Here is a 56,578-nt window from a genome sequence, read left to right on the forward strand (position 1 = left end):
CGAATGTAAGCCACAACCCCATTCTAACAAGGCCCCTAGTGCCCCAACCCAGACACCCAAACCGCGTAAACAAGCCAAAACCAACAACCCAAAACGCCGTCTCAGGACCCCATGTCAGAAGTCAGGTTTGAGGGCGCGCTGGTATTTGCGGGACTGAAATTGAGATCCGCGGTCCGAATGGACCTTACATCCCTGCACATTTCCGCGGATAGCCACCGCGTTCTCTAAGGCGTTCACTGCGAGGCTGGCCCTCATCCGTGGCCCAATGGAGTACCCCACGATCCGCCCCGAGTAGGCGTCCTTCACAGCACACAAGTAGAGCTTGCCTTCACTCGCCCAATGCTCCGAAATGTCCGTCAACCACAGCTCATTAGTGCTGCTAGCCGTGAAGCGGTGCCGGGTAACGCCGTGCTTGTCCTCATAGGCACAGAGGTCATCATGGACAGGAGGTCCCGGCTTAGCCCTTTTACCTCTTTTCTTCCCGAAAGAAGACCACCAGCCATTCTCGCAGCAGATCGCCCAAGCGGCTCGATCACACATGCTCTGGCCAGCGTCTTTCGCTTCGTCAGCCAGGAGGCGATGACCGAACTGCGGATCATCCCTGTGAGCGTCAAACAACGCATTAGCCCGGTAATGCTTGCCTCACTTCAGACTCACTCACTGGGTTCTTCAACCACCGGTAGTACGGGGCTCTAGAGAGCTTGAGGACCCGCAAGGACACCGAGACAGGGATACCGTCTGCGGCGAGCTCGCTCACTAGCGGGTAAAGCCAAATCCTGGCAGATTCGCCTGCGACACATAGGCCGCGGCGCGGCGGAGAACCTCATTTTCTTGTTCAAGCAGACGGTTCCGTTTACGCAGTTCTCGAAGCTCCCCCGACTCAGCTTTAGTAACCCCTGGCTTCTCCCCAGATTCAACGCGAGCCTGCCGCAGCCACTTATCCAGTGTCCCCACATGGATCCCGAAATCCTTCGCGATCATCTTGATCGTCACCCCAGGCTCGCGGGCAGCAACCACCCTCAAGACATCCTCACGGAACTCTTGTGGATACGCAGTAGGCATAACACCATCCTCCCAGGCCAGCAAAAACTAGCCAAGTCAAACGCCACCTACACGCGCAGCAGTCCCTTGGTTTGGTCTTGCGCATATCGTATTGATCCGCCAGAATAATATGTGGCGGCAAGTGTTGCCGTCACGCAAGGAAAGGCTACCTGCACGATCTGAGTGCAAACCACCTTGCAGAGAGGAGGATGAAGAAATGAATCAAAAGAAGAAAGTATCAATACACGATCGCAATCGCGGATATCAAGCGTTAAATTTGGTCGATACTGGGTTGGCAGATGTTGTTCGTCCGTGGTTCACGGGTTACGAAGGGCCGGCTGCTCGTCGTATCGAAACTGCAATTAACGCTTTGGATCGGCCCGCACAACGGGATCGTGCTGCAGACTTCTTAGGCCTGGAAATTAAGCCAGCTGCCTGATTTTTGCTGGTTGCGCCTATTCTGAGGTGCAACCAGCAAGAATTGATGTGTCTTAGCCTCATGGGAACATGGAGTCGCCTCGGGCAAAAAATAGATATGCTGCTTTTATGCCTATTTTAGAAGAGGCGACACGCACTCGAGTTTTGTCCTATGTATCCGCCGGGTTTGTCGTCGGCATAGGTCTTCTGTGCATGACACAATCGTCCAGTCCGGCATTCTATATTGGTTGCTTTCTCCCTCTCGGCGGACTATTTCTTATACGCGATAGAGCGAATCATTTTTTTCGACCGCTCCATGTGAAGACTTGGGACGTGGTGATGGGTTTGGTTCTAGCTGCCCTTGCATGTGTAGTTGTCACAGGCGTCATTCTTAATGCTGCCAGACAACCTACTTTTGTCGAGGGTTTCTCTATTGAAAAGTTTTACGAAGGTCCTTTTGCCGCGCTTGGGTTGCAGGCGGCATCAATAGTATTTTTCTGTTCTTTTAGCCGCTGTATGCCGCGGGTAGTGGCACTATTCTTGAGCGTATTTATGATGAGTGTCTATCAGACGGTACTGGTGGGGTGGGATACTCCTCAGCTATTGCTGGTTTTTATGCCATTAGAGTGGATTTTCCTTTACGGATATGTGAAGACGCGCAGTATAGTGGCGGTAATGACGGGCCGCATAGCCTTTGCCCTGTCAGTAATGAGTATGCAAGGGCTTGCTTACCTGGTACGTTGATTGATCAATTACCGCACGATGAAAGCCATCAACGTAAGACAGTATCCAGCGTGGCTCATAGCAGTTAGGTGGGGGATAAATATCAGTGTCCACCTATTCCCTCGGGAGTACCGGAAGCAACGGGAGCAGCGTCGCCTCGCATATTGGGATCGATTACGCCATGGGGGGCAATGCAACTTCCATCTCCCGGGCCAGCGATCACGGAACTTCGTGTACTCGAATCACGCTCTCATAGCTAAGACATCTGGAGTAGCTGTTCTACTGTGCTGAGTGTTTGCCCGATGGGTTCGCGAATGATCAGATCCGCCTGGTAATCAGCTGGGGTGGGAGAAAGATTTACCAAGACAATGTGAGATCCGCGAAAAGCGTTGACCAATCCGGCTGCCGGGAAGACAGATAGGGAAGTACCACAGACTATAAGAACTTCAGCCTGGGAGACGGCTTGAACGGACCGGGAAACTGCCTCATCAGGAAGCGACTCACCGTAAAGGACCACATCTGGCTTGAGCGCAGCGCCGCATGTACACGTGGGGACAGGAGTCCCTGAGTCCAACTGTTTGATCACCTCGTCCAGAGGAGCTGTAGAGGTGCAGGCAACGCAATGGAATTTTTCCAGAGTGCCATGAACTTCCCAAACTTCTTTACTACCAGCCTTTTGGTGAAGGCCATCAATATTTTGGGTAATGACGCCGGCCAACAAACCGCGCTCTTCCCAATGAGCTAGCGCTCTATGTGCAGCATTTGGCGTTGCTTTTGGGTGGAACAAGAACTCGCGGGCATATTCGTAGAAAACTTCGGGGTTGGACGAAAAGAAACTGGCAGAAAGGATTTCCTCGGCCGGAAGGCCAAAGCGCTCTAATGTTGCCCTACGGGCTGACTCTGAACGGAAATCAGGAATACCAGATTCTGTAGAAACTCCGGCCCCACCAAAAAATACAGTGGAGCCGGAGTCCTTGAGGATCTGAGCGAAAATCTCAGCATCCGTACTCGTCATGATGAACTACTCAGTGAACCTCGTTGTCAGCAGGAAGGCCCACTGCATCGATCGCATAGTTGAACAGCTCATATCTGTCGATTGCTTCTTTAACCTTACTTCGGTCAATCTTGCCTTCATTTGCCAACCCTTGCAGTGCGCGAACTACGATTGATTCCGCATCAATGTGGAAGTAACGTCGTGCTGCGCGGCGAGTGTCGGAGACACCAAAGCCATCAGTGCCCAGGGTCAAGTATTGTCCAGGGATCCATGGGCGAATTTGGTCATGGACTAGATTGTCCCAGTCAGATGAAGCAACAAACGGCCCTTCTTGCCCGTGCAGCTGTTGGGTGAGGAAAGGTACACGCGGCTCGCTTTCTGGATGCAAGAAATTATGTTGTTCTGCTTCAATGCCATCACGGCGCAGTTCATTCCAGCTGGTAACTGACCATGTTGCGGCGTCAACCCCCCAGTCCTCGGCCAGCATTCGCTTGGCTTCGCGAATCCATGGGACACCTACCCCCGACGATAGCAACTGCACCTTGGGTCCGCCGGTGTTCGCATGGTCATCAAGACGATAGATTCCTTTGAGGAGGCCTTCAAGATCAAGATTCTCTGGCTCGGCAGGCTGAACGATCGGCTCGTTGTAGACAGTTAGATAATAGAGCACATTGGGATCGCGAGGATCATCTTTGCCATACATTCGTTGTAACCCGTCACGCACAATATGCTGAATTTCGTAGGCATATGCTGGATCGTATGACACGAAACCATGGTTGGTGGAAGCTAGGATATGCGAATGCCCATCCAAGTGCTGCAAGCCCTCACCAGTAAGGGTTGTGCGTCCAGCAGTAGCGCCAACGACAAATCCGCGCGCTAGCTGATCGGCTGCAGCCCAGAAAGCGTCTCCCGTGCGCTGGAAGCCAAACATGGAATAGAAGATATAGAACGGCACCATAGGCAAGTTATGAGTAGCGTAAGCAGTTCCCACTACTTGCAATGCAGCAGCAGACCCTGCTTCAGTAATGCCGGTGTGGAGGACCTGTCCTTCAATGGACTCCTTGTAAGACAACATCATGTCCGCGTCGACCGCGGTGTAATTCTGTCCGTGAGTGTTGAAGATCTTCGAGGTGGGGAAGATCGCATCCAAGCCAAAGGTGCGGGCCTCATCAGGAATAATTGGAACGATATATTTACCGACGTTTTTATCCCTAGCCAGATCTTTCAAGATCTTCACAAAAGCCATGGTCGAGGCGACTGGCTGCCCGCCAGAGCCTGTGCGGAGCTGCTCGAAGGGCTTCGTGGGCAGATCAGGCAATTTAGGATCGAAAGGCCTGCGTTCTGGTAGATAGCCTCCCAGTTTTTCGCGACGTTCTTTCATGTATAGCAAAGCCGGGTCGTCGTCTGCAGGCTTGTAATAGGGTGGGCAGTAGGGGTCCTTTTCCAGTTCTTCATCAGTGATGGGAATCTGGAGACGATCGCGCAGTGCCTTGGAATCCTCCAGAGTCAGTTTCTTCATCTGGTGGGTTGAGTTACGGCCAGCAAAGTTTGATCCCAGCGCATAGCCCTTGATGGTATGAGCCAAGATCACAGTCGGCTGTCCAGTGTGTTCCATAGCGGCCTTATAGGCTGCGTACACCTTCCGGTAGTCGTGGCCGCCACGTTGCAGATCCCAAATCTGATCATCAGTCCAGTTTTCGACCATTGCTTTAGTGCGAGGATCTCGACCGAAGAAATGCTCACGGACATACGCGCCATCGTTGGCCTTGAATGTCTGATAGTCGCCATCCAAGGTTTCATTCATGACGTTGACTAGTGCGTGGTCTTTATCAGCGGCAAGAAGTTGATCCCAACCGCGCCCCCACACAACCTTGATGACGTTCCAGCCTGCTCCTTTGAAGAAGGCCTCTAGCTCCTGGATGATCTTGCCATTACCACGGACTGGGCCATCGAGACGCTGCAAGTTGCAGTTCACCACGAAAGTGAGATTGTCCAGGCTTTGCTGTGCGGCCAACTGCAGCATTCCACGCGACTCAGGTTCATCCATTTCACCATCGCCGATGAACGCCCATGTGTGTTGTGCAGAGGTGTCTTTGATTCCGCGTAAGTGCAAATACTTATCTACCCATGCTTGGTAGATGGCCTCAGCAGGGCCAAGGCCCAAAGAGACGGTGGGATACTCCCAGAACGTGTCCATCTGGCGTGGGTGAGGGTACGAAGGAAGACCATCAGGAGTGGAAACCTGTTGGCGGAATCCGTCGAGCTGTTCTTCCGTGAGTCGCCCTTCAAGGAACGCACGGGCATACGGGCCAGGAGAGGCATGACCTTGGAAGAAAATGTGGTCGCCACCTCCTGGGTGATCCTTACCACGGAAGAAGTGGTTGAGACCCACCTCGTACAAAGTGGCAACCGAAGCATACGACGAAATATGGCCACCAACTTTGACCCCTGGACGCTGAGCTCGGGTCACCATCACGGCCGCATTCCAACGAATCCAGCGTCGATAGCGACGCTCCATTGCCTCGTCCCCAGGGAAATAAGGCTCCTGCTCTACCGGAATGGTATTGATGTAGGGAGTAGTTGTTTCCTGTGGGATCGCCACATCGCGACGCCTGGCCTCTTCCAGCATATGGAGGAGAACATACCGGGCACGGGGAGCGCCCTTCTCATCAATCAGTGCGTCAAGTGACTCTAACCAATCTTGGGTCTCAAGAGGATCATTGTCAGGAACCTGACTGAGGATTCCATTGACTACAGGCCGCTGGTCTTTACCCGTGCTCACGAGAAATCACATCCTTGAACGACTTCCATCTAACAGGTCTATTGTCCCACCTCTTGAGTAAATATGGGACCCAGGCCCCATGATTTATGCCTCAATCTGAGCGCCAGGTGACTTGTATGCTCTGATGCCTTACGATTTCACTGAAAGCTCATAGTGATTTTGAAGGGTGGTTTCTCAGGTGGCCGCAAGCCTCGGGTTCGCTCCGGGACAGGTAGTACAAGAGTTTTACTACGACGACGACGTCGATGAAGGCTTCCGTAGGGGGGTCGTCACTGACACAGGTAATGAATTGGCAGACCTCGACTATGGAGACGTTGTTGACGGGGTTTTGATCTGGTGGCGAGCCGATGACGCCGAAGAGGAAGACCTAGCAGATGTCCTGGTGGACGCGCTGGGCAGCCTCGATGACGACGGTGGAGTGATATGGGTTCTCACCCCCAAAGCGGGACGTCCGGGAACTGTTCCCCCCAGCGATGTGGAAGAAGCAGCAAAAACATGTGGGATGCAGTGCACATCGACTGCAAGTGCGGGGGCTGACTGGTCAGGTATACGCCTGGTCTCTCGCGGGCGTGCTCGGTAATCATCCCTCACCGGTGTATTACAGAGTCATAAAACTGAACCAAGGTCTATATTGAGGCCGGGGTTAAGGTTTATGACTAGGAGTTTTGGCGGAATCGTCGTGCTATCTACAGCTGCTAAACCGCAGTCTGGTGAGTTGCCTGCCAGTTCTCTCGAAGTTGTCTGGGGCTAACCAACGGATGAACTCTGGTCGCAACGCATTCCACTGTGAGTCTGTGATTGAAAACCAAGTAGTGTCATGGCTACAACCTTTGACGACCATGTGATTGCGGAACGTTCCTTCAAAAGTGAAGCCAAAGCGCTTAGCCGCGCTGGGAGGGAAGATTTCGGGCATCACATTTCCATTCCAAGCGTCGGTAGCCCAGGTCGAAGACAGTAGCCGCGCTAAGGAAAAATGCTTCTGTAGCACCGCGCGTCTTTGCCAGGAGTGGGCCACGCATGACGTTACCAAGCTCGATAGAGCCGTTTTTTGTATCAATACGCATGAGTGCTTGCCACCCTTCGGCTCGGCCAGAATCTTGATCTACCACCGCATAGTAGAGAGCTTCTGGTGCACTAATGCACTGGTGGGCCCATGAAGTGAACTCTCTGCGTGAGGCTGGTGCAGCTTGAAACATATATTGAAAGAGCTGTTCCTGTTCTGGTCCGCTGACAGCTGCGTACAAATCATCAATGTGTGACGGTTGTAATGCCTCAAGCCTCACGTATCTTCCAGGTATGACACTGCGACTGGGTCGAGGAACGCCTTGCCAATGGGTAAGGTCAGTCTCTTTCATTCGCGGTCTCCGTCAGGTTCCGAGAGTATGGCTGGCTACGTATCAATTTCGTGGGAGAGATTACATCATGACAAACGTTACAGTCATGTGATCTCTGTTCCGAGTATTAGCAGGGGCACCGCAAAGAATGCCGCCATGGGGTTGTGTTATGCCGATTATCATTTCAAGCACATTTCCCGCTAATATAGTGGAGTTGTTCCAGGGCCTATAGCTCAGTTGGCTAGAGCGCCACGTTTACACCGTGGATGTCGGGGGTTCGAGTCCCTCTGGGCCCACCACTTGGACACCCTTTTGGATACAATCCTTTTCCGGCTGATCGTCCAAACCTGACACCCGGTTTTCCGCGTGGTTCTGCGGTTCTTGGTGTGCGGCTCGAGTGCGTGAGAGCGGGCTGTCGCTTCCGTGATCGCCCTGAAAACGCCTCCGACAGCCCGGTTTCACCCGAACCATGCCTCGCGCCCCGCAAAGTTGAATACAGGGGGTATTCAAATCCTCGCGTGGAAGCGTCAGGGGGTTTCAACTTGGGCGTAGGGGGTTTCAAACCAAGAATCGACACCGGGCGGCTGTTGGTGCCGTGGGGCAACATGGGTGCGTGGAACGCCTTGGCAAGTGGTGGGCCGGCACGTCCTCACGCCGGGTATTGTTCGGCTGTTCTGGGTGCACTCAACTTAAGGGTGAGCGTGGATTGTGGTTGGCTAGCCTGCGTCCTTGTTCGTAGGGGGCATTCGGCTTGCAGGTGTTGCCATTTGCGTGCGGAGCAGAGAAATGAGGGCGTCGCCCGTGACGCCCAGTGCCGTCGCTTTGCTGATAAGGCGGTCCAGATCGTCTGATAGGACCATGAGCGTTTTAGCTTGGGGTGTGATGATTGCGCCGCGTCCGCGCCGTAGGGCGACGATACCTTCGTCTCGTAACTCTTGGTATGCCTTGAGAACGGTGTGGAGGTTGACGTCGAGCTGTTCGGCCAGGTCCCGGGCGCTGGGCAGTCGGTTGCCTGGGCTGAGGTTACCTAAGGACGCTTGTGCGCGGATAGACCCCGCGATCTGCTGGTAGAGCGGTGTTTCTGCGGAGGGGTCGACAACGATTAGCATCGTTTGTCCTCTCAGCGCTGCGTGTCGTTTGCCGTGAGGGCTGAGAGCAATGACGCGGCTGCGGTGGGATCATCGACGGTGATCGCGAGGACTTTCCCGCCAGTTTGGGTGACCTGCAGGGCGGGTCCGCGTCGGGTGATGATGGCCGTGCCGCCCGGGCGTACGCGCCACCCGTAGCCACCCCATTCGGCCAGCGGGCTGATCTTCGTCACGGAGACATCGGCGACTTCGTCCAGTGGGACGTGCCGCGAGGGCCAGCCCAGGTAAGACCGCACGACCAGCCCTTGAGCGCCTACAGAAACTCTGAACGATCCGTACACCAGGAGGGCTGCGACCAGTAAGAGGGACACTCCCAATAGGAGCCACGCCGCTGGCGCCTCGACTGAAGCGGTGAATGCCGCAAGCACAGCCGATCCTGCGGCGAGGGCAGCGACCGGGATGGTGATCCAGGGGGTTGTGACCGCACTTCCCGACCACGCGCCGGTCTGCGAGGGGGCCAGCTTCATCGGCTCAACCTGCACGCCGCCCAAGTTGGTGCTTTGTGTGGCACCGGGCAGCACCGCGTAGACGACCAGTGCCAGAGCGGTTGCCGCAAGGGCCGAGAACAAGAACGTCGGCAGGATCGACGCGCTTTGAGCCGCGTCCACCACGCCGCGCTGCATCTGTTGCGCCCCAACGGCGACGCCGAACAAAAGTAGGGAGACCCACACGGACATGGTCAACGTGAATCGAGCACCCGGCCCATAGGCACCGCTTCTGACATGAAGTGCAACTGGCACTGACAATGCCGCAGACAGGCCCCACGCGGCTAGAACCATAACCAAGTACGTCACGCGGGGCCCAAAACCATCAACCGTCCCGGACGGGCCCCAGTGGACGGCAATCGGGTCAGGCAGGCTTGAGTACCAAAGCGCACTGAGAGTAATGGCGATGATCGCTGCAACTGCAGGAATGCCCACGGCTACAAGCCAGATCCGCCAAGTGGACACTTGTGGCGCTTTATCGGTTGGTGAAGCGTGCATCAGTTGCCTCCATTGTTCTAGTTCTAATAGAACAACTGTAGAGAATGCTTGAGCGATTGGCAAAACGACCCGCCCCGTGGGTACCGAGACGCTGTACCCGGGCTAGGCGTGAGGCTCGTCTTTGAACCGAACCTCTATCGCGCCGTCCGCGCTGACCACGGCTTCGTCGACGAGGGTGTTCCACGCTTCCGGTGTGTAGGCCAGGGGTGGCTGGGTTTGTAGATAGTCGCAGACTTGGTGGGCTTGATGTCTGCGGGTCTCTCGGTTCTTGATGGCCTCGGCGGTCTTGATGCGCTTAGCGTCTGCCTTCTGGTACTTGCGTTCGAGGTCGGCGTAGTCGGCGTCGTATTGGTCGGGGTCAATAGCGGCGTGCGCGCCTTGGGCGATCAGGGTGTTCATGCGGGCGATCAATCCCTCGGCTTGCTCGTCCAGGGCAGCGAGTTCGACGTGGAGTTTGTCGGTGTTGAAGGTGGTGGCTTCTAGGAGCTCCAGTACGTCACCTGCGCCTGATAGTTTTCCAAGTCTTTCTGTGAGTGCTGCTGCGAACGCCCCCTCGATTTGGGTCTCAAGGACGTGGGGTGTGGTGCAGCCGGTCTTGTTGCCTTCGTATTTGTTGTTGCATCGCCAAATGCGACGCGAATACTTGCTGGTTGAGTGCCAGGTTTTCCGTCCGTACCATCCGCCGCATTGTCCGCAGCGGATCTTGGCGGCGAAGGGGTGGTCGCTGCGGACGCTGGGGTTTTTCCGCCGCTCGGTCTCACACTGGACTTGTTCCCCAGCAAGTAGTGACCTTTCGCTGGTTCTGGGTGACAATAGGGTTGTGGTTACGTTGATTGAAGGTTTCTGGTTGGCACTTGGCGTTTTGGTCGGTGTCGTCACGCTGGTGGGTGCCATGAATGGAGTCTTCGTCCGAACCATACTTCGGTCTTTGGAGAAGAAGTTCGCGGCTCAGGGTCGTCGTTTGGAGGAGAAGTTCGCGGCGCAGGATCAGCGATTTGGTGATCTCGACAAGAAGATTGACGCGCAAGGTTCACGTATTGACGAGCTCGAGACGGTAATGAAAGAGGAGTTTAGGGACCTTCGCGCTGAGGTGCGTGAGGGTTTCTCCGCTTCCGTGGAGCGCGACATGGCTCTTAGTGCTCGCGTGGATCGCATTGCAGACCGAGGCGAGCGTCTGGTGGCAGCACGTAGCGTGTAAGCATCATCGCGCACACTACTGGCGCGGTGCGCCCTCCCGTTTCTCGAGGGAGGGGCGTACCCTCCTTTTCTTTCGGACACAGCGGAGCCGCTCGGTTCGTGTGTTCGCGCTCCAGGATTCCCATGTAGGCTGCGGAACCTGGCGTGGTTATGGGGTGGTTCGCCGGAGTGTAGTCCTGGGCATCATGGCGATCCCGAAGAGGCAATCAACGCCGAGCGGCAAGTCTCAGCTCGAGGGCTTGAGCGCGAGCCAGGCGCGCTGCTGCCTGAACTGCCCCCGTCACTACGGCTCTGTCCCCGAGTTTTGATGCCACGATATCTGGGGGCTGGGAGTACGGATCTGTGGGGAGAGCACGTCTCGCTGCCTCAATGATCGGAGTGACACTGGGGCTGATTGCCCCAGCGATGACTACTCGTTCCGGGTCATACGCGCCCGCTACCATGGTGACTATGCGGGCTAAACGGGCAGCGACTTGGTCGACAATTCTCAGAGCATCAGGATCGCCCTCTTTCGCTGATTCGAGGACGATTCGGCCGCTGAGGTCCTCAGGTGAAGGCTTGCGAAGGGCGCTATCTGCAGCAACAGTGCCCTCTTCCAGCGCTTGACGCGCCAGCGCGGTGGCATGCCGACCCAGTCCGGATGTATCGTCGACGCCTTCGACATACTCGAGGGCACCTAGCTCACCGACTGCGCCTCTGGCACCGCGAAGTAAGTTACCGTCGACCACCACCCCGGATCCGAGCCTCGATCCAGCAAGGATCGTTACGAAGTTTCGACACTCCTGCGCCTCGCCCACCGCGCCCTCCGCCAGAGCAGCGAGTGAGGCGTCATTCTCAACTAGGACGATGGGGGCTAAAGACTCCAAGGCGGTTGTGAGGTTGGGGTTGACTCGCTGCCAAAAGCCGGATGCTTGCGCCGGTGATCGACCGTGAACGTCGACAGGAGCGGGAACGCCAACGCAGACGGCAAAGACCTGGGGGTGGTCACGACCAACGCCGGCAACGGCCCGTTCGATCACCTCGGTGACCATGAGGTTGCGAGGGTGCTCGTGCGCTTTTGGCGCGTCGCCCTCACTTCCCGGAAGTAGTCCAGAGTCGGTAGTAGCGACGGCGAGAGTGTCTCCACGCAAGTCTGCGGCGACGGCAGTTAGGTGCGTGTGGCCTGCGTCTACGCCAACCACGACCCCGGCATCGGCACAGAACTCAAACCGTCGCGCAGGACGTCCTTTGCGGTATTCGCCAGCCTCGCGGGCATTGGGCAGTTCGCGCAGTAGTCCGAGGTCGATGAGCGTTTGCATCGCCTCTATCGCGGTGGTTCGTGTCAGCGCTGTGGCTGCCATTACGTCGGTGGCCGTGAACTCGCTCGCATCCCAGGCGTAGTGCAGGACGGCGTCGAGGCTGGCCGGGTGCGAGGGCGGTTCAGAATCCCTCTTTTGATCAGGTATTGACAACATGCCATCCATGAGGTTTATAGTAACACTGCCGGGTTGATTTAGAGAGTAGATTTATGAGCAGGCAATACTAGGACGCACTCGCAGTGCGACTGTAGGGAGACGAGGATGTCAGGACCTAGAAGGACAGGGCGACGCATGATTGCGGCGCTGACGGGAATGGCCTTGGGAGGAGCGCTACTTACTGGCTGCTCATCAGGGCGCGAGGAAATTCGGTTCACTTTCAGCAAACGGGAAGCGATTCCATTCATCACGCAGGTAGTCGACGACTACAACGCTTCGCAGAGTGAGGTGCGGGTAGTGCTGGACACCTCAGGCATAGACGTACTTTCTGCTAGCTTCGTGCGGGGCAACCCGCCGGATATAATGCTCGCCAACTACAATTTCGAAGTTGCGCGGTTCGTCGACCGCTGCGTACTGAGCGACATTGGCGACACATCGGCAGCCACAATCGCGGACCAGGAGACACTTGGCCCGCTGATCGACCAGTACGGTCAGTGCGAAGGTAGAGTGAGTGCGTTGCCGTACTCCGTCATGGTTGCCTCAGTCATCTACAACAAAGAGATTTTCGAGCAACACGAACTGGAAATCCCCAAGACCTGGGACGAACTGATTGCACTATGTGATGAACTAGAGAGCCTGGACATCACTCCCTTCTACGCCACCTTCAAAGACGACTGGACTGTTGGGCAAGGATGGTTCGACTATTCAGTTGGTGGATCCATCGACACGCTGGCGTTCTTTGATGAATTGCGAGCCGAGGGTGCAGATGTCGGCCCGAATTCGGCCGTATCTTTCGAAAAGGACTTTGCGGAACCTCTGGACAAAATGCTGCTCCTCTCTGAGAACTATGTGAACGCAGACGCGGACAGTCGCAGTTATGGCGATGGAAACCTCGCCATGGCACAAGGGAAAGCGGCGATGTACTTGCAAGGTCCCTGGGCCTTCAGTGAGATCGCGAAGTCCGCTCCCGACCTAGAGTTGGGCACCTTTCCGCTCCCTATGACAGAAGACGAGTCAGACTTGGCGGTTCGCGTGAACATCGATTTGGCGGCAATGATTCCAGAGGCGTCGAAGCACAAAGAAGCTGCCCGCGACTTCCTCGAGTACCTGTATCAGCCGGAGATAATTGAGGAATACAACGCGTCACAGTTGGGGTTCACTCCCACCAAGGGCGCACCTGAACCCAGCGATCCTCGAATCCAGGGGATGATTCCCTACTACGAAGACGGCCAGATATATCAGGGAGCTTCCGTTTTGATTCCGAAATCGATCCCTGTATTTAGTTACGCGCAGGCCATGGTTATGGAGGGAAGTGAGGGCGAGTATCTCGAAACCCTCGACAACGATTGGGCTCGACTGGCGTTCCGGCAGCCGAGTGCAGATTAAGGAACTTGAATGATGACCACCACCACATCAACTGTCACCGGGCGCAGTAGCCGGGTTGCTGCGAACTCCCCGAAACCTCCGGCGCAGAAGAAGCGTCGCGTAGAACCAATCTACTATCTGTTCCTACTCCCCACAGTTCTGCTGTTCACTGTGGCGATTACCGTCCCTGGAGTGATGGGGATTTTCTTCAGTTTCACTGATTCCATTGGGATCGGGGAGTGGGACTTCATTGGCCTAACAAACTATATTGCCCTATTCGCCGATCCGGCGATTTTGCAGAGTTATCTCTTTACATTCGGCTTTGCCTTGGTCACGGTAATCGTCGTGAACGTGATCTCGTTGGCTTTGGCGCTGGGCTTAACCTCGCGAATTCGGTTCAAGACTACACTGCGTGCGGTATTCGTGATCCCAATGGTTGTCTCGGGGATCATCATTGCCTACGTCTTCAATTTCTTGTTCTCCAACTCTTTGCCCTCTTTGGGTGGAGCGCTAAACATTTCGTGGCTTGAAACCAGTATTCTCGCTAACCCGAATCTAGCGTGGATTGCGATCGTCATCGTGACTGCGTGGCAGGCCATCCCAGGGACGCTACTCATCTACATCGCTGGCCTTCTTTCAGTTCCAGCGGACGTGTACGAGGCGGCTGATATTGACGGCGCTACCAAATGGCAACGGTTCTCTAGGATCACCGTGCCGTTGGTGGCGGGTTACGTGGTGATCAACGTGATCTTGGGTTTCAAGAACTTCCTCAACGCCTACGACATAATCGTCGGCCTGACAAATGGGGGCCCAGGCACGGCAACCCGTTCAGTCGCAATGACCATCATTCAAGGTTTCAACGGTGGTGACTACGCCTATCAAATGGCGAACGCAACCATCTTCTTCATCGTCGCGATCCTGATCGCGCTTCTTCAACTGTCCGTGAATCGTGGAAGGAACCAACTCTGATGAGTGTTCAACCAGCACTAGAATTTGAAACAGTTGAGACCGAACTCGACCTAAAGGACATGAAGCCCGCAAAACCTCTGCGGGCCAAGAAAGAGGAACGCACCAATTGGTCGGCAACGGTCATCCTGATTCTCTGCACGGTCACGGTAATCCTGCCGCTCTACGTGACAATTTCAATGGCATTCAAGACGAAGAGCCAAGCGGTGGACGGCAACGCATTCTCGCTCCCGGCACCCTTCAGCATCGACGGATTTGTTGAGGCGTGGAACCTAACGAAGTTCCCCGTGGGCGCAGGCATATCCCTGCTGGTCACGGCAGGAACCGTGATTCTGACAATCCTACTGGCCGCATTTGCCTCGTACGCGATTGTCCGCAACTGGGATCGGAAACTCTTTCGGTACTCCTTCTTCTACTTGCTCGCCGCAATGTTCATCCCGTTCCCGGTAGTGGCGCTGCCGCAGATCCAGTTGACTGGATGGGTCGGCCTGGACAACCCGTTCGGTGTGATCATCCTGGCTAGTATGTTCCAGTTGAGCTTCTCCGTCATGCTGTTCACGGCGTTCTTGAGGTCGATCCCTCTGGAACTTGAGGAGGCCTCACGCATGGATGGCGCAACTACGTGGCAGACATTCTGGAAAATCATCTTCCCACTTCTGGGACCCATGAGCGCCACGGTTGGCATCTTCGCGTTCCTCTACGCATGGAATGACTTCATGATGCCCTCCCTGATCATCTCCGATCCGGCCCTGCAAACGCTGCCGGTCCGTCAGAACCTGTTCCAGAACCAATTCGCGAACAACTACAATGTCTCATTTGCCTCGTACCTAATGGCGATGGCCCCCGCAATCATTGCCTACCTATTTAGCCAACGCTGGGTGATGGAAGGCGTCACCCAGGGTGCCGTCAAAGGCTAACCTTCACCTCGGAAAACACAACATTTAGTATCGAAAGGGATACCTAATGGCCATATCAGAGAAGAATGCAGCGGCCTCATCGGCGTTGTCCACGAAAGAAGGTGCGCCGTGGTGGCGTCAGGCTGTGGTGTACCAGATATACCCTCGCAGTTTCGCCGACGGCAATGGTGACGGAATAGGCGACTTGAAGGGAATTCTTTCACGGGTGGACTACCTGGACCGCCTGGGTATCGATGCGGTGTGGCTCAGTCCGTTCTACCCTTCGGCGCTGGCAGACGGTGGATATGACGTCGCTGATTACCGGGATGTTGATCCGCGTCTTGGCTCACTAGAAGACTTTGACGACATGCTTGCCGCACTTCACGCCAGGGGGATCAAGGTCGTGATCGACATAGTCCCGAACCACACTTCGGACCTTCACCACTGGTTCCAGGAAGCGCTGAAGAGCGAACCCGGGTCATCTGCGCGGGGACGTTACATTTTCCGGGAGGGCAAGGGCCCCGATGGCTCTGAGCCGCCGACCGATTGGATCTCAGAATTTGGTGGTCCGGCCTGGACCCGGGTTGCCGATGGGCAGTGGTACTTGCACTCGTTTGCTCCCGAGCAGCCGGACTTAGATTGGAGTAAGCGCGAAGTGCGCGACGAGTTCCTCGATATCTTGAGATTCTGGTCAGACCGTGGGGTCGACGGTTTCCGCATCGATGTAGCGCACGGGTTGGCAAAGGATTTGACGGAGCCTCTTCCAAACAACGCAGAAATTGCGCTGTTACCCAGGGACAAGGGAGTGCACCCGTTATTTGATCGGGACGAGGTCCAAGAGATTTACGCGGAGTGGCGCGAACTGTTCAATCAGTACGACCCTCCCCGTTCGGCTGTTGCGGAGGCCTGGGTAGAGCCCACGCGCGTGCCTCGCTACGCGAATCAGAATAGTTTGGGGCAGGCGTTCAACTTCGACCTGCTTGAAGCAGACTTCGATGCTCCGAGTTTCCGGCGGATCGTCGACCACCATTTGAAAATGGCTCGCGAGTCGCAGTCGTCTAGCACTTGGGTGCTGTCAAACCACGACGTGGTTCGTCACCCAACGCGCTATGGGTTGCCGAACCCTCCTCGTTCTGGTTGGCGTCCCGATGTGAAGCACGGTTCGCAGTGGCTGCTCTCTGGAGGTGTTAGTCCAGAACTGCAGCGCGACCAGGGGCTAAGGCGCGCTCATGCTGCGACGTTGTTCGCGCTGGGCCTGCCTGGGTCCATGTATATCTATAACGGCGAGGAACTGGGCTTGCATGAGGTCGCTGAGATACCCGAGGAACAACGCCAAGATCCGACGTTCTTCCGCACCAATAAGGCGGAGATCGGGCGCGACGGATGCCGCGTCCCTCTGCCGTGGGTGGCGGAGGCTCCTGGGTTTGGGTTTGGCGAGGGAACGGCAACACCTCACCTGCCTCAACCCGAATGGTTTGCTGAATCGGCAGTGGATGTGGAAGAGGCAGATCCTGACTCAACGCTGCACTTGTACCGCAAGGCCCTGCACCTGCGTAGGGAGCTTCAAGGTGCGGAAGAACTGGAGTGGATCCCGACGGATAACCCGAAGGTTTTGCATTACCGCAGGCCAGGTGGGTGGGAAGTGGTCGCGAACTTCGGGGTGGAGCCGGTTGAAATCGGGGGTGCCCAGGTGTTGCTTGCCAGCCAACCTGTGGTCGAGGGAATGCTGCCGGGCGAGGCAACAGCCTGGCTCAAGGTCGAATAACCGCTAAGCCTCTGGGCAGCGCTCCGGGCCTGACACAGTGCTTTTCATGGCACTCCAATCGGTGCCGTCCGGAGCGCCGCGTTTTCGCCTAACGTTCCCGCTCGGCAGGTCATGCGCTACGGAACAGGTGCGCTCCACCTGGATCGAAGCTAACGTTCCCGCTCGGCAGGCCACGCGAAACAGAAGGCACAGGCTCTACTACGTGAAGCTAGTCGAACCCTTGATCGGGTATAACCCAAAGTGGATAGAGTCAGTCCTCGGGGGCTGTTCGCGAATCGTTCTACCCAGAGGAAGTTGCGTGGGCGGCGCTACCCAGGATTGAGGTCGAGCGCTCAACGTTGGATCATGATGGCACTCACGCCCGCGAAGCCGTGATGTCCGAGCTGGTGCAGCAACGTGCCTCGGGTGCAGATGGGCCCATCGTGGTGATCACGGGTGCGTTCCACACGCTTGCGTTGCTCGAATTCCTCGACGGGGTAGATGAGGCTGCGTGGCTCGGCAAGGCGGACCTGGATGAACTGGCACTTTCCCGTCCCGCCTGGCTGATCCGATTCGATTTCGCCCGTCTCGACTCGTTGCGCGGCTACGGGGAAGGAATGCCTGCACCCGGCTTTTGGCAGCGCGTCTGGAGCGGTCGAGATAAGCCTGCGGACGAGGTCACTATGGGCGTCCTCCTCGACATCGCAGAAGCAATCCGGCGCGGCGGGGAACAACTGAGCACCCCCGACGTCATCGAGGCAGCGGAGCAGGCGTTGCGGTTGGCAGAACTGCGCGGGCGGACGAGGCCCGGGCGCACTGATGTCCTCGACGCAATGTCGGGCTGTTTTGTGCGCGACGAGTCAGGATTTCGCGGTCCCGTTGGTGCGGCGATAACTGAGGTGTTCGGGGGGACCCAACTCGGCGAGGTGCCCCCGGGGCTGGCCTCACCACCGCTCATTGAGGAGGTGCGCGAGCGCGCAAGAAAGCTGCGGCTTGTCATTTCGGATGCCTCAGTCCGGACGGTCTCGCTTGACACCGCCCGAAAACCTGGGCACGTGCGGAGGCGCGAGTTCTTGGCGCAGATGCGTTTGTCCGGGTCTGGCTTTGCTCGCCAGGTGAGTGGCGCGGATCTGGTGGCCGGGACGGATTTAGGACTGATCCACGAAGAGTGGGAGTATGCGTGCCTCAAGGACAGTGTCGACGATGAACACTCAGTGGATTCCACTCTCGCCTGTTTGCAGGCCGTGGCTTGGCTGGTTGCAGACGAGGCTCGCATCTCGCTGACTGGCTATAGCGAGTTATTGTGCTCAATCATCGAGACGGGATTGGCAAATGTGGCCTACCACGTTTCTAGTTTGGGTGGACTGCCCGAAGATGAGGCCGATGAGGCTTGTCAGACCGTCCTGAAGTTGCGCGAACTGCTCGTGTTCTTGGGTTCCTCGTCCAAGTTCGAAATGATCGAGGTCGAAGCACCGATGCGCGAGCTCTCTCGTCTTCGAGACGAGGAGACGTCCTCACAGCTCCACGGGTGCCTGGTCGGGATAGCGCATGAGGACGGTGACCTCGACGTGGCAGGATTGATGCGTGAAGTACGCGCAAATCTTCATCCGGGCGTTGCCGCAGGGCGGCTTTCGGGATTTGTCGGGGGCCTGCTTCGAGCTTCGCCTGGTGCGATTCTTCACTCTGCTGAGTTCCTCGAAACCTTGAATAGTCGGCTCGGCGAACTCGATGAGAACAGTTTTCTCCAAGTTCTACCGGAGTTGAGAAAAGCCATCACATGGCTTCGGCCCACGGAAACGCACGACCTCGCGACGAGGATCGCTGAGTTGGTTGGCACTACTGCGGGTGAACTCGACGTGGTGATGAGGATCGATCCGGCGGACATTACCCGCGCCCGCGCCGTGGAGCTGTCTTTGGTCGAGTCGTTTGTGCGCGATGGAATTGAGGTGCCGCCACTGTGAATGTCACGCGTCGCTGGCGCCTGCTGCTCGGAAGATACGCCGAGGGTGACCTCCCTCTTTCCTCCGAGGACCAAGAAGTAGAGGATGCGCTGTCTTACCTCTACGACCGCGAGTATGAGATGCGTGGTCATCGTCGCGTGAGGCCCGACGGAGGAGGCACCCTCGACCCCTCGCACCCCATGGGTCTGCACTGGCTAAAGCGTTCCCGGGAGATCTTCCCCGCATCGGCACTGGAGCGGATGGAGCGAGATGCCATAGCCGAATACGGGATAAATGAACTGTTGGGTGATCCGCAGGCTGTAGAGACCGTTCACGCGAGCGCCGATCTGGCAGCAGTCCTGCTGCGCACGCGGGGATCTCTGGCTCCAGAGACATCAGATGGCGTTCGCGCATTGATTGCCAAAGTGATTGCCGAAATCATGGAGAGGTTGCGACCCCAGTTCACGACTGCACTTACAGGATCGACTGCTCTGCGCCGACGGTCACACCATGCGTCTCTTCGCAATCTCGATTGGCGGGGAACCATAGCCGCGAACCTGAAGAACGTCGACCCCCAGTCGGGCACAATGCTGGTCAGCGACGTTCGTTTTTTAGCGGGGAAGCGCCGTCGGAATCTGAACTGGCAGGTGACCTTGCTCGTTGATCAATCCCTGTCGATGGCGGATTCGGTGCTCCACAGTGCAATCTCAGCGGCGATTATCGCCGGTTTGCCTGGAATCACTGTGAGACTGTTGTTATTCGACACGTCGGTGGTCGACATGAGTTACCTCGCTGAGGATCCGATTGAAGTCCTTATGACGTCTCAGTTGGGGGGCGGTACAGATATAGCGAAAGCCCTGACTTACGCGGAACGGCAAATCGACCAACCAAGTCGCAGCGTGGTGGTCCTCATAACTGACTTCGATGAGGGCGGCTCAGTCTCGGCTCTTGTGGCAGCAACGAAACGGCTCGCCGAGGCGGGTGTGCGCCTCCTCGGACTAGCATCCCTGGCAGGCGACGCCAGTCCGAGGTATAACCGGCAAGTGGCGGCCCGACTAGCGAATGTCGGTATGGAGATCGCGGCGATGACGCCTGACCATTTCGCGAACTGGCTCGCTGAGGTGACCCAGTGACACCTCTTTTGGGAAGACTCGCAGGTCTAGATGACGAGGCCTTGGTGGCCAAGACGAACAGAGGGATGGTGCGCCGCGCAGGGAAGATCATCGGTACCGTCACGGAGCTGGCAGGGGAGACGAACTCCGTGCAGCTCGCGGTCGGCGATGCCCGGGTGACGGTCTCGTCGGGAGAAGGGCTGAAGGACGCGCGGTGTTCGTGCCCTGTCGCAGGGGTGTGTGTGCATCTTGTCGCTGTGTGCATCTGGGCTCGAGACAAGGTAGAGCCTGTCTACGACGCGGACCCAGCACAGAGGGAGGACCACGCACAGAGGGCGAACCACGCACGCGAGGCGGGTGCGGCTCACAGGGCGGACCCGACCCAGAGGGCGGCCCGCGCTCACGAAGAGCGGCCTGATGTTCAAGCGACCGTACACTCAGTCACGACCAAGCCCGGTCATGTTGCAAACTGGAGGGAAGCAGCAACGGACGTTCGCAGCGCGATCGAGGCCTGTTGGGGACTTGGCAGGGTTCGAGGTGCTGCCGGGGTGCGGCTTCGCCGTGCAAGTGAGCGTGCCCGCCTGGGTGGCCTGCCGTTGCTTGCCCGTCTGGCGGATTCGGCAGTTGACGAGATGGCGCATTTCTTCGAGCACACTGATGATGCCGACGAGGTCCGCTGCGTTTTAGCGTTGGCCGAAGCATGGGTGTTGGCGCGGAGCATCGAGGGAAGTGAGGAACCGCTTCCAGCCTCACTCAGTGGGAGTGTCCCCCGGGTCTCCGAACAAGCGGAAGTCGGAAGGCTTCTGCCGTTGGTGGCCTCCTGGAAAGTGACCACTGGAGGTGCCCGAGTGTTCACGTGGCATGCCCTCGATCTGGACCATTACAGGATTGAGTCTGTCACCACGGGCCGAGCCCCCGGGGCAGATCCGGGCTTTTGCGGCGATGTCGGGGTCTCCCTCTTGTGGAATGAGTCGGCCCGCACACTCACCTCCGGCATCGTTACGCTCCACGGCGCGGAGAGGCGTCCTGACGGAACACTGTCTGCGACCAGTAGAACACGTGTCTCGGTCTCGCCTTTTGGTGATCTGGACTGGGCAATGATCGCCGTTTGGGTGAACCAGCTATCGGATGGTTTTGCTCGCACCGCGTGGGGTTTCAGTGCGGAGCCGCTCAGAGTGATTCGGCCTCGGCACCGCTCTAGCCTTGGTGCGGTCGAACTGGACGAAGTTAGGCAACAGTTGGTTTTGCCGGTCACCGACCGTGATCGATGTCAGCATCGTCTGGTGGTTCCAGCAGACGCACGCGGCTCGGCCGTCCTCGCTGGAGTGGCTTCCTATTCGAAGGTCTTCGCGATTATTGCGGTGGGCAACTTGCCTGAGACAGTGCTAGTGAAAACTAGGGAAGGTGTCCAGCTCGTTCCTCTATCGTTCTTCGAACCCGATTATGGGACGTCTTTGCCTGTGCCTAAGCCCCTTTCCCGGGGACAGAAGCATTCCGCATTCACGCGGCCGGCGGCCCCAGATCCTCTTGTTCGGTTGCTTTCCCATTGTGCAGATCTGGTGACAGTCCTCTACGTGACGGGACAAAAGGAGTTGACCTCAAGGCAGCGTGATTCGCTCGATCAGTGTATTCGGGATGCTGATGATGTCGGTTTGGAAACCCTGGCCGGCGCCCTCCGCAGCACCCGCCGCGCTCCTCGCCCGGTCAGTGTTCTCTGGGCAGCTTTTGTGATTGATCGACTCAAGACTCTGGTTGGTGACGGTTAGGAGTCCTGAAGAAGCGCGTGGCCGTAACTGGCGGATTTCGAACTGTAAAGGACTGTAAAGATTGTAAAAGACCGTAAAAACTGTAAAGCTCTGTAAAGGAGGAGCTTGAGTGTGGTCCGCCCACAGGAGCGTCCTGGAAGGATCTGGTGAGAGGAATGGCAATGGGCATACGTAATCCATTCAAGCCCACGGCAGGTGCATCCGCCGGCGCTCGAAGGTCGTTCTAACCTCATTGATGAGTTCCTAGAGTCAATCGAAGATGGACCTGGCGCACCCGGCCGCCTCACACTCTATTCCGGTCCGCGAGGAATCGGGAAAACGGTGATGCTCAACGCTGTTGGGGATAGCGTTGCTGAACGCATGCAGTGGTTGGTTATCCATGAGACCGCTACACCCGGGTTCACTAGCCGCTTGGCGAAGGCGGCCTCGAACCTTCTCGATCACACGTCGCCTTTGGTGATTAGCGGCATCACGCTTCCTGTTGTAGGGGGCGGAATCCAACTGCGGGAATCCCCAAAACCGGCTGCTCTGCAGCTGAGGGAGGCCTTAACGGGATTATCGGACCAGTGTCGCGAGCGAGGCACAGGTTTGCTGATCACGAGTGATGAGATCCCCCAGGATGATCGTGAGGAAATGGTGCAGTTCGCCGCAGTCGCACAGCACCTAGTAAGGGAAAGTTGTGAGTTCGCGTTGGTTATGGCTGGGGTGCCCAGTGCTGTGGACGGTTTGCTGAACGAGGACGTGACGACATTCATGCGCCGTGCGGAACGCCATGATCTCACGGAGCTGCAAGAAGACGCGGCGTGTCACGCGCTGTCCCGACCGATGACAGATTCTGGCAAAAGGGTCGATCCGGACGCGATGTCTATCGCCGTCAAGGCGACGGAAGGTTATCCGTTCCTGATCCAGTTGATCGGATACCAGGTTTGGCGCAGAGCGCGCGACGGCGTAGTCGACCTGGATGCTGTTCGACAAGGAGTGGGCGCAGCCCAGGAACGGATCGCACAAGCGCGCGGATTGGATACAAGAGCGTGGAGCCGCGAAACCGGTGATTCACAATCAGAACGTTGACGAACCGCTTGAAATCAACGGGAACACGACAAAGTTGCCTGGCTCGCGAGAACCCTGGTTCGTTCAGATGAGCCGCGCGGCGGAGTGCCCTGAAGTCGCCTCACCCGGTTACTGCACCATAACGAAAGGAGTGTATAGGCGCGCGCTAAATCGTGTGCTAGCCGCTAACCGGTTTTCGCCGTCGCTCGGTTCTTGAGTCTCCCGCGCAGCAGTTCCTGGCCATTCGGCCTGGGGGGTGCCCCTATGTTGTTTGTCAAGCGGCTAGGACTATTTCGGGTGGTTCGTAGAGGGTGCCGTCGCGGAGCATAGCGTAGAGGACGCCGAGTCTGCGGTGGGCTAGGGCGATGATGGCTTGGTTGTGGCGTTTTCCTTGGGTGCGTTTGCGGTCGTAGTAGGCGCGACTGACGGGGTCGGTGCGGATTACCGCGAAGGCTGACAGGAACAATGCCCGTTTGAGTCTTTTGTTGCCACTGTGACTGACGCGTTCAGATTTGATCGAGGTACCGGATTGCCTAGTAGTCGGTGCTAGCCCGGCGTAGGAGGCCAGCGCTGCGGCACTGGTGAAGGTTTTCCCAGAGAGTTCAGCGATGATCACTGCGCAGGTCCTGAGCCCTACTCCAGGCATCGAGGTCAGGACCAGGTAAAGAGGGTGGCCCACCACGATTTCTTCAACCTCCCTGGTAACATCAGCGCGTTGTGCGTGGAGATGAATGAGCTGGCGAGCCAGGTGCGGAATGACGATACCCGCAGCATCAGTCCCGGTGACTGTCACGGTCTGCTTGGCCAGGGTGTTCAGGATTTCTTCGGTCCATGCCGAGTGCCTGCGTGCTCCGTGCTTCTTGAGTTTTGCATCGATCCTTGCTCTTCCCGCTTTGTGGAGCTTGTCTGGGGTTGGCCAAGTAATCAGCACTTCCAAAATGGCGTCGTGTTCCAGACGCAGTCCTAGCACTTTCTCCAGGGCGGGGTGGATCTGCGTGAACAAGCCGCGTATCCGGTTCGATACCTGGTTTACCTGACGGGATAGATCAAGATCGAAGCCGGTGAGCATCCCCAAGGTAGCTTCATCAACGTCGGCTGGAGTGAGTTCACGTAGCGTGTGTGGCAGGCTCCTGGCGGCGTCAGCGATGATGAACGCGTCTTTCTCATCGGTTTTCGCATCCCCCGAATACAGGTTGGCGATACGTCGCATCGTGAGTCCCGGCAGGTAAGCCACGGGGATTCCCATGTGCTGGGCCACCGCGACTGCTAGCGCGCCGATTGTTGCGGGCTGGTCCACAACCACTAGCAGAGATCCGTGCTCCTGCAGTCGGGTGTATATGTCGACGAGTTTCGCTTCGTCGTTTGGTAGTGCCTTGTTCCACACTACCTTTTGCTCCGCGGTGACTGCGCAGGCCCAGTGCTCGGTTTTGCCGACATCCAGACCTAAAAAGACGTGCGGTGTTTCTTGAGTGACCATCTTCGCTCCTCTCAACTGCCACTTTTCAATGTAGTCGGTCAGGTCTAGACAGTACGTCTCACATCCACGTTACGACAGGCATCTGGAATCAGTGCCGAGCCCCTCATCAGCGATCACCCACTGCCAATCGTCTCTGGTGGCAACACCCCCGGATCATTGGGTAGACAGGGGCAAGACACCATGCCAGAGCGACTGACCGACAAGCCCCATCATCCCCGACGAAAGGACCCATCAACAAGGTAACGGGTCTAGGAGTCAGCAAGATCCCGCACGAGTTCTGTGCGACGTTTTGATGACCATCTTTGTCGTGCTTCCTCGGCAAAGTAACTCCAGGTGTCCGTGGTATGCAACGCTTCGCGTGCGATAGTTTCAACTTCCTGGGATTGGCGGTCAATCCACCCCACCGTGGCTCGCCGAGGCGTCCACTGATCCAGACGCTCAGTAGCACGCATCTGGGCGGCCAGAACCGTGCCCAGTTCATCAAGATTCTGGTCATTGTTCAGCGCGTCACAAACCGAGAGCAGCCAAACAAGATACCGGTCAACGTTGTCACGACCTATTGAATTGAAATGCTCACCGAGATCCTCAGAAATCTGAATGCATGTGCTCACAAGGCCAGACAGATCGTCATCAGACCACACCAGCAGCTGTTCCTCGTCAAGTGTAATCATTCGCCTAACAAGCGGCGGCAGTTGATCAGGTCGTTCCAACAGATAACCATGAATTTCAGTGTACTGCGCCTCGTCGAACAACGAGTCAAGTTTGGCTTTCGTGGGATGCATGTGCTTCTTGAAGTGAACCAAGAAATCATCCATTGAAACGAAGCGACGGTGCTGGTCTTGTTCTGTAGCTCGCAAGATCGTCGATGTGAGAGAGCCAAGCGCTGAGTAAGGGACTCCGGGAACAGGGGCTTTACCTGTCAACATCCAGCCCATTAGTAGACCCGCTGAATAAACGTCAGTCGCAGGGGAAGTATCATGAGCGTCGATGAACTGCTCCGGTGCAGCCCAGGCTCGGGTACCTGTCAAGGATCCACGAACCGTCAATGGGGCTGTCGTCAAGCCCGGCGCGTTTCGGACGATCCCGAAGTCTGCGACAACCCACCGACCAGGGGCTTCAGTCGACAAGAACAAAATGTTCTCCGGCTTGAGATCGCGATGAACTTGCACCTGGGCATGGAGCGGGCGAAGTGAATCCGCAACGGTCTGAAGGATCGTAAGTGCGTCCTCAGGACGACTTACTGGTACTCGCTCGGAGTTTAGCGTCTTTGAGGCGAGAGGCATCGTGTACCAGGTATAGGTGTCATCGTGATCAAGGATCGGCATGGTGCTCTGCCCTGCCACATCAAGCATCGCTTTAATCTCGCGCTCGAAGCGTCGGTGAACACTGCCTTGGTTATCAGCGACTTTGAGAGCCACTTCCTCACCGGTGGGCGATAGCGCTTTGACCACGCTGACGAAGTCGTGACTTGCGATGTGGTCTATGTAGGTGTATCCCTGTGGGTAGATCAGTGCCATCGCGCACCCCGCCAACTATCTTGTGGAATCACGACACCAGCCCCCCAATCTCTCGCGCCAGGGGTAGTGCTCGGTTGAGCTTGGCAGCAATGCGTTCCTGCTCGCCCACAGGTGGAAGAGGAACGGGTACTACTTTCAGCTTCTCGACTGAGAGTCCAGGTTGTGCTGTTGCGGTGGCGTACTGATTCAAGTTCAGTTGCTCTAATGCAAGAGCTGCCCAAGTGGGAGATGTTCTCCCGAATGTCTCGACTACCACCGCATGCTCCGTCGCAAAGAAGCGCCCCGAAGCCACATTGATATTTCCGCAAAGAGCGCCTTGACGACCGATGAGCGGGTAAGTTCCGTCTCTGTTGTAGTCGGCCACATAACCCCTGAGCCCGTTACCTCCGTAACACGGATACTCTCCAACTTCAGAAATGTCTCCAACGGCGACGTTCTTGCCCGCCTGCATGTTGAACACGTGGCCTAGGCGCGACCAAGCCCAACTACCTGGCAGGGCAAAGGGTTCGTCTGTTTTGTCCACTGGTGGCAGTGGTTTCTGCTTCTTGATTTTGCCCTCCTTCTCGAGTTGTTGGCGTTCGGACCTGATGGTTTCGAGGAGTTCGTCTGCGGTGCCGTCTTCGGGGTGTTGTTTGGTGAGTTTGCCGCTGATGGCGGCTTGGAGGATCGCGCGTTCGATTGCCTTCGCGAACTCGCGGTCTAAATGCTCTCTCTCTCTCTCGAGTTCAGCAAGCTGATCGATGAGCGGCAGAACCTCATCAAGTTTCGCGACAATCCGCTCCTGCTCTGCCAGCGGCGGGAGCGCAAATGGGTGTTTCAACAGGAAATCAACGGTGATCCCCTTGACAGTGACTCCAGAGCCAGTGATTTCTTGACTCTCGTACCAGTACAGAAAGAACTCGTTATCAATCAAGCGATACAGTTCAAAAGCACGCAAATCCTGATTGATTGCAGTCTCAATCAGAGTCATCACTGCCTTGCCTACTGCCATTCTCATGCAAACAATAAGACTTCCCTCGGGAACAACGTTCGTGGATGAGTGATCCACTCCTTCAATGGAGATGCGATCCGTGGTCTTTACAAGGTAACGACCTTTCAAATCCTTCACACTCGCCCACGGGATGTTGCCATTCCAGTACGCAGGCACGTTCTTGGATGGGGTCCCTCCGCCAATATGATCGATCACCAAGTCTCCAAACCGTGCCCACTCCCAATTGGAAGGTATCGGGAATGGCCGATCTTCATCCGTGATGGGCGGAAGGGGCTTCTGCTTCTTGCGTTTCTTCGCTTTGACCAGCGCGTCTCGTTCTGCAGCGATTTGTTCGAGGAGTTCTGTGGCGGTTCCGTCTTCTGGGCGTTGGTCGGTGAGTTTGCCGCTGATGGCGGCTTGGAGGATGGCGGCGCGGAGGCGGTCGGCGATCATTCTGTCACCGCCAGGAGTGCTTCGATTTGGGCGATCTTGGCGTCGATTTGCGCGTCAAGTTCGGCGCGTTTCGCCTTGTACTCAGCGATGGTCTCTTCTGGGCTGAGTACGACTGTGGTTGCTTGTGGGAAGCCGCACAGGTCAAGGTTGTAGCCGCCCTCGATGAGATGCTCGGCGGTGAAACGTTGGGCTTTGGGGTTGCCGTCGGCGTCTTCGATCTCGCGGCGATCCGCCCACCACTCGGCGGCGTCATCCAGGTGTTCTCTCAGCATCGGCCTGGTCTTTGAGAAAGCCTTGTAACCTTCGGGGAGATCTACTCGGTAGTACCAGGTCTCTTTCGTTGCGCCGATGTTGTCGAAGAACAGCAGGTTGGTGGCAATTGAGGTGTAGGGCGAGAACACAGAGCCCGGCAGACGGATGATGGTATGGAGGTTGAATTCCTTGACGAGCCGTTCTTTCAGTGCGAGTTTTGCTCCGTCGTTACCGAAGAGGAACCCGTCCGGTAGTACGACCCCGGCTCGTCCGTTTCGTTTGAGTCTGTAGGTGATGAGCGCGATGAACAAGTCCGCAGTTTCGGATGAGCGGAAGGCTTGTGGGAAGTTCGCCTTCACCGACTCTTGTTCAGTTCCCCCGTAGGGTGGGTTCATGGTGACGACGTCGAATTTCTCGCTGTCTTTGAAGTCGCGTACGTTGCGTTCGAGCGAGTTGCCGTGGATGAACTGCGGCTGGTCGACATCGTGTAACAGCAGGTTGGTCACGCCGAGCAGGTACGGCATTGGTTTCTTCTCGATGCCGTAGACGCTGGAACGGTATGCCTCTCGGTCTTCAACAGACTCGACTTGTTCGTCGAGGTGTTTGAGTGTTGAGGTGAGGAACCCGGCTGTTCCGGCGGCGAAGTCCGCGACGGTTTCACCAAGTTTGGGGTTGATCATTTCGATCATGAAGTCGGTGACCGCGCGCGGTGTGTAGTACTCACCGGAGCTGCCCGCGCTTTGGAGTTCTTTCAGCAGGGTTTCGTAGATCTCGCCGAAGGCGTGCCGGTCTGCATAGTCCTCGAAGTCGATCTCGTCGATCAGGTTGACGAGTTGTCGGATCAGGATCCCGTCCTTCATGTACTGATTCGAGTCCTCGAACACTGCCCGAACCACTGATTGGCTGAGCGGTGTCGATGCGGTGATTGGCAGTGATTTGAGGGCTGGGAAGAGTTCAGTGTTGAGGAATGTCAGGAGTTCTTCACCGGTCTTGGAGCGTCCGTCTTTCCGGTCGGGTGCCCAGGATCGCCAGCGTAGCTGTTCGGGGATGATCGACTCGTAGGCGGGGTTGTGGAACTCCCAGTCGGCTTCTTTCGCGTCGTAGACCTTGAGGAATAACAGCCAGGTGAGTTGGGCGATGCGTTGGGCGTCGCCGTCGACCCCGGCGTCTCCGCGCATGATCTTGCGAGAGGTTGAGATAAACGAGTTCAAGCTCATTGGCTACTTGTGCTCCTTATGCAGCTTCGTAGAGGGCATCTTCGAGTTCACGAATGGCCTGAAGGTAGGCGTCGCGTCCTCCGAAAAGGCGGGCAATCTTCTGCGGCGATCCGTACTGGGTGAACGGGTCAACGCTGAGGATTCTGGTTGTTTCGATTTCAGATATACCGATATCTGCGTACTTATCCAAGAGCGCTTCCAACACTTCGCGGCACGTGTCGGAGTATTTGTGGAGGTAACCGCGCTTCTTGACGTGATCGATACGCTCTTGTTTGGTCAGTGGAGGCTTGTCGAAGGCAACGTGGAGGATCAGGTCGAAATCGTCAACGTCGAAGAACCTACCGTCAGCTTCTTCGCGTATCGCCTCAAGGAAGACGCCACGGCTGCTGAGCTGGCCGATAAGTTCGTCTTTCCGCTCGGCCTGCGACCAAGCGGTAAGAAACGAGTCGAGGCTGGAGTACGTGTTCAGCAATGACCGTTTCGAGAAGTCGCGGATCGATTCGGTCACGAGTTTACCGGTGACGGGATCGACGTACTGGACGCGCTCGTTGAGCAGTTTGACTTCAACACCGCGAACTCGCACCTTGCCTTGCTTTTCAGGGTCTGGGTCGTCGATCCAAGGTGGATCGCAGATGATCACATCATCTGGGCCGAAGTCCTCGATGTCATCTTCAGACCCGGGGTCTTCCACGGTTTCGTCGTCTTCTGGCCATTCGGGTTCGGGGATCTCGCCGTCATCTCCAGGCTCGGGCAAAGGCATGTTTACGGTGCCAGCAGGGTCTCCATCGAAGTCGGGATCGGCGAAGTGTCGGGTGGAGCCACGGAAGTCCATGATCGTGAAGAACTCTTTGCCGTGTTCAGGATCAAGCCTGGTGCCGCGCCCGACGATCTGTTTGAACTCCGTCATTGAGCCAATGTTGGACTCCAAAACGATAAGCTTGACCGTCTTGACGTTAACCCCAGTGGTGAGCAGTTTCGATGTGGTCACCACGGTTGGGTACTGCTCGTTGACATCAGCGAAGTTGTCGAGCTGATCTTTGCCTTCTTTGTCATCTCCGGTGATCTTCATGACGTACCGGTAGTCCTCGATGACCCGTTCAAGGTTCTCGTTCGCGAGGGCTTGGCGCATTCGTTCGGCATGCTCAATGTCGACGCAGAACACGATGGTCTTCGAATCTGTGCCGTACTTCTCCAGCCAGGACGTCACGTACTTGGCGACCATCTGGGTGCGCTCGTCAATTATGAGGTTACGGTCGTAGTCCTTGACGTTGTACTCACGATCCTCGACCTCGTTGCCGTCGACGTCGACCTGTCCCTCGAAGGGTCGCCAGTTCTCCAGGTCGACGTCCAAGCCAACACGGATCACTTTGTACGGGGCGAGGAAGCCATCCTCAATGCCTTGTTTCAAGCTGTAGGTGTAGACGGGTTCGCCGAAGTAGTCGATGTTCGATACTTCCTTGGTTTCTTTCGGCGTTGCCGTCATGCCGATATGGATAGCGCTCGAGAAGTAATCGAGCACCCGCCTCCACAGTGATTCCTCGCGTGCTGATCCACGGTGACACTCGTCAATGATGACCAGGTCAAAGAACTCGGGTTTGAACTGCCGGAATGGCTCCTCGCCTTCCTCACCGGCGAGCTGCTGGTACAGGCTCATGTAGACCTCGTAGGAGGAATCAAGGTGCTTGCCTTTGACCTTGGTGATGCGGCCTGAGAGCGGCTCGAAGTCACCTGTGATGGTCTGATCAATCAACACGTTACGGTCGGCCAAGTACAGTACCCGCTTCACTGTGCCAGCTTTGAGGAGCCGCCAGATGATCTGGAATGCCGTGAACGTCTTACCAGTTCCGGTGGCCATGACCAGGAGTAGACGGCGGTCGCCGTGTGCGATGGCTTCCAGCGTGCGGTCGACGGCTATCTGTTGGTAGTAGCGGGCTTCTTGCGGTTTGAACGGGTCAACATGGTATGGCTCAGCGATCAGTGCCGCACCCTGAGCGTCGAGTCCCTTGCCAACCAGGTAGCGCTGCCACAGCTCTTCTTCGGTTGGGAACTCATCCAAGCCGATCTCTCGCTCAACACCGGTGAAGAAGTCGTGCTCGATGAAACCCTTGCCATTTGACGAGTACGCGAACGGAGCGTCAAGCTTCGCCGCGTACCCGAGCGCTTGTTGAAGGCCTGCCCGGACTGTGTGTTCCATGTCTTTGGCCTCAACAACCGCGAGCGGCTTACGCGACTTCGAGCCGAGCAGTACGTAGTCCGCTTTGCTGATCTCGCCTCGTTTGGTCTTGGTTCCTTGAACAATGACCTGGCCAGGAGCGATGACAAGCTCCATGCGAAGCTGCTCTTTACGCCAACCAGCCGTCTCTGTGATTGCAGGAGTGATGAACCTGAGCTTGACGTCCTCTTCAGTGAGTCGGGACATTGGGCTCCTATCGCGCGGCATTGGAGGGGCGCGGATGGTACCGGGCCTTAACTAGTCATTTTACTATCGGTTTAGTTGGAACGTCTGTTGCGCTGTTCAGCGAGGCGCATGTTTCCTGAGGCCTGCGAACGAGGACGTTCTTTTTGGTGTCACTCAGGGTTCTCTAACGCGTCGGCGGGGAACAATGCGCCGTCCTCTTCGTTCCCGTCTGGTTCGGTTTCCGGCACGCTCTCGCCTTCTTCGCGGATTTCACCGAGGAAGCCGGGGCGGTCTGCGTCCTCTTCCTCGCCGAAGACCAACTCCATGGTGCACTCAACGTCGAAGGTGCTGGTAGGGGTGGCGTCAGTGTTGTTGAGAATGATCAGCTGGCCCTGGTTGCCAGTGTCGATCATGTAGTCAAAAAGGTTGCGCAGCAGGCCGGTGACTGGCCTGCCCTTCCCATCGCGGCTAGTTACCAGGTTGTGGCCGCTCTTCTGGTGTTCCAGACCGAGCGTTGGCGTGTCTATGACAACAATGGTGGGCTTATGGGCGGCGTGCTCGTGGATGTAACGACGCAACGCGAGGAGCGTGACGGTGTTGAAGAACGCCCGGTAGCTCTTCCCGTGTGAGCGTTTGGCTTTGCGGCCCACGCGAATGTCGAAGGTCTCCTTGTCGAAGTAGGCGCGCTCAGCGTCAGCGTATTGAGCTTCAGTGAGGACATGACGCACGTAGGCGGTCATGTCGGTGTAGAAGCTGACTGGAAACTGGTCAGCGGGGTGGAAAGCTACCTTGGGTTCCACGGGGTCGAGCACATCTTCAAGCTCGTCACCCAGTGCCGCCCGGTACTGCTCGAGCATGTCCTTCTCGGCGGCCTTCTCTTGATAGGCACGCAAGGCTGCAATCGTGACTTGGCTTTTCGTTATCTCCGGCATCAGCTGTTGAGAAAGCTGCGTCTCTATTTGTTCCTGCTGCCTGCGCAGTCCAACCAGCGTTTGTTCTTGGCTGTTGATTTTGTCCGCGAGGGTGCTTTGGACTTCGGTGAGGGCTTGCAAATCAGAGATGATCGCGTCGGCTTCGGCCTGGGCGGCTTCCCGCAGGTCGTCATGGTCGTGGTCTTCTAGTTCGCTTCCGCAAAGCGGGCAGTCCGGCGGGGTGGGCATTTCGTCAACGACCTCTTGCACTCCGGCGGCGAAGGTGAGGCGTTTGATGTTGCCAACGTACACGGTTGCGAGGTCGTCGTACCTGGCAGCCGTGAGCTGGTCTGCTGCGAGGTCTTTTTCGCTGTCGCTGATCTTTACAGTCAGCTCTGCCAGGCGCGTTCTTGCATCATTTTGCTTGGTCGAGAGGGTTTCGAGTTCTTTGCTAAGGGCGCGTAGGTGCTCGTCAACGCCGTGTGCTGGCTCATCGTCCAGTTCGTCGGCCAGCTCACCGATGCGCTTCTCGTAGAACGTGATCTGATCATTAATGCGCGGGACGAGGATCCGTTTGCGCAAGCCCTGCTCGGCCGGATCCTCATACTCTGCGATAGTTGAGAGGTCCTGGTCGTAGAACAGGGTCAGAAACGCTGAGAGCGCCGCATGCTTGTTGGTGGTGAAAATGGACTCTTCTGCGGTCACGCGCCCCTCACCTCGGTGGAGAGTGTCCGAGAGGTTTTTCCAGGCTAGTGGGACTACTGAAGGTTTAGTTGAGTCTGTGTCTTATGCTGCCTGTTGGTCAGCTTTTCTCATTATCAGCTCAAATTCGATTGGTGTCATCTTCCCTAACCGACGTTGTCGACGTTTACGGTGATATTTCCCCTCAATCCAGGAAACAATCGCTAGTCTGAGTTGTCGCCTTGAGTTCCAGGATTGTCTATCGAGCACGTTCTTTTGCAGGAGAGCGAAGAGAGACTCCATTGCCGCGTTTGAAGCGCCCTGGGTTTAGTGGAGACTCAGCTCATTTGATTTCAACCAGTTCTTTGGCGCTGGTAACCCCAGCATAGAACTTTTCTTCATACTCGAGCGGAGGCACATCCCCGAGATACCCGTGCAACCGTTTCATGTTGTGCCAGTGCACCCAGCCCAACGTCGCGAGCTCGAGATCATCGATCGTTTTCCACGGCCCCGATTTCGCGGGCCCGCGCACCAGCTCAGCCTTGTAATACCCGTTCACGGTCTCAGCGAGGGCATTGTCATAACTGTCCCCGACAGTTCCGATCGAGGGGGTCGCCCCGATCTCCGCGAGACGTTCTCCATAGCGAATGGAAGTAAACTGGCGGCCCGCATCGCTATGGCATCGCAGCTCCGGGAGGTGCTTCCCACGCGACCAGCGTGCCATCTCGACCGCGTCGAGCACGGTCTCGGTCTTCATGTTCGGCGCGCATCGCCAGCCCACGATCGCGCGGCTGTATGCGTCGATGATGAAGCACACGTAGGCGACGCCCTGCCAGGTCGGTACGAACGTCAAATCGGTCACCCATAGCTGGTTCGGTCCATCCGCCTTGAACACGCGGTTCACGAGATCAGGATGTCTGGGCATTCCCGGGTCAGGCTTCGTGGTCTTCACTCGTTTCTCACGCCGCACGCCCTCGATCTCGAGCACTTTCATCAGCCGGCCGACCTGGTCGCGGCCAATATTGATGCCCTCACGCTGTGCTGCTTTCCAGAGCTTGCGCACCCCGTAGACGGAGTAGTTCGAATCCCAGAGTTCGAGTAGTCTGGGCGCGAGCTCCGCATCTCTGATTTGCCGAGCTGATGCTGGCCTGCCGTTCGCCGCGTAGTACGTCGACGGGGCCACCTACAGTACGCTGCAGATGCGCTCGACCCCGAGTCGTCGGCCGGCGACGATGTCGTCTTTGTTTTGGTTAATGAATCGAACTAGTTCCGGTGTTGGCGGTCGAGCTCCGCCCCGAAGAAAGACGCGGCCCGCTTCAAAATTTCATTCGCGCGCTTGAGTTCACGGTTCTCTTGTTCAAGCTCGCGCATCCGTGCCTGCTCGTCAGTGGTGACTCCGGCTTTCACGCCGCCATCAATGTCGGCCTGGCGGACCCAGGCGCGCACCGACTCGACTCCGTAGCCGAGTTGATCGGCCACGCGCGTGGTCGTGCCTTGGCTCCTCCCGAGCTCGGCGCGGAGGGTGCGCACCATTCGGACGGCTGCCGCTTTCTCTTCAGCGGAGTAGCGGCGTCCCTTGTTCTTGTGTTGGGGCATGGTCCCATTCTCGTTCCATAACTCTGGAGCCTCCACTAAGCCCAGGGCGCTTCAAGTGAAATCGTCGTTGACTGTTGCCCCAAGGTACCGCGGCACTCAGAACATCACGGGTATCAAGGCATTCTTTACCACGACAGGTGTGAATGCCCAGCGATTCGTCAAGTTTCACATGACCACCTTTAGGAACGGGAATTGGGTTGGGCGGATGGCGCAGCTGGTAACGCGAGAAGCTGATGTCGGCAGGCAGGTGAGTGCGTTGGCGAAAGTTAGGAGTTATGGGATACGGACACCTACGGTTATGCGAGCTTCCCGTGATGCTGCTTTATACGTGGGCGCTGCTGGAATAGGAAGCGCGCAACACTATGGCGAGAAGTTCATGAACCTTTTTGCCGGTGACTCTTCATCTGTGAGCGCCAATGATGTGAGGAGCTACTACGATTCAGAGTGACAATGGAATCTCACAACTCGTTTGAAGGCGAGGTTCGATTTCTCCTCCCGTCAGCCTGGCGCGCTATCGATCTTACGGATTCACGGTCACTAAAATCACGCGTTGCTGAGTACATGAATGAGCGGCTAAGAGATCGTGACGTCCCACGCCAAATCAGACGCGATATGCAGCACCGAGTGTTAGATGAATGTCGGCGAGGCGGGGCCGTAGGAGGCAAGTTGTGGGCGACACTGGACATATCTGACGCGAGCGGATCGGTTGCAGCAGAGGTCCCCATCACTCAGGTGCCGGTGAGTGCATCCGCAGCCAAGGACGTGTCTCTCAAGGATGTCTTTGATGGTTTTGATGGGTGGGACAGGATTATCGGTAAGTGCGTGCGTGGATTCCGCCACGTTACTGTCGAAAACACAGATGCTAGCTCTGTGCTGGATCTGAAAGAGCAAACAACAGCACCCATAATCGTTACTCAAATGGTTGTTGTCTATCGCGTGGAGGTTGAAACAGCTGGCCTCTTTCAGTTCACTTTCATCTCGCCGAATCTCCCTCTGATGCCCGTTCTTGTCAAGGTATTCGATGCTATCGTGAAGGCCACTAGCGTTGTAGCGGCACACAAGGGGTGACAGTGGTGAATAGACCTTCCGCAGATTTTCCTTTCTGGTTGATGCCCGTAGTGCTCCTTGGAGCAACGATGGGCGTCATTCGGTTTACGACAAGGGACTACTCCAGGGTAGAGATCGTGACCGGCTTAGGGCTTGCTGTCATCATCGTGATTTTTGTGTTCTGGTGGTATCTGACACGGTGGGGAAGGCTTTTGCGGGCGCTGAGACGCAAGTTTCCTCATGAGCAGAGTTTTCTCACCTGTAGCACAGTCGAGTTGGCGCGGATTTCGAAGCGTAGAGGCTGGAACCTGGAGATGGCGCAAGAAGGTGGCAGTCCCGTCGTCGTTGTTTGCCGGGGCAGTGCGGTTGAGTTATGGACGTCGGTGCGCAAGAATGCTGCTCACGCCACCATCCCGTTGGAGTCTTCGATGACGTGGAAGCCCAAAGAATGCACGGTCTACCGTGAACCGCGCCCCGGGTTTGCACTGGTGGGGCCGCGCGGAGGACTGGAGCTTGCACTATGCCCAGGAAAATATGCGCCGTCACTGAAGAAGCGCGATCTCGTCTCGGAGTCGTCGGAGCTCATTGAGCAACTGGCGGCTCAGACGACCTCTGGTAATACAGCGCAGAGATGCAGGGAAAGCGAACGGAGAGAAGGAAAGATGGCTGAGCTTGAGCTTGTCACGTCGGATGAATGGCATGTGTGGAGCAGAGACGGCGTCTTGCCGCAGATGGAGAATGTTGTCCTTGAGGACCTAGTCGAAACTGACATGTGTGAGAGCCTTCAGGACCCCAATTGTGCTCTCGGAGCAATCTGGACATCGGCTTCCGCTCCAGACACGTGGGGCGGAAGGATGTCGGTATCGATCTATCCCGGTGAGGAGGAGCCATTGCCCTCTGCAGACGAATTGCTGGCGGCCGTTCAAGGAGAGCCGGAGTATCCAGGCGCCAAAGTCCTCAGCAGTCGCGTGTGGTCGGAGCGAATAGCTGTCGGAGACGTCATCGGTCAGCGCTTGGTGGTCCAGCCCGAAGACGGCGACATGGCGCTGGTGGTTCGCGCTACTGTACGGCCTGAGAATGTGAACATGCTGTACGTGCTCGACTTCTTCTCTGACGTCATGGATTCTATCGGAGAATTTGAAGACTCGATTGCCGATGTGGTGAGGAACCTGCGTCAGAGCTGACGCCTCGACAATGTCTTGACCCTCGGAGAGGGCAGTCGTTCGACGTGACGTCAGCGGAGGCGGGGTTTCCCCTCATCACGAGAGAAGAAACCCCGCCTCGGTTGGTGTCTTCAGGTGAGACTCACCTGAGAAACGCCGCTACTTGCACTGGGTGAGATTCGCAACGGCTTTAGTCAACACCGTTTCCCCCCGACCAGAGTAATCCGCTCTGTCGCTGGGTAATGTGCGATCACATTCGTTGTCATGCAATTCGTCTTGGTCAATACCAGGCGTTCGCGAGTGGAGTCGAGCGCTGAGACTGCCACGGCAGTGTCAGCGGCGCTGGATCCACTGGTAACCCACACACGCGACACTTCACTGGCGTTACCCAGCTCACTATCGATTATGTCGTTGACCTTCGCGGCAGTGGCATACCGGTCATCTCCGGCGAGTCGACTGGTGTCGGACACCGCGGACTTGAAGGACCGCTCTGTGGCAGCGCCGACAGCCGACGTACCGCCAATGATGCGAACCTTCGTTGCCCCGACAGCCTTGGCTGCTGCAACTGCAGCCGCATCGCCGGCTGTGGTATTTCCTGAGACAAGGAGAGTGGCACCCTTCAGGCCACTTGCGTATACCGTTCCTGCCAGAGCGTCAGCGAAGTCGCGGCCGGTGGCCACGGTAACAACACCGAGGCTCCCGCCGTTGAGTGCGGCAGTCTCCTTGAGCACCTTGCGCGACGTCTCATAGCGATCCGTACCCGACAGTCGCTTGATTGTGCTGTTGGCGGGAAGCGTGGAGAGAAGCTGTTTCTCTGCCAGAGGGCTCACCGCCTGCGTTCCACCTACGATAGTGATCTGAGAGACGGCCCGCGATGAAAGAATCGCACGCATGTCCCCGGCAACGTAGTTGGAGTTCACCAGCACCAAAGTCGCGTCCTGTGCCTTGGCCAGTGTTGTTGCTGAGACTGCATCGGCAAAAGACATGCCCGTGGCAACCACGACCTTGCCGCCTTGCTCAACTTGCTCAGCAGCGACCTTCGCTGATGTCTCAAATCGAGTGGCCCCAGAGAGGCGATCAACTGTGACCTCAGGTTTGTCAGCGTCAGTCACAGTCACAGTCACTGCTGCAGAGACCGTCGGTGTTCCAGCGGAAGACACGGTGACCGTGGCAGTGCCTGTTTTGGTAGCAGTGATCAGCCCCGTGGGACTGACGAGCACGCCACTACCGGTGACCGACCAGACGACAGTCTTGTTCGTGGCGTCGTCGGGCAAGACCGCAGCAGATAGCTGCACCGAGTCTCCCACCTTCAGGGACAGCTTTCCGTTCACCACACCTGCTCCGCTGATCTGGATTGAATCAACCTCAACAGGGGGAGCGGGAGCTTCGGTAACCGTGATGGTGAAACTGGTCGTGACCTTCGTGTCACTGGTCAACGTCACCGTGACAGTCTTGGTGCCAGCGCTCGCCATGTCCACTGTCCCGAGAGAATACTCGTCGGATTCGAGAGTTCGCTTCGAACCATCGGACATGGTTGCCTCAATGGCGACACCCGAAGCTGAGAATTCTTCCCCGACTGTGTAGCTTGTCTTGGTTGGCAAAGACTTCACTGCAATGGATTCCACAGTGGCATCTTCGCTTGGCTCGTCACCGAATAGCTCAACGATGCTGAGAGCGCGATCCCACACTCGGAGATTGTCGATTTTGCCACCAAAATAGGGATCGTTGTAGAAGGACTTTCCAATGTGCCCTAGAAGCAATAGTTACGGGGCTAATCGATGCCCTGCCATTGCTGCTGGGAGCCGCCTTAGAACTGGTCCTTGGCCTAGCCACTGGGCTGCTGGAGGCAATCCCGGTTTTAGTTGAGGCACTGCCTGCGATTGTGGAGGCGATCATCGGGTTTTTGACCGAGGCGATCCCGCTGATCATCGACGCAGGCATCACACTCCTCACCGCGTTGGTTGAGGCGTTGCCGCAGATTATTACGGCCGTGGTTGCGGCGATCCCAAAAATCGTCTCCTCACTGATCAGCGCCATCATTGGTTCAATCCCGCTGCTCATCGACGCGGGCATCAAGTTACTCATTGCTTTGATTGGGGCGCTCCCACAAATCATCGCCGCCGTGGTCGCGGCGATCCCACAGATCGTTGGTGGCCTAGTCGCGGTGGTCCTGGGTTCCATCCCGCAGCTGGTTTCTGCAGGCGTGGAACTCTTGGTCTCGCTCATCAAGAACCTCCCAACCATCATCATCGAGATCGTTGGAGCCGCCGGACAAATCATCACCGTCCTGGTCACCGCCTTTGGTAACGGGTACCACTGGGGGCACCACGGCTCAACTATCTGCTCAGTTGGACGTAGTGAGGGGGTGCCCGGTAGCCGGGTGGCAGGCCAGCCGACGAGTCGGGGCCGGGTAGCGGGTAAGCCCTTAGAGGGCCAATCCCTAGAGCGGTGGAGCCTGCGGGAGTCCATTGGTTACGTTCCCGAGACCGGGAGCCGGGACCATAACAAGAGTTACCGGAAGGGGACCCCTTCTCCGCCAAGATTCGCTGCGGACAATGCGGGGGATGGTTCGGGCGCAAAACCTGGCACTCCACAAGCAAATACGCGAGACACATCTGGCGATGCAACAACAAATACGAAAGCAACAAAACCCGCTGCGTCACACCTCGCGTCCTTGAGACCCAAATCGAAGAAGCATTCGTAGCAGCCCTCGCAGAACGCATGAGCCAGACTTCCACGACATCCGAGGTGCTCGAGGACCTGGACGCCACGGTCTTCAACACCGAGAAACTCCACGCCGAACTTGCTGTCCTTGATGAGCAAGCCGAGGGTTTGGTTGCCCGCATGAACAACCTGGCACGCGCAGGCGCTAAAACTGCCATCGACCCCGACCGATACGAAGCGAACTATGAGAGCCTCGAAACCAAATACGAAACCATCGACGCAAAACGCCTCCAAGTGGAAGAGCGAATCCGCGACCTCGAGTACCGCAGCCGTCAAGCCCACCAAATCCACGACTGCCTACAAAATCAGCCGCCATTGGCCTACACGCCCGAAGCGTGGAACACCTTGGTCACCGAAGCCAACGTCGATGCAGACGGGACGATTACCATCTGTTTCAAGGATGAACCTAGTTGCTGGTTGCCGTGCACTCTCAGTCGCGAGGGAAGTGGCACTTCCGTGTGCAATTTGTCAGTTAGCGGTGGTGTCTTGGCTTATGGCGTGATTACCGTGCGACTGAGTAGGTCTCGAACTTTTGCCTCGATTGTGTCGCGGATTTCGCGCACTTCTGGATGGGGCCTGCCGGATGGGTCGGGAATTTCCCACTCTTCGTAGTGAGTGCCGGGAAAGACTGGGCAGGTCTCGCCGCATCCCATGGTTATCACCCAGTCCGCCTCTTTAATATCGGCTGGGTCTAGCTTTTTTGGATCCGAGAGTGGGACTAGGTTGATCTCATCGAGGATGTCGGCCACGGCGGGGTGCACTTCAGGGGCGGGCTTGGTCCCAGCAGAAAGTACCCGTATGTTAGGCCCAGCCATGGAGGCCGCTATTGCAGCCGCAATTTGAGAACGGCCCGCGTTTTGTGTGCAGGCGAACAGAATCGTGACAGGACCGTCGGGATCATTTGGCGCACAGCGTTCTAGCGTGTCCATCCGGTTCGTCACGGCTTGGAGAACATTTTGGTCAAAGGTGGCACTGACCGTGTAGTAACTCCACTTGCCTTCTTTGCTGCGCTCAAGAATCCCTGCGTCCACCAGTTTCGTCAGGTGGTGAGAGATCGTTGAACGACTCATGTCGAAGACTTCAGGAAATGAGCACGCGCACACTGGCGCGGGTGAGCACTGGCTGACGAAGGCTGCCAGTTGCAGGCGAGTAGCGTCCCCTAATGCGGCAAATGTGCGGGCCGCAGCCAGTGCCTGATCTCTCTTCATCAACGTGGGTGCTGGACAACAGCTCGGGCCCGTGTTCATGGTCATACCTGAATCGTATCGGACGTTTCGACAAGCATCAAAACGTTCACTAGACTATCGACGTGTCGACGATCATCGAAATGTATGGAGGACTAAATGCGAACTGTTCATGTGTATGACCCAGCCCTGTGCTGTTCATCTGGAGTGTGCGGTGCCGATGTGGACCAGGCCCTTGTGGATTTTGCCGCTGCGGTCAAGCAGGTAGAAGGTGAGGGCGTGCAGGTCCGCCGCCACAATCTGGCTTCTGAACCTGCCGATTTTGCTACCAGCGAGGTGGTCCGAAAGTTCCTGGAGGTCTCGGGAGTCGATGGGCTCCCGGTGGTTGTTGTTGATGATGTTCTCGCCCTTTCTGGCGTGTACCCGACCGTTGAGCAGTTACGGATGTTTGCTGGTGTCGCAGTGGCTCCAACACTCGGCGCCTTACCGATTACTCAAGAGTCCGACGGCTGCTGTTGTGGAGGTACCTGCTGATGGGATTGCCGCGCTCGAACGCCAAGCACCTGTTCTTTACCGGAAAAGGAGGGGTAGGCAAGACAACAGTGGCTTGCGCACTGGCAACACAATTCGCTGACGCAGGCGAGCGAGTCCTATTGATTTCCACCGATCCCGCTTCCAACATTGGACAGGTATTTGGCAAGAAAATCGGTCCGACCCTCACTGACTTGTCTGACTTATTCGCAGGAACCAAATTTGATGCCATTGAGATCGATCCAGACGCGGAGGCCACCGACTATCGTGAATCGATCCTTGGTCCCGTGCGGGGCTTACTCCCCGCAGAGGTGTTAGCAGCCACAGAAGAAACCCTGTCGGGCTCCTGCACCGTTGAGGTCGCTAGCTTCAACCGGTTCACCCAGTTCCTCACCGACCAGGGCATCCAAGATTCGTATGATCGAATCATTTTCGACACCGCCCCGACTGGCCACACTCTGCGCCTTCTTTCTCTACCCGGAGACTGGTCCTCTTTCATTGAAAAAGGCGCTGGTGATGCGTCCTGCCTTGGCCCGATGTCTGGACTGGAGAAAAACCGACAGACATATCAAAGCGCTGTCGAGGCGCTCAGTGATCCGGATGTGACCGACCTGATCCTGGTGGCTCGTGGTCAACGCTCCACATTGGATGAAGCTGAACGCACTGCCGTGGAGCTTTCAGCTCTGGGAATCAATCCAGCCGGCCTAGTGGTCAACGGGCTACTTCCCAAATGGGCAGTCACGGATACTCTGACCGAGAACATTTGGGGCAGGGAACAGAGGCTATTAGCAACACTTACTGACGGTTCTACCTATCCAAACCTTGCCAGCGCAAACATCTATCCCCTCGAATTGCGGGCACGGCCCGTCATGGGAATAGACGGCCTGCGTGGCCTTGACGAACCGGAATCTCCAATCGGGCCAGAGACAGCCCTGGGGAGTGTCGGTGAGGATACTGGAACGGAGCTTGCTAGTCAGACCTTCGCTGAAGGGTTATCACCCCTAGTGGAGGACTTGGCAGCCGGGGAACCCAAGTTGGTCCTTTGCGTGGGCAAAGGGGGCGTAGGTAAAACGACGATAGCTCAGGCTCTCGCCGTTGAACTAGCGAAGGCCGGTAAGCCAGTCCATTTGTCAACCACTGACCCCGCAGCGCACCTGGATCTAGAGCTCGGAGCGAAAATACCCGGACTGACCGTGTCAAGCATAGACCCGGTGCGGGTAGTGGAGGAATACCGCGCCGAGGTGCTCGCAACAAAAGGCGCAGATTTAGATGCCGACGGATATGCACAACTGGAAGAAGACCTGCGAAGTCCATGCACCGAAGAAGTGGCAGTATTTAGAGCGTTCTCCCAGGTGGTGGAAGAGTCCCAAGACCGTTGGATTGTCCTGGATACTGCCCCCACGGGCCACACTTTGTTGCTCTTGGACGCAACGGGGTCCTATCACAAGGAACTTATGCGTCAATCCGGGCAGCAGACCTCTGCCACCACGCTAGTTCGCCTCCAGGACGCCTCAGTCACCAAACCGATCATTGTCACACTGCCCGAGACCACTCCGGTACTTGAAGCCAAATCCCTGGTCGCGGACCTCGAACGCGCCGGAATTACGCCGATGGCGTGGGTTGTTAACCAATCGCTGGACGGCGTCAACACCACCTCCAGATTCCTCCAAAGGCGTGCCGCCGCGAACCACGACATTATCGAAGACCTCAAACGAGAAGTCGACAAGCCGATCATTGAGCTGCCCTACGTCGAAATGGAACTGGCGCAGCATGAACTAGCCTAGTAAGGCTCACTTACCCGCGAGGGCTAACAGACAATCTGGCGACTACCCCGCGCCGTTGGCGCTCCTCTCGACCATCGATCGATGGCTGCCAGCATGGATCGTCGCAGCCATGGCAGCTGGATTGCTGCTGGGGCGCTAGTTCCCGGTATCAGTCTGTGGTTGGCAGGAATGGAAGTGGGCGGTATTTCCGTTCCAATTGCACTGGGATTGCTGGTGATGCTGTACTCAGTCCTGGCGAAAGTGCGCTACGACAAGATTGGCGCCGTAACGGGAGATAAGCGACTCCTAATGTCTTCACTGGTGCTCAACTGGCTGGTCGGACCCTTGTTGATGTTCGCCCTAGCGTGGCTATTACTGCCAGACTTGCCCAGTTCCGAACGGGTGTAGTTTTCGTCGGCCTGGTCCGCTGCATCGCAATGGTGGTGATTTGGAACGACATGGCGCGCGGTGACCGGGAGGCATCCGCTTTGCTAATGGCAATCAACTCAATATTCCAAGTCTTCATGTTTTCCTTACTGGGCTGGTTCTACCTCACCGTCCTGCCCGGATGGCTCGGTTTGCCCACGCAATGGATCGATGCCTCCATGGGGAAGATTGCCGTCAATGTTCTTATCTTCCTTGGAGTCCCCTTGATTGCTGGATTCTTGTTCAGGTGGATTGGGGAAAAACGTAAGGGAAGTGTCTGGTACGAAGAACAGTTCATACTCGCGATCATCCCTTGGGCTCTCAACGGACTGCTGTTCACTATCGTGCTTTTGTTCGCTTTACAAGGGAAGGCGGTAACCACCAACCCTCTCAACGTGGTTCGGATCGCACTGTCCCTACTGGCCTAGTTTGCGATCATGTGGGCCGGGGGAATGATCCTCGGAAGAATGCTGGGCATTGGCTACTCTCGTTCCGTCACGCTTGCATTTACAGCAGCAGGCAACAACTTTGAGCTAGCGATTGCAGTGGCTATCGGAACGTTTGGAGCAACCTCGGGCGAAGCCCTCGCGGGTGTTGTTGGTCCATTGATCGAAGTCCCGGTTCTGGTTGCCCTAGTGTACCTGGCGCTCTGGTTGCGCCCGGGATGACCAAACACGAAAACCCGTGCCGCGAACGAAACAGAGCCGTCGAGAACAGGCGAAACGCACGGGTGGTGAAATACTGCGCGCATGAGCGCGCGTCTGCGAAAGAGCTTCGGAAGGTACGACAACTCAGCAGGGGCAAGCAGCTCAACCGCGCTCCGCACCCCAGGACGGATTCATGGCCACCTGCAACTGAGCGGCACCCACCTAGCTCACTTTTGAACCCACCTGGCGCCAACCTTTTGACGTTGGCCCGAACGTCGGTTTGTATCCAAAAGGGTCGCTAAATAACTGTTTGCACTCTGGTGTTGGTACCAGGGTGCTTTTCAGTATCCGGCGCGGAAGCGTCAGTTTTGGCCTGGTTCTGCGCCATTCTCGTTGTCTGCTGGTTGGCTGCTCGCCCTGGGTGGGGATGTCGTGGTGACTCTGGCGCAGAAACGGGCGTGAGACCCCCTGGGGTTTTCCATCCCTAGTGGGTCTTGAAGGCCGTCGCGCGGAATTGTGCATCCCCGCGCGAAAAAGTATCTGGATCCACGCGCAGGATCCACTAGGACCACTGAATGGATAGAAGCCGTCGTCGGCTGATTCCCTGAACAATCAGCCCTTGTTTTCCGGGCCGTTCTGCGGTTTATGGCGTGCAGCTTGCTTACCCGACAGAACCCCCTCAGGCCGGAAATGACCCAGGACGCGCCCTCGGCGGGCCAATTTCGCCGGACCAGCGCCTCGCGCCCCTCGAAGTTGAATACAGGGTGTATTCAAATTCTTGGCGGGAAGCGCCAGGGGGTTTCAACTTGACCCCAGGGGGTTTCAACTCAGGCCCAGGTGTATTCAACTTGGGTGCAGGTGTATTCAACTTCGGTCCCGGGGGTTTCAGACAACAAGTCACTCCTTGCACGAAAGGGGCGGGTGGCGCAGGACTGAACTGCTCCTGAGCCACCCGGCCTGTTTTGCTGCGTGAAACTAGCGGTTAGTGTTTCGCCGCGTGAGCTCCTTGCTTCTTGCGCGCCAGCACCAGGCCAGCCAGGAGGAGGACACTGGCCAGGGCGGCAATCCCGGTCACCTGCGCACCCGTGGCCGCCAAACCAGCACCACCGCCAGCACCGGCTTCAGTGACCTTCGCGGTCACTGCGGTGGAAGGGGCCTTACCCGGCTCCGTCTGGGTCACCCCCACCACACTGCCAGGCTTCAGCGGCCCGCTCGCACCAAACTCACACGACCACTTCCCATCCGCACCGCGCGATCCCTGAACGACTGCTCATACTTCACTGCCATGAATCCATCCTCTCAAAAAGGACGGAACCAAACCTGGACCGCTACAGTTTTTCGATCCTGTCTCTGTTTGGGGTGGTGCTTTTGGTACCCCTGGGCTTTGTGCTGCTGCGCCCAATTCGGTGAGTATAAAAATGCACCTGCTCCGACGGGCATTGAGCACCGGTGCGAAATGCCCGTCGAAGCAGGTCGACGCACTTATTTACGAGTTACGCAAGAGTGAACTGGATGCGCCACTGCTGCGGTCCACGCTCAAGGTATTCCATGTTGTATTTGCCGGGATGACGCTGCCCCAGTTGTTGCAGGAGGGGGATGGGGTCATGGGTGGTACGAATAATAAGTCCGCGTCCGGGTTGGATTGCTTCCAGTGCGCCGAAAATGGTCGCGTGTCGCACCTCGCCTGGGATCTGCTGCACGTCGAGTTCTGGGAACTCCACGTGGTGATGTCCGCAAGCGCAGCCGCTGTCGCCGGGCTTTTCACTCAGTTCAATGTTCTCCTGAGCCATCGTATTTAATACTCCTAAAAATGGTAGAGCGTGCTCTAGAGCACGCTCTACCATGACACTATTTCGTCAATAACTGAATCCTTGACCTGCAAAGACTGTAATTACGGGAATTTGGGCTCTCCGATACGGTCCCTAGTCGGAAAGAGGGGGGAGGACCGCTTGAGTCGCATCAGTGAGTGCTTCTGGATTCAGCAAAATCGTCCAACGCCGCCCCGAATCAACCACGTTTTGCTTTTTGAACTGGCTCATGACGCGCGAAACAGATTCCGGGGTGGAGCGTGCCAGCCCTGCAAGATCGGCGCGCGACAGGGGAACATTCAAGAGGATGCCCTCAGCGGTTTGCTCACCCAACTTATCTGCCAAACGCAGCAGCGTGGTTGCCACCCGCTGTTTCACAGTATTCGTGGACTGGTCGCCAATATCCTGCTGGGCTCGCCGCAGTCGGCCCGCAACATCGTCCAGAACTTTCAGTGCCACCTTTGGATGCTGTTCGAGGATTTGTCGAAAATCGTGTTGCCCGATCCGCAAAATACAGCAGGGAACAAGGGTGGCGGCCGATTGCAGGTGCGTTGGCTGCCCCAGTGCCCCCATCGCGCCAAATAGATCACCCGGGACCAAAATGTCGGTGAGGGTGGCGGTGCCGTCGGCGGAGACCTGGGATAACTTGACCCGGCCCTCGGCAATCACAAAAAGTTCGTTGGCCTCATCACCGGCATTGTAGATGTGTTCGTTTGGTGCGTATACGCGCGTGTTCATGCGGGTGCTGATTTCACGTAGCTCCGATATGTCAAGCCCCTGGAAGTAGGGGGCCCGCCCTAGAACTCGTAGGCGCACCGGTTCGGGACACTCGTGTGGTAAAACTACTTCGCGAAGGGGGATTGTGCGCCGGCCCTTAGGGGGAACAAAGCTATTGGCGTTAAGAGCAGGATGGTTGAGCTGCCCTTGGTCATCCTGTGTCATCTGCTTTCGCCTCCTCACAATGCCGCACTTAAATATCCTGCACTTAATTGACGCTGATCATTCTGCCAGGCTCAGGCCCCTTTTAGTCTGAGGTTACTCAGGTAAAAGAAATAGAGCCACCCCCAAACTACGGGTGCGGCGTGAAAGGAAGAAAAATGTCTACTACAAACCCCACTCACACAATTTTCCGTTCCGAGGGTTTCAGCTGTCCCTCCTGCGTTGCCAAAATTGAAAAGCAGGTTGGCGACCTTGACGGAGTCTTCGGGGTTGAGGTGAAGTTTGCTTCGGGCCGCGTTGAAGTTGACCACAACCCCCAGGTTGTCACCGCTGACTCAATCGCCTCAATCATCACGAAGGCGGGTTACCCGACCAAGGTCTCCGCGTTCTAAAAGGCAGAGGTTTTAGGAAACGATAGGTGACAGCCGAGAAATCAGAAAGGGACTCAATGAATCTCCTCGTTCGTTTAAGACGCAGCCCGTGGACGATCTCGGCCTGCTCTGGAACCCTGATTGTGATTTCTGCAATCGTTTCTCTCGTGTACGGGGTCAACCCGTTTGGGGCGAACCACCACGGCGCGTTTGATTTCGCCAAACCGGGGCCGCTGCTGGTAGCGGATGCCCTAATGATCGCTGCGGCGCTGGTTGCGGGTGTTCCGATCGCGGTGAAAGCAGTGCGGGCGTTGCTTGTAAAAGTTGTGGCAATCGACCTGCTGGTTACAATCGCCGCGGTTGGGGCACTGGTTATTGGCGAGTACTGGGAGTCGGCAGCCGTGACATTCCTGTTCGCCTTTGGACATGCACTTGAAGTGCGAACCATGAACAAGACGAGGGGAGCCCTGGCCGCCCTCGTTGCGGTGGCACCCGATACCGCAATTGTCATGCGCGATGGCGACCAGGTCGAAATCTCTGCGGGAGCCGTAGCGCTTGGGGAAATTGTGCTGGTAAAAACTGGGGCGAAGACTCCCGTTGACGGCATTGTGGTCGGGGGATCGGGAAGCTTAGATGAAGCCTCGATTACCGGTGAGTCACTTCCCGTTGAGAAAACGGTGGGGGATCGGGTGTTTGCGGGATCGATTTCCCGCAGCGGACTTCTTCAAGTCGAGGCAACCGGCGTGGGGGCGGACACCACCCTGGCGCGCATCATCCACCGGGTTGAGGAAGCGCAGGACGCCAAGGCTCCAACACAGTCTTTCATGGAGCGTTTCTCGCGCTGGTACACCCCCGGCATCATTGTCCTTGCACTGGTAGCGGGGCTTTTGACCCGCGATGTGGTTCTTGGGCTCACCCTGCTCGTAATTGGCTGTCCAGGCGCCCTGGTTATTTCAATCCCCGTTGCAGTTGTTGCGGGGATTGGTCGCGGCGCCCGTGACGGCATCTTGATTAAAGGCGGGGAGTACCTCGAAACCAGCGCTAAAATCAACGCTGTCACACTTGATAAAACCGGGACGCTCACGTGGGGTACCCCCCGCCTCACCGACGTGGTGCCCCTGGCCGAAAATACCTCTCGTGAGGATGTGCTCCGCTGGGCAGCCCGCGCCGAAGTTGGCTCTGAGCACCCCCTCGCAAAACCTATTGTTGATGGCGCCGCAGCGGAAGGCTTTGCAGTGAAAGAGCTGCCTGAAGAGGTGGAAGTCATTGCCGGTAAGGGCGTTGTCGCCCTGGTTGATGGACACAGAGTCGCGGTGGGTAATTTGGCGCTTATGAGCGCACTCGTGACATCAGGTTCTGGTTCGGCCAGTGAAGCCGCGTCGGAAAATGCGCAGCTAACATCGACAATGGACTCATTGGCCAAAGCGGGACGCACGCCCATGGCCGTGAGTTTAGATGGAATACCCCTTGGCGTAATCGCCGTGGCGGACCAGATCCGGCCCGACGCCCCCAGAATGGTCAGTTGGCTGCATAGCGTTGGTGTAAGAGACGTTGTCATGCTGACGGGGGATAACGCGAGGGTCGCGCAGGCGGTCGCGGGTCAGGTTGGTCTGGATGAAGTACGCGCAGGGATGCTGCCGGAACAAAAACTCGAAGCGGTCGTGGGGCTACAAGAAAAGGGCTATACCGTGGCGATGGTTGGTGACGGGGTGAACGACGCTCCCGCACTGGCTGCAGCAAACGTTGGAATTGCAATGGGAGCCGCGGGAACAGCCGTCGCGATTGAAACAGCTGATATCGCGCTTATGAACGACGACCTCATGAAGTTACCGCGGGCCATTTCGCTTGCAAAACGCACCGTTTCTGTCATGCGTCAAAATATTGCCATTGCGCTGGTCACCGTCATTGTGCTGCTGACGGGGGTGTTCCTGGGTGAAGTCACCATGGCGCTCGGAATGCTTGTGCACGAAGGGTCCGTGCTGCTAGTCATTGTGAACGCAATGCGACTTATGCGGCCAAAGCGCTTTCGCGAGTAACCTGAAGGGGAGCTTATTGGCTACCTGGAAGGGAAAACTGAAAATGATTGATGAAAAAGCTGCGCTAAACGGCGTGAAAGAAGCCCTTGGGGAAGTCACTGTTGAAGATGTCGCCATCGCATTTCCGGTTGGCACCACGCGGGGTCAGGCCGGGGGATCCCTTGTCGGGGATGCCGGTGGGGCGGCACTCGGAGCTGTTGCTCAGCTGAGTGGTGCTGCATTTGCGGGGAGCACCGTTGGTGGGGGCGGCCTCGGCATGCTGATTGCTCAGCGTCGCATGGAAAAAACTGAACCGGCCGCCTCAATTGTGCTGGCCCTTACCGCGCAGGACCTCTATCTGCTGGGGCGACACAATATCGGCCCCCTGGCATCTTTTCATAACCTCGAGGTAATTCACCAAATCCCCAGAAGCTCGGTTTCCATCGACCTCAGTCCCGCTGGTTTCACCCAGCATCTTTCAATCACTGACGAGGAAGACGGAACGCAATACCTGTACGAGGTGAAGCCGCTTGGGAGCGGAATCAAACAGCTGATAGCCGACCTGGGACAGTAGCTTTTGGCCTAAGGACTGAGCGTTTTGCTCAGGCGGGTTGCGTGGTTCTTGGGGAGCGCCAAAAAAGGATTGCAAGTAAGAGTGCCGCGATGATGAAGATCGCAATGACACCCAGTTCCGCGGTTGCTCCCCACAGCCAGTTGCTGACACTGGAGCCATCTGCGTAAACAGAGAAAACAACCCCGGTGATTAGGGCGTTCCCAATTGCGGTTGTGATGCGCTGCGTCATTTGCTGCAGGCCGTCCGCAGTGCCGCCGTGAGCCGGAGGAACATCTCGCATCGCCTGCGTTTGGTTTGAAGCGCTCATGGTGCCAGCGCCAAAGCCCATCGGGACCAGGGCTACGATCAGCCAGTACACGGACACGTCCGTGGTGGCAACAAGCCAGAAACCAACCCCGAGCACAACGAGGGAACCAACTTCAAGTGACAGTGCGAAAACCTGGAGCCCGCGTGCTGGGCTCCTATGCGGGGAACATGTCCGCTGATGTCCTCACGGTTGGGGCGATGGACACTGGCATTTGGCGACGCCTGATCGTGGTGCCGTTCGAAGCGAAAATCCAGGGCAGTAGCGACGTCAAGAACTATGCGGACCACCTCTACGACCATGCGGGTGGGGCAATCCTCGCCTGGATCATGGAAGGCGCGAGGGTCATCCACGCCGAGGACTACAGGCTCAACCCACCCCGCCAGGTCGTGGAAGCCTCCGAGGCGTACCGGGAGGAAAACGACTGGTTCGCTCAGTTCCTCGAAGACTGCTGCGAGGTTGGCAGCGGCCTGGAGGAACGGGGCGGCCCCCTTTATGCGGCGTACCGGGAGTGGGCGAAACGCACCTCCGGGTGGGCGCGTCCCATGGTCGACTTCAACGCCGTCTGCGAGCAACGCGGATACACCCGACGCCGAACCAAACGCGGGGTGATGGTAAACGGCCTGCAGCTCCGCTCCGAGTTAGACGGCCTAGAAACCGCGTCAAATAGCGGTTCTGAGTTCTAAACAGTGCGAAGGGTGACGAGGGGTGACGGGTCGTTTCGTACTTTTCTTAAGGCATGTTTTTCTGCTCCTTAAGGAAAGTCTTATAGCGGTCGTCACCGGTCGTCACCCTTCAAGAAAATCGTGAGAGGAAAACCGCTGAGGGAACAACACATTGAAGCAGTCTTGAAGGCCCGCATTGAAGCCCTGGGTGGGTTGTGCTGGAAACTAGTCTGCCCGGGAACCACCGGGGTGCCCGACCGGATATGCATGGTGGGCGGGCGCGTCATGTTCGTTGAGGTAAAAGCACCGGGCGAAAAACCACGCCCCATCCAGAACCTGAGGATCCAGCAACTACGCGACCAAGGCTTCCACGTCACCGTCCTAGACAGCCTGGATGGGATTGAGGAGGTGACTGATGCGCTATCAGATCGAATGTGACTGGTGCGGCCTGACGATGGAGCGCACACCGTCAGGAATCAAGAAGCACAACTTTTGTTCACGCAAATGCCAGGGGCATTTCAGCTCAAAGAGCAGGAACCCCGAGCGGTACGGGGAGATGTATGACGTCGAAAAGGCATCCGCCTGGATGGGCGAACTCAACCGGAAGCTGAACCCCACTCGGATGACCGCTAACACGCGGGCCAAACTCCGGGAGGCCCATCTCGGCAGCGGTGAGGGGAAGTCTTACGCGAAGATCTACGGGCGGTACGAGCACCGAGTTGTAGCTGAGGCAGAGCTCGGACGAGCGCTACAGCCCGGCGAAATCGTCCATCACATCGACTGCAACAAGCGAAACAATCACCCGGACAACCTCATGGTCCTGACCCAGTCAGAACACGCTGCTCTCCATGCGTGGCTAAATAAGTTCTTCGGTCTTCCGGGGGTCGGATCATGAGGTACACGGCGCATGACTACCAAGCGCAGGCCTCCGAGTTCATTCTCGATCATAAGGAAGCGGCGATCTTCTTGGGGCTTGGCATGGGCAAGAGCGTCATCTCGCTTACCGCAATCTGGGAGTTGATCCTCGACTACTTCACCGTCGCCCGTGTCCTCGTCATAGCCCCATTGCGGGTCGCCCGCGACACGTGGCCCGCAGAACTGGCGAAATGGGACCACCTGGAAGGCCTCACCATGGCGGTTGCTGTCGGCAGCAAGAAAGAGCGGCTGGAGGCCTTGGCGACTGGTGCGATGGTGACGGTGATCAACCGGGAAAACATCCCTTGGCTGGTTGCCCACTACGGGGATGCTTGGCCCTTCGACATGGTGGTGATTGACGAGTTGTCGTCGTTCAAGAATCCGCGGGCGAAACGGTTCAAAGAACTCACCCGCGTCCGCCCACACCTGAACCGCATCGTGGGACTGACCGGGACGCCTGCAGCGAATGGGTTGATGGATCTCTGGGCACAGTTCCGTGTCCTTGATGGCGGGGAGCGTTTGGGTCGGTACATCACGCACTACCGGAACCGGTGGTTCACCCCGGACAAGCGAGGTGGTATGCAGGTCTTCACCTACAAGCCCAGAGAAGGTGCAGAAGAAGAAATTTACGAGGCGATAGCGGACATGACGGTTTCTATGAAAACCACGGACCACCTGACCTTGCCACCCCTGACCATGGTGACGCAAATGGTGGAAATGTCTGAGGCGGAGGCGCGTAAGTATGAGCGGCTGAAAAAGGACATGGTGCTCACCCTCGAAGACCATGTGATTGATGCGGCCAACGCTGCCGCCCTGCCTGGAAAACTCTTACAACTGGCTTCTGGCGCCATTTGCACAGCAGACGGCAACCATGTCACCGTTCATGACAGGAAGCTCGACGCGCTCGAGGATTTGGTGGAAGCCGCCAACGGTGAGAACTTGTTGGTGGCGTACTGGTTCAAGCATGACCTGAGCCGGATCCGCGAGCGCTTCCCGCATGCCAGGGAGTTGAAAACCAGCCAGGACATTGCTGACTGGAACGCTGGCCGGATCCCGCTGGCATTGATTCACCCCGCAAGCGCCGGACACGGGTTGAACCTGCAAGCAGGCGGTCACCTGCTCGTCTGGTTTTCGCTGACCTGGTCTTTGGAGCTTTACCAACAAGCCAATGCCAGGCTTTTCCGTCAGGGCCAAGACCAGCCAGTCACCATCACCCATCTAGCGGTAAGAGACACGCTCGATGAGGCAGTGCTTGCCGCTTTGGAGGGGAAGGATACCACGCAGGAGCGGCTGATCGATGCCGTGAAGACCCAACTCAGTGAGGAGAAGTAATGCATGTAATGACGAAGTATCTGGACACCCGGAAGGCAGCGATCAACGCCTTGGAAGACTTCGCGTTGATGGAGAACCTGGCGGAACTGCCTGCCGAAGAGATGGGGGAGCAACTTCGCGCCGACCTCGAAGCCCCGGCAAGTCCGCGTTTGGATGGAATGCCAGGGGCGCATGACCCGAAAGCTGGTGAAGCCAGGGTTTGTGCGACCTTGGATAAGATCGACTTCCTTGGCGAACGCAGACGCCAAGCACGTGAGTATCTGGATTGGTTCCTGCCTGCTTGGGCGAGGCTCACTGATGATGAGCGGTTCGTGCTCGAGACTTTCTTCCTTGGAAACGGTAGCCAAGAAGAAGCCGTCGAGAGGATAAGCGACCACTTTTACGTTGAGCGAAGCAGCGCGTACCGACGGAAGAACAGGGCATTAGAACGCTTCGCTAAGGCCCTGTACGGTGCGTGAACCCTCAGGCGTCAAAAGGTGTCCTAGGTGGCAGATGCTTTTTGACATACCCCCGTGAGAGTCTGTAAGTGGTTGAAAAGTAGGAAACCTCGCAAGACCCCAAGAAGCTCCCTGGCTCCGGCTTCTTGGGGCCTTCGCGCACCTGGACGGAGATCGAAATTCATGCCGAGGTATCCCAAGCGCGGCTGCCAAACCTCCGGTTGCCCCAAGCTAACCAACGGCACGTACTGCGAGGCCCATCAACGCGCGGCCGACGAGCGCTACCGGAAGTTTGAGCGCGACCCGCAGATCAACAAGCGCTATGGGTATGCGTGGCGGAAGATCCGTGCGGCCTACGTTGCCGAGCACCCACTCTGTGAGGACTGCGAAGCAGATGGCAGACTCACGCCGGTGCAGGAAGTCCACCACATCCTCCCACTCTCACGCGGCGGCATACCCGACCCAGAGAACCTGCGATCCCTATGCAAGCCGTGCCACTCTAGACAATCCGCGAAAGACGGAGACCGCTGGGATACGCGAGGAAAGGTGTACTCGTACTAAACGCAAGACACGCCAGCGTGCGAGACCGAAATCAAGTCCTCCCCTGGAGGGGTGGGGCGGTCAGGATCTCTACAGGCCCTCCCACACGTCAGCGGGGTGGCCCTCCGTACGCAAAGTTTCCGAATCAAACAAGGTATTGACCCGAACGCCGCCCTGGCGCTCATTCTTTTGACCTCTTACCGGGGTAACACGCACCCGAAGGAGGCGATTTTGTGGCAAAGGACGGCACCAATCGCGGTGGACGCCGCGTCAGAGCAGGGGCGAAGCCCGATGCGCTGAATGACAAGCCCCAAGCAGGCCGCCCGGCAACACGGATGAGCGTTCCTGATCTTGACCCGTTCAACTTTGAGGGCATAGACGTTGGGGACGGTGCGATCCTTGCGGGCGAACCAATGCCAGAGCCTTCCGGCTACCTTTCTGCGGAGCAGCGTGACGGCAAACCGCTGGGCGCGGACCTGGTGTACACCGAGACTTGGGATTGGTTGGACGCACGCGGCTGCACCCAGTTCGTCTCGAAGCGCCTGATTGAGGCTTACGCCCAAGCGTTCGCGAGGTAAGTGCAATGCGAGGAAGCAATCTCCAAGTTCGGACTCCTCGGCAAGCACCCAACCACGGGAGCGGCCATCGCCTCACCCTTCGTTGCCATGTCGCAGTCCTTTGGTAAGCAGGCGAACGTGTACTGGTACGAGATCTACGAGATCGTGCGCGCCACCTGCACCACCGACTACTCCGGCAGTGCCCCGGGCGATGACTTGATGGAGAAACTTCTCCAAGCCCGCAGCTAACCGGTGAGCGCGGGCTGGATTATTTGAGGCCGCGTTTGAAAGCGACAAGTTCACTGGCCGCGCGGGCACCCACGGAGCTTCGCAGCTCAATGATCACCGGCAGCGACTTCTTAGTCACATCCAGGGCGCGAACCTCGTCGAGCAGTGTTGTCGGTAGATCCAGCGATAGTAGTTCCTCGCAGTGGCGGGTGGGAATGTAGCAGGCGACGGTCGCAACGCCCTCGTTGACGCATATCCATGCCACGTTCTTGCGTCCGTCCAAGCACTTTTGGAGCCACCCGCCGTCGCGGTAGAACGCCCACTCCAGTTCCAACCCAGCGGCCTCCAGGTTGCTCATTGTCTGCGCATAGGCGTCGTAAGTGCTGCCAAGTGCTGCTTGCTCGAGCACCGCTGTTGGAGCAACGTCCTTTTCTTTGAACGCGTTAACGCGCGGGGAGTCCATCAACCCAGTGTATAGGGCCACCGCGCCCCTCCCGGACACACGTTCATGTTCCCTCCCTGAATCAAACGAAGGAGCACTCCTAATGCCTAGTGTCCAACTCGTCCAGTCTGTTGCTGACGTCCCTTGCGTCAGGTTCTACGTCTGTAGTACGGTTGACTTACTACAGACGTAGAACGGCTGTAGCTGTACCGTCTCGAGGCTGGCCGCCTCGCAGATGGGTGTCAGAGCCTCGACTCGAAAGGACCAGGACAATCATGAGCACCCGGAAAAGCAAAGTAAGAACACCGGCAGCCTTGGCAGCCACGGCGCTGCTGGTGGTAGGTGGAGCAGTTGGCATAGGGGCCACCGCGAACGCCGCCAACTCGGACACCACCAGTACCTCAAGCACAGCGGCAGCCACGTCATCAACCGGCACCGCTACACAGCGTGCGGATTGCCCCCGACTAGCCGCAGATCCAGACGCAGAGCCTCTGGGCACCGGCTTACAGGACGGCACAGGCCCCCACAGAGGTGCCGGACTGCAAGATGGAAGTGGGTCTCAACGGGGTAATAGGGTAGGCACGGGCACTGGCGCAAGCAAAGGAAATGGCGTCGGTGCAGGTAATGGTGCAGGGTTGCAGGACGGCACTGGACCTCGTCGAGATGGCAGTGGGTCGGGCGCCAACTGCGACGGGACCGGGCCATGCGCCACGAGCACCGACTCTGCGACGGACGCGACGGTAGACACGTCATCGTCCGACACCGCTACACAGCGCGCAAACTGCCCCCGACTGGCCTCAGATCCCGACGCCCAGCCCCTGGGGAACGGACTACAAGACGGCACCGGCCCCCACCACGGCTCTGGCCTGCAAGACGGCACCGGCCCCCACCACGGCTCTGGCCTGCAAGACGGCACCGGCCCCCACCACGGCTCTGGCCTGCAAGACGGCACCGGCCACGGTTCACACAACGGCAACGGCAATGGCAACGGACGCCACCGCTAGAAGAGGGATCGCCAGTTAGGCACTGGCACAGCGTGATACGCGCCGCCACGGTGCCCCTCACGCTGTGCCAACTCTTACCCCGATGTGTGAGGTCCTCTTGTGCGCGAAGCAAGCTCCTTTTCTCTGGCTTCAGGTCAGTCCAGCACGCGCATCGGGGTCGGAATCGACGATGCCCAGGCCCCACTTTGCCCCTCTCTGAGAACCAGTTCTCGTCAGGAGGACCCGTGGTGGGACCCGTGGCGGGACCCGTGCGCGTTGCCGGCACCTTCAGCCGTGTTCCCCTGGAGGGGGTTTCTGGTGTTCCCATGCTGATATTGGTGACGCTGCTGATTTGAAAGGCCCTCGTCCTCGGACACCTGCGTAGGATTCGAAGCTGAATCCGCAGCGTCCTCCCCCTCTGCTCGCGTCGCTGCGTCATCGACCGTCGAGGATCCTGCGGGCGCTTCCTTAGAGACAGAAGAGTCCGGAGCAGGCACAGCCTCCGTATCAACTATGACTGGGCTGGTCACCTCGGGCGTTGTCTGCGAGGGCTCCTGAGCGAACGCCACCGGCACCCCCACCATTGACACAAGCACTAC

52 protein-coding genes, 1 tRNA gene and 6 pseudogenes (1 of these 59 cut by a window edge) are annotated in these 56,578 nt (G+C 57.3%); 34 read left to right on the forward strand and 25 right to left on the reverse strand.

Features of this window, described 5'->3' with window-relative positions; translation table 11 throughout:
- Positions 1-114: 114 nt before the first annotated feature.
- On the reverse strand, positions 115-360 hold the full coding sequence (locus tag FYJ24_RS13585) for a DDE-type integrase/transposase/recombinase (RefSeq protein ID WP_206192677.1): 246 nt from the start codon (positions 358-360) through the stop codon (positions 115-117).
- On the opposite strand from FYJ24_RS13585, the gene FYJ24_RS12695 reads away from it, so the two are divergent.
- Positions 340-696 carry a hypothetical protein gene (locus FYJ24_RS12695; RefSeq protein WP_206192678.1) on the forward strand — a complete coding sequence of 119 codons (357 nt, stop codon included), beginning with the start codon at positions 340-342 and terminating at the stop codon, positions 694-696. The genes FYJ24_RS13585 and FYJ24_RS12695 overlap by 21 nt on opposite strands.
- A 60-nt stretch (positions 697-756) precedes the next feature.
- Here the strand turns inward: FYJ24_RS12695 and FYJ24_RS13055 are convergent, their stop codons facing one another.
- On the reverse strand, positions 757-1,062 hold the full coding sequence (locus tag FYJ24_RS13055; RefSeq protein WP_225872143.1) for a transposase: 306 nt from the start codon (positions 1,060-1,062) through the stop codon (positions 757-759).
- Positions 1,063-1,258: 196 nt separating this feature from the next.
- Here FYJ24_RS13055 and FYJ24_RS11145 point away from each other — a divergent pair, with 196 nt between their 5' ends.
- Positions 1,259-1,480: a hypothetical protein gene (locus tag FYJ24_RS11145; RefSeq protein WP_154546421.1), complete on the forward strand. Its 222-nt coding sequence runs from the start codon at positions 1,259-1,261 to the stop codon at positions 1,478-1,480.
- 107 nt (positions 1,481-1,587) lie between these two features.
- On the forward strand, positions 1,588-2,202 hold the full coding sequence (locus FYJ24_RS11150; protein WP_154546422.1) for a hypothetical protein: 615 nt from the start codon (positions 1,588-1,590) through the stop codon (positions 2,200-2,202).
- A 235-nt stretch (positions 2,203-2,437) separates the two neighbouring features.
- Here the strand turns inward: FYJ24_RS11150 and FYJ24_RS11155 are convergent, their stop codons facing one another.
- Together FYJ24_RS11155 and aceE are read right to left on the reverse strand one after the other, a co-directional pair.
- Positions 2,438-3,196 (reverse strand): NAD-dependent protein deacylase, encoded by a 759-nt coding sequence (locus FYJ24_RS11155; protein WP_154546424.1) that lies wholly within the window; start codon positions 3,194-3,196, stop codon positions 2,438-2,440.
- 10 nt (positions 3,197-3,206) lie between these two features.
- Positions 3,207-5,957, reverse strand: a complete 2,751-nt coding sequence (aceE, locus tag FYJ24_RS11160) for a pyruvate dehydrogenase (acetyl-transferring), homodimeric type (RefSeq protein WP_318656679.1) — start codon at positions 5,955-5,957, stop codon at positions 3,207-3,209.
- A gap of 178 nt (positions 5,958-6,135) precedes the next feature.
- On the opposite strand from aceE, the gene FYJ24_RS11165 reads away from it, so the two are divergent.
- Positions 6,136-6,537, forward strand: coding sequence for a DUF3052 domain-containing protein (locus FYJ24_RS11165; protein ID WP_318656680.1), 402 nt, complete (start codon positions 6,136-6,138; stop codon positions 6,535-6,537).
- 301 nt (positions 6,538-6,838) lie between these two features.
- Here FYJ24_RS11165 and FYJ24_RS11170 read toward each other — a convergent pair whose 3' ends face one another.
- The gene (locus FYJ24_RS11170; RefSeq protein WP_206192679.1) at positions 6,839-7,312 is read right to left on the reverse strand and encodes a GNAT family N-acetyltransferase; all 474 of its coding nucleotides are present in this window, start codon (positions 7,310-7,312) and stop codon (positions 6,839-6,841) included.
- 201 nt (positions 7,313-7,513) lie between these two features.
- Between FYJ24_RS11170 and FYJ24_RS11175 the strand changes: the two genes are divergently transcribed.
- Positions 7,514-7,590, forward strand: a tRNA-Val gene (locus FYJ24_RS11175).
- A gap of 417 nt (positions 7,591-8,007) precedes the next feature.
- On the opposite strand, the gene FYJ24_RS11180 is transcribed toward FYJ24_RS11175, so the two are convergent.
- The 3 genes from FYJ24_RS11180 to FYJ24_RS11190 all read right to left on the reverse strand — a co-directional run bounded on the left by FYJ24_RS11180 (position 8,008) and on the right by FYJ24_RS11190 (position 10,235).
- Positions 8,008-8,400 carry a GntR family transcriptional regulator gene (locus tag FYJ24_RS11180; RefSeq protein WP_154546426.1) on the reverse strand — a complete coding sequence of 131 codons (393 nt, stop codon included), beginning with the start codon at positions 8,398-8,400 and terminating at the stop codon, positions 8,008-8,010.
- 11 nt (positions 8,401-8,411) lie between these two features.
- Positions 8,412-9,422: an SdpI family protein gene (locus FYJ24_RS11185; protein ID WP_154546428.1), complete on the reverse strand. Its 1,011-nt coding sequence runs from the start codon at positions 9,420-9,422 to the stop codon at positions 8,412-8,414.
- 102 nt (positions 9,423-9,524) lie between these two features.
- Positions 9,525-10,235: a zinc ribbon domain-containing protein gene (locus FYJ24_RS11190; protein ID WP_206192680.1), complete on the reverse strand. Its 711-nt coding sequence runs from the start codon at positions 10,233-10,235 to the stop codon at positions 9,525-9,527.
- Between the two features lie 7 nt (positions 10,236-10,242).
- Between FYJ24_RS11190 and FYJ24_RS11195 the strand changes: the two genes are divergently transcribed.
- Positions 10,243-10,620, forward strand: coding sequence for a hypothetical protein (locus FYJ24_RS11195; protein WP_206192681.1), 378 nt, complete (start codon positions 10,243-10,245; stop codon positions 10,618-10,620).
- A 205-nt stretch (positions 10,621-10,825) separates the two neighbouring features.
- Here FYJ24_RS11195 and FYJ24_RS11200 read toward each other — a convergent pair whose 3' ends face one another.
- On the reverse strand, positions 10,826-12,082 hold the full coding sequence (locus FYJ24_RS11200; RefSeq protein WP_206192682.1) for an ROK family protein: 1,257 nt from the start codon (positions 12,080-12,082) through the stop codon (positions 10,826-10,828).
- 96 nt (positions 12,083-12,178) lie between these two features.
- On the opposite strand from FYJ24_RS11200, the gene FYJ24_RS11205 reads away from it, so the two are divergent.
- The 9 genes and pseudogenes from FYJ24_RS11205 (at position 12,179) to FYJ24_RS11240 (ending at position 22,933) form a co-directional block, all read left to right on the forward strand.
- Positions 12,179-13,459, forward strand: a complete 1,281-nt coding sequence (locus tag FYJ24_RS11205; RefSeq protein WP_154546434.1) for an ABC transporter substrate-binding protein — start codon at positions 12,179-12,181, stop codon at positions 13,457-13,459.
- Between the two features lie 9 nt (positions 13,460-13,468).
- Complete coding sequence (locus FYJ24_RS11210) at positions 13,469-14,407, forward strand: carbohydrate ABC transporter permease (protein ID WP_206192683.1); 939 nt, start codon at positions 13,469-13,471, stop codon at positions 14,405-14,407.
- Positions 14,407-15,321 carry a carbohydrate ABC transporter permease gene (locus tag FYJ24_RS11215; protein ID WP_206192684.1) on the forward strand — a complete coding sequence of 305 codons (915 nt, stop codon included), beginning with the start codon at positions 14,407-14,409 and terminating at the stop codon, positions 15,319-15,321. Before FYJ24_RS11210 ends, FYJ24_RS11215 begins: the two co-directional genes overlap by 1 nt.
- Positions 15,322-15,367: 46 nt before the next feature.
- Positions 15,368-17,065: a glycoside hydrolase family 13 protein gene (locus tag FYJ24_RS11220; RefSeq protein ID WP_154546436.1), complete on the forward strand. Its 1,698-nt coding sequence runs from the start codon at positions 15,368-15,370 to the stop codon at positions 17,063-17,065.
- A 296-nt stretch (positions 17,066-17,361) separates the two neighbouring features.
- Positions 17,362-18,207: pseudogene (locus tag FYJ24_RS13225) on the forward strand (DUF5682 family protein); the annotation flags it as partial.
- 81 nt (positions 18,208-18,288) lie between these two features.
- Positions 18,289-19,005: a DUF5682 family protein gene (locus FYJ24_RS13230; protein ID WP_318656682.1), complete on the forward strand. Its 717-nt coding sequence runs from the start codon at positions 18,289-18,291 to the stop codon at positions 19,003-19,005.
- A complete protein-coding gene (locus tag FYJ24_RS13450; RefSeq protein WP_206192685.1) occupies positions 19,002-20,117 on the forward strand; it encodes a VWA domain-containing protein in 1,116 nt (371 codons plus the stop codon). Before FYJ24_RS13230 ends, FYJ24_RS13450 begins: the two co-directional genes overlap by 4 nt.
- Complete coding sequence (locus tag FYJ24_RS11235; protein ID WP_154546440.1) at positions 20,114-21,862, forward strand: 2-(3-amino-3-carboxypropyl)histidine synthase subunit 1/2; 1,749 nt, start codon at positions 20,114-20,116, stop codon at positions 21,860-21,862. The genes FYJ24_RS13450 and FYJ24_RS11235 overlap by 4 nt, the downstream gene beginning before the upstream one ends.
- A gap of 195 nt (positions 21,863-22,057) precedes the next feature.
- Complete coding sequence (locus FYJ24_RS11240) at positions 22,058-22,933, forward strand: P-loop NTPase family protein (protein WP_154546442.1); 876 nt, start codon at positions 22,058-22,060, stop codon at positions 22,931-22,933.
- 253 nt (positions 22,934-23,186) lie between these two features.
- On the opposite strand, the gene FYJ24_RS11245 is transcribed toward FYJ24_RS11240, so the two are convergent.
- From FYJ24_RS11245 to FYJ24_RS11280, 8 genes and pseudogenes are all read right to left on the reverse strand, one after another.
- On the reverse strand, positions 23,187-24,389 hold the full coding sequence (locus FYJ24_RS11245) for an IS110 family RNA-guided transposase (protein WP_154546444.1): 1,203 nt from the start codon (positions 24,387-24,389) through the stop codon (positions 23,187-23,189).
- A gap of 248 nt (positions 24,390-24,637) precedes the next feature.
- Positions 24,638-25,906: a protein kinase domain-containing protein gene (locus FYJ24_RS11250; protein WP_154546446.1), complete on the reverse strand. Its 1,269-nt coding sequence runs from the start codon at positions 25,904-25,906 to the stop codon at positions 24,638-24,640.
- 28 nt (positions 25,907-25,934) lie between these two features.
- Positions 25,935-27,329, reverse strand: a complete 1,395-nt coding sequence (locus tag FYJ24_RS11255) for a restriction endonuclease subunit S (protein WP_154546448.1) — start codon at positions 27,327-27,329, stop codon at positions 25,935-25,937.
- A complete protein-coding gene (locus FYJ24_RS11260) occupies positions 27,326-28,798 on the reverse strand; it encodes a class I SAM-dependent DNA methyltransferase (RefSeq protein ID WP_154546450.1) in 1,473 nt (490 codons plus the stop codon). Before FYJ24_RS11260 ends, FYJ24_RS11255 begins: the two co-directional genes overlap by 4 nt.
- Positions 28,799-28,814: 16 nt before the next feature.
- Positions 28,815-31,217: an EcoAI/FtnUII family type I restriction enzme subunit R gene (gene hsdR, locus FYJ24_RS11265; RefSeq protein ID WP_154546452.1), complete on the reverse strand. Its 2,403-nt coding sequence runs from the start codon at positions 31,215-31,217 to the stop codon at positions 28,815-28,817.
- A gap of 149 nt (positions 31,218-31,366) precedes the next feature.
- A complete protein-coding gene (locus FYJ24_RS11270) occupies positions 31,367-32,812 on the reverse strand; it encodes a coiled-coil domain-containing protein (RefSeq protein ID WP_154546454.1) in 1,446 nt (481 codons plus the stop codon).
- Between the two features lie 81 nt (positions 32,813-32,893).
- Positions 32,894-33,100 (reverse strand): annotated as a pseudogene (locus FYJ24_RS11275) (IS3 family transposase); the annotation flags it as partial.
- Between the two features lie 31 nt (positions 33,101-33,131).
- Positions 33,132-34,384 (reverse strand): annotated as a pseudogene (locus FYJ24_RS11280) (IS3 family transposase).
- On the opposite strand from FYJ24_RS11280, the gene FYJ24_RS11285 reads away from it, so the two are divergent.
- The 3 genes from FYJ24_RS11285 to FYJ24_RS11295 are packed head-to-tail and all read left to right on the forward strand — an operon-like array spanning position 34,383 to position 36,615.
- Complete coding sequence (locus FYJ24_RS11285) at positions 34,383-34,832, forward strand: hypothetical protein (protein ID WP_154546456.1); 450 nt, start codon at positions 34,383-34,385, stop codon at positions 34,830-34,832. The pseudogene FYJ24_RS11280 and the gene FYJ24_RS11285 sit on opposite strands and share 2 nt — an antisense overlap.
- Positions 34,833-34,834: 2 nt before the next feature.
- Complete coding sequence (locus tag FYJ24_RS11290) at positions 34,835-35,452, forward strand: hypothetical protein (protein WP_154546458.1); 618 nt, start codon at positions 34,835-34,837, stop codon at positions 35,450-35,452.
- Between the two features lie 2 nt (positions 35,453-35,454).
- Positions 35,455-36,615, forward strand: coding sequence for a hypothetical protein (locus tag FYJ24_RS11295; protein ID WP_154546460.1), 1,161 nt, complete (start codon positions 35,455-35,457; stop codon positions 36,613-36,615).
- A gap of 173 nt (positions 36,616-36,788) precedes the next feature.
- Here the strand turns inward: FYJ24_RS11295 and FYJ24_RS11300 are convergent, their stop codons facing one another.
- Complete coding sequence (locus FYJ24_RS11300) at positions 36,789-38,354, reverse strand: cell wall-binding repeat-containing protein (protein ID WP_154546462.1); 1,566 nt, start codon at positions 38,352-38,354, stop codon at positions 36,789-36,791.
- Between the two features lie 781 nt (positions 38,355-39,135).
- Here FYJ24_RS11300 and FYJ24_RS13590 point away from each other — a divergent pair.
- A pseudogene (locus FYJ24_RS13590) lies at positions 39,136-39,246 on the forward strand (recombinase zinc beta ribbon domain-containing protein); the annotation flags it as partial.
- Between the two features lie 563 nt (positions 39,247-39,809).
- On the opposite strand, the gene FYJ24_RS11310 reads toward FYJ24_RS13590, so the two are convergent.
- Positions 39,810-40,571: a metalloregulator ArsR/SmtB family transcription factor gene (locus FYJ24_RS11310; RefSeq protein WP_154546464.1), complete on the reverse strand. Its 762-nt coding sequence runs from the start codon at positions 40,569-40,571 to the stop codon at positions 39,810-39,812.
- A 90-nt stretch (positions 40,572-40,661) separates the two neighbouring features.
- Between FYJ24_RS11310 and arsD the strand changes: the two genes are divergently transcribed.
- From arsD to FYJ24_RS13455, 4 genes and pseudogenes are all read left to right on the forward strand, one after another.
- Positions 40,662-41,036, forward strand: coding sequence for an arsenite efflux transporter metallochaperone ArsD (arsD, locus tag FYJ24_RS11315; protein ID WP_154546466.1), 375 nt, complete (start codon positions 40,662-40,664; stop codon positions 41,034-41,036).
- Positions 41,036-42,817, forward strand: coding sequence for an arsenical pump-driving ATPase (gene arsA / locus FYJ24_RS11320; protein ID WP_154546468.1), 1,782 nt, complete (start codon positions 41,036-41,038; stop codon positions 42,815-42,817). Before arsD ends, arsA begins: the two co-directional genes overlap by 1 nt.
- A 216-nt stretch (positions 42,818-43,033) precedes the next feature.
- Positions 43,034-43,650 (forward strand): annotated as a pseudogene (locus tag FYJ24_RS11325) (arsenic resistance protein).
- 24 nt (positions 43,651-43,674) lie between these two features.
- A complete protein-coding gene (locus FYJ24_RS13455; protein ID WP_318656681.1) occupies positions 43,675-43,890 on the forward strand; it encodes an arsenic resistance protein in 216 nt (71 codons plus the stop codon).
- A gap of 961 nt (positions 43,891-44,851) precedes the next feature.
- On the opposite strand, the gene FYJ24_RS11330 is transcribed toward FYJ24_RS13455, so the two are convergent.
- The 3 genes from FYJ24_RS11330 to FYJ24_RS11340 form a co-directional block, all read right to left on the reverse strand.
- Positions 44,852-45,049 (reverse strand): hypothetical protein, encoded by a 198-nt coding sequence (locus FYJ24_RS11330; RefSeq protein WP_154546470.1) that lies wholly within the window; start codon positions 45,047-45,049, stop codon positions 44,852-44,854.
- 313 nt (positions 45,050-45,362) lie between these two features.
- Positions 45,363-45,659: a DUF2249 domain-containing protein gene (locus tag FYJ24_RS11335; protein WP_154546472.1), complete on the reverse strand. Its 297-nt coding sequence runs from the start codon at positions 45,657-45,659 to the stop codon at positions 45,363-45,365.
- A 132-nt stretch (positions 45,660-45,791) separates the two neighbouring features.
- Positions 45,792-46,619 (reverse strand): Crp/Fnr family transcriptional regulator, encoded by an 828-nt coding sequence (locus FYJ24_RS11340; RefSeq protein WP_154546474.1) that lies wholly within the window; start codon positions 46,617-46,619, stop codon positions 45,792-45,794.
- 155 nt (positions 46,620-46,774) lie between these two features.
- Between FYJ24_RS11340 and FYJ24_RS11345 the strand changes: the two genes are divergently transcribed.
- The 3 genes from FYJ24_RS11345 to FYJ24_RS11355 are packed head-to-tail and all read left to right on the forward strand — an operon-like array spanning position 46,775 to position 49,576.
- Complete coding sequence (locus FYJ24_RS11345) at positions 46,775-47,008, forward strand: heavy-metal-associated domain-containing protein (protein ID WP_154546476.1); 234 nt, start codon at positions 46,775-46,777, stop codon at positions 47,006-47,008.
- A gap of 56 nt (positions 47,009-47,064) precedes the next feature.
- The gene (locus FYJ24_RS11350) at positions 47,065-49,023 is read left to right on the forward strand and encodes a heavy metal translocating P-type ATPase (protein WP_154546478.1); all 1,959 of its coding nucleotides are present in this window, start codon (positions 47,065-47,067) and stop codon (positions 49,021-49,023) included.
- A gap of 16 nt (positions 49,024-49,039) precedes the next feature.
- Positions 49,040-49,576 carry a hypothetical protein gene (locus FYJ24_RS11355; RefSeq protein WP_154546480.1) on the forward strand — a complete coding sequence of 179 codons (537 nt, stop codon included), beginning with the start codon at positions 49,040-49,042 and terminating at the stop codon, positions 49,574-49,576.
- 28 nt (positions 49,577-49,604) lie between these two features.
- On the opposite strand, the gene FYJ24_RS11360 is transcribed toward FYJ24_RS11355, so the two are convergent.
- Positions 49,605-49,979: an MFS transporter gene (locus FYJ24_RS11360; protein WP_154546482.1), complete on the reverse strand. Its 375-nt coding sequence runs from the start codon at positions 49,977-49,979 to the stop codon at positions 49,605-49,607.
- 20 nt (positions 49,980-49,999) lie between these two features.
- On the opposite strand from FYJ24_RS11360, the gene FYJ24_RS11365 reads away from it, so the two are divergent.
- From FYJ24_RS11365 to FYJ24_RS11395, 7 genes and pseudogenes are all read left to right on the forward strand, one after another.
- Positions 50,000-50,566 carry a hypothetical protein gene (locus FYJ24_RS11365; RefSeq protein ID WP_225872144.1) on the forward strand — a complete coding sequence of 189 codons (567 nt, stop codon included), beginning with the start codon at positions 50,000-50,002 and terminating at the stop codon, positions 50,564-50,566.
- A 120-nt stretch (positions 50,567-50,686) separates the two neighbouring features.
- Positions 50,687-50,983: a VRR-NUC domain-containing protein gene (locus FYJ24_RS11370; RefSeq protein ID WP_450097632.1), complete on the forward strand. Its 297-nt coding sequence runs from the start codon at positions 50,687-50,689 to the stop codon at positions 50,981-50,983.
- Complete coding sequence (locus FYJ24_RS11375; RefSeq protein ID WP_154546484.1) at positions 50,961-51,440, forward strand: HNH endonuclease signature motif containing protein; 480 nt, start codon at positions 50,961-50,963, stop codon at positions 51,438-51,440. The genes FYJ24_RS11370 and FYJ24_RS11375 overlap by 23 nt, the downstream gene beginning before the upstream one ends.
- On the forward strand, positions 51,437-52,792 hold the full coding sequence (locus FYJ24_RS11380; RefSeq protein WP_154546486.1) for a DEAD/DEAH box helicase: 1,356 nt from the start codon (positions 51,437-51,439) through the stop codon (positions 52,790-52,792). Before FYJ24_RS11375 ends, FYJ24_RS11380 begins: the two co-directional genes overlap by 4 nt.
- 8 nt (positions 52,793-52,800) lie before the next feature.
- Entirely contained in the window at positions 52,801-53,250 is a 450-nt protein-coding gene (locus tag FYJ24_RS11385) for a hypothetical protein (protein WP_225872145.1), read from the forward strand.
- 162 nt (positions 53,251-53,412) lie between these two features.
- Positions 53,413-53,790, forward strand: coding sequence for an HNH endonuclease (locus FYJ24_RS11390; protein WP_154546490.1), 378 nt, complete (start codon positions 53,413-53,415; stop codon positions 53,788-53,790).
- 212 nt (positions 53,791-54,002) lie between these two features.
- A pseudogene (locus tag FYJ24_RS11395) lies at positions 54,003-54,575 on the forward strand (terminase).
- Between the two features lie 19 nt (positions 54,576-54,594).
- Here the strand turns inward: FYJ24_RS11395 and FYJ24_RS11400 are convergent.
- The gene (locus tag FYJ24_RS11400) at positions 54,595-55,017 is read right to left on the reverse strand and encodes a DUF3788 family protein (RefSeq protein ID WP_154546492.1); all 423 of its coding nucleotides are present in this window, start codon (positions 55,015-55,017) and stop codon (positions 54,595-54,597) included.
- Between the two features lie 254 nt (positions 55,018-55,271).
- On the opposite strand from FYJ24_RS11400, the gene FYJ24_RS13240 reads away from it, so the two are divergent.
- Positions 55,272-56,000: a hypothetical protein gene (locus FYJ24_RS13240; RefSeq protein WP_263970238.1), complete on the forward strand. Its 729-nt coding sequence runs from the start codon at positions 55,272-55,274 to the stop codon at positions 55,998-56,000.
- A 212-nt stretch (positions 56,001-56,212) separates the two neighbouring features.
- On the opposite strand, the gene FYJ24_RS11415 is transcribed toward FYJ24_RS13240, so the two are convergent.
- A protein-coding gene (locus tag FYJ24_RS11415; protein ID WP_206192688.1) for a M56 family metallopeptidase crosses the window boundary here: on the reverse strand, positions 56,213-56,578 show its 3' end. It continues 939 nt past the right edge of the window; the window shows 366 of its 1,305 coding nt (coding positions 940-1,305); its start codon lies beyond the right edge, outside the window — the gene reads right to left on this strand; its stop codon occupies positions 56,213-56,215.

The organism is Scrofimicrobium canadense (genome assembly GCF_009696615.1).
GTDB classification, from domain to species: Bacteria; Actinomycetota; Actinomycetes; order Actinomycetales; family Actinomycetaceae; genus Scrofimicrobium; species Scrofimicrobium canadense.

Excerpts from the sequence above, each read along its gene's own strand:
- FYJ24_RS11390 (WP_154546490.1), top strand. The coding sequence starts at position 53,413 with ATGCCGAGGTATCCCAAGCGCGGCTGCCAAACCTCCGGTTGCCCCAAG.
- FYJ24_RS11155 (WP_154546424.1), bottom strand. The coding sequence starts at position 3,196 with ATGACGAGTACGGATGCTGAGATTTTCGCTCAGATCCTCAAGGACTCC.
- FYJ24_RS11170 (WP_206192679.1), bottom strand. The coding sequence starts at position 7,312 with ATGAAAGAGACTGACCTTACCCATTGGCAAGGCGTTCCTCGACCCAGT.
- FYJ24_RS11385 (WP_225872145.1), top strand. The coding sequence starts at position 52,801 with ATGACGAAGTATCTGGACACCCGGAAGGCAGCGATCAACGCCTTGGAA.
- FYJ24_RS11210 (WP_206192683.1), top strand. The coding sequence starts at position 13,469 with ATGATGACCACCACCACATCAACTGTCACCGGGCGCAGTAGCCGGGTT.
- FYJ24_RS11215 (WP_206192684.1), top strand. The coding sequence starts at position 14,407 with ATGAGTGTTCAACCAGCACTAGAATTTGAAACAGTTGAGACCGAACTC.
- FYJ24_RS11245 (WP_154546444.1), bottom strand. The coding sequence starts at position 24,389 with ATGGTCACTCAAGAAACACCGCACGTCTTTTTAGGTCTGGATGTCGGC.
- FYJ24_RS11290 (WP_154546458.1), top strand. The coding sequence starts at position 34,835 with ATGGAATCTCACAACTCGTTTGAAGGCGAGGTTCGATTTCTCCTCCCG.
- FYJ24_RS11200 (WP_206192682.1), bottom strand. The coding sequence starts at position 12,082 with ATGGATGGCATGTTGTCAATACCTGATCAAAAGAGGGATTCTGAACCG.
- arsD (WP_154546466.1), top strand. The coding sequence starts at position 40,662 with ATGCGAACTGTTCATGTGTATGACCCAGCCCTGTGCTGTTCATCTGGA.
- FYJ24_RS11185 (WP_154546428.1), bottom strand. The coding sequence starts at position 9,422 with ATGCACGCTTCACCAACCGATAAAGCGCCACAAGTGTCCACTTGGCGG.
- FYJ24_RS11285 (WP_154546456.1), top strand. The coding sequence starts at position 34,383 with ATGGTCCCATTCTCGTTCCATAACTCTGGAGCCTCCACTAAGCCCAGG.
- FYJ24_RS11255 (WP_154546448.1), bottom strand. The coding sequence starts at position 27,329 with ATGATCGCCGACCGCCTCCGCGCCGCCATCCTCCAAGCCGCCATCAGC.
- FYJ24_RS11150 (WP_154546422.1), top strand. The coding sequence starts at position 1,588 with ATGCCTATTTTAGAAGAGGCGACACGCACTCGAGTTTTGTCCTATGTA.
- FYJ24_RS13055 (WP_225872143.1), bottom strand. The coding sequence starts at position 1,062 with ATGCCTACTGCGTATCCACAAGAGTTCCGTGAGGATGTCTTGAGGGTG.
- FYJ24_RS11350 (WP_154546478.1), top strand. The coding sequence starts at position 47,065 with ATGAATCTCCTCGTTCGTTTAAGACGCAGCCCGTGGACGATCTCGGCC.
- FYJ24_RS11220 (WP_154546436.1), top strand. The coding sequence starts at position 15,368 with ATGGCCATATCAGAGAAGAATGCAGCGGCCTCATCGGCGTTGTCCACG.
- FYJ24_RS11340 (WP_154546474.1), bottom strand. The coding sequence starts at position 46,619 with ATGACACAGGATGACCAAGGGCAGCTCAACCATCCTGCTCTTAACGCC.
- FYJ24_RS11180 (WP_154546426.1), bottom strand. The coding sequence starts at position 8,400 with ATGCTAATCGTTGTCGACCCCTCCGCAGAAACACCGCTCTACCAGCAG.
- FYJ24_RS12695 (WP_206192678.1), top strand. The coding sequence starts at position 340 with ATGCTCCGAAATGTCCGTCAACCACAGCTCATTAGTGCTGCTAGCCGT.
- FYJ24_RS11400 (WP_154546492.1), bottom strand. The coding sequence starts at position 55,017 with ATGGACTCCCCGCGCGTTAACGCGTTCAAAGAAAAGGACGTTGCTCCA.
- FYJ24_RS13240 (WP_263970238.1), top strand. The coding sequence starts at position 55,272 with ATGAGCACCCGGAAAAGCAAAGTAAGAACACCGGCAGCCTTGGCAGCC.
- FYJ24_RS11375 (WP_154546484.1), top strand. The coding sequence starts at position 50,961 with ATGCGCTATCAGATCGAATGTGACTGGTGCGGCCTGACGATGGAGCGC.
- FYJ24_RS11250 (WP_154546446.1), bottom strand. The coding sequence starts at position 25,906 with ATGGCACTGATCTACCCACAGGGATACACCTACATAGACCACATCGCA.
- hsdR (WP_154546452.1), bottom strand. The coding sequence starts at position 31,217 with ATGTCCCGACTCACTGAAGAGGACGTCAAGCTCAGGTTCATCACTCCT.
- FYJ24_RS11205 (WP_154546434.1), top strand. The coding sequence starts at position 12,179 with ATGTCAGGACCTAGAAGGACAGGGCGACGCATGATTGCGGCGCTGACG.
- FYJ24_RS11345 (WP_154546476.1), top strand. The coding sequence starts at position 46,775 with ATGTCTACTACAAACCCCACTCACACAATTTTCCGTTCCGAGGGTTTC.
- FYJ24_RS11145 (WP_154546421.1), top strand. The coding sequence starts at position 1,259 with ATGAATCAAAAGAAGAAAGTATCAATACACGATCGCAATCGCGGATAT.
- FYJ24_RS11310 (WP_154546464.1), bottom strand. The coding sequence starts at position 40,571 with ATGACCATGAACACGGGCCCGAGCTGTTGTCCAGCACCCACGTTGATG.
- FYJ24_RS11335 (WP_154546472.1), bottom strand. The coding sequence starts at position 45,659 with ATGGCTCAGGAGAACATTGAACTGAGTGAAAAGCCCGGCGACAGCGGC.
- FYJ24_RS11380 (WP_154546486.1), top strand. The coding sequence starts at position 51,437 with ATGAGGTACACGGCGCATGACTACCAAGCGCAGGCCTCCGAGTTCATT.
- FYJ24_RS13455 (WP_318656681.1), top strand. The coding sequence starts at position 43,675 with ATGATCCTCGGAAGAATGCTGGGCATTGGCTACTCTCGTTCCGTCACG.
- FYJ24_RS11260 (WP_154546450.1), bottom strand. The coding sequence starts at position 28,798 with ATGAGCTTGAACTCGTTTATCTCAACCTCTCGCAAGATCATGCGCGGA.
- arsA (WP_154546468.1), top strand. The coding sequence starts at position 41,036 with ATGGGATTGCCGCGCTCGAACGCCAAGCACCTGTTCTTTACCGGAAAA.